Source organism: Pseudarthrobacter sp. NPDC092202, assembly GCF_044755505.1.
Classification (GTDB): Bacteria; Actinomycetota; Actinomycetes; order Actinomycetales; family Micrococcaceae; genus Arthrobacter.
In genome coordinates this window covers 1-57,671 of the sequence record NZ_JBIVRG010000016.1, presented here as the reverse complement: position 1 = coordinate 57,671, position 57,671 = coordinate 1, and the positions used below count along the sequence as shown (strand labels likewise).

General features: G+C 62.4%; 51 protein-coding genes and 2 pseudogenes (1 of these 53 running past the window's edge). 21 read left to right on the top strand and 32 right to left on the bottom strand.

Annotated elements, in window-relative coordinates; all coding sequences use genetic code 11:
* From ACIQF4_RS18670 to ACIQF4_RS18610, 13 genes are all read right to left on the bottom strand, one after another.
* Positions 1-150, bottom strand: partial view of a carbohydrate-binding domain-containing protein gene (locus ACIQF4_RS18670; RefSeq protein WP_400517275.1) — the beginning only. 1,443 nt of this gene lie to the left of the window's left edge; the window shows 150 of its 1,593 coding nt (coding positions 1-150); its start codon is at positions 148-150; the stop codon falls past the left edge of the window.
* A gap of 46 nt (positions 151-196) precedes the next feature.
* A complete protein-coding gene (locus ACIQF4_RS18665) occupies positions 197-982 on the bottom strand; it encodes a polyphosphate polymerase domain-containing protein (protein WP_400517276.1) in 786 nt (261 codons plus the stop codon).
* The gene (locus tag ACIQF4_RS18660; RefSeq protein ID WP_400517277.1) at positions 979-1,656 is read right to left on the bottom strand and encodes a DUF4956 domain-containing protein; all 678 of its coding nucleotides are present in this window, start codon (positions 1,654-1,656) and stop codon (positions 979-981) included. The genes ACIQF4_RS18665 and ACIQF4_RS18660 overlap by 4 nt, the downstream gene beginning before the upstream one ends.
* 75 nt (positions 1,657-1,731) lie before the next feature.
* Positions 1,732-2,832, bottom strand: a complete 1,101-nt coding sequence (locus ACIQF4_RS18655; protein WP_400517278.1) for a GtrA family protein — start codon at positions 2,830-2,832, stop codon at positions 1,732-1,734.
* A complete protein-coding gene (locus ACIQF4_RS18650) occupies positions 2,829-3,824 on the bottom strand; it encodes a phosphodiester glycosidase family protein (RefSeq protein WP_400517279.1) in 996 nt (331 codons plus the stop codon). The genes ACIQF4_RS18655 and ACIQF4_RS18650 overlap by 4 nt, the downstream gene beginning before the upstream one ends.
* 394 nt (positions 3,825-4,218) lie before the next feature.
* Positions 4,219-4,767 (bottom strand): hypothetical protein, encoded by a 549-nt coding sequence (locus ACIQF4_RS18645; protein WP_400517280.1) that lies wholly within the window; start codon positions 4,765-4,767, stop codon positions 4,219-4,221.
* Between the two features lie 517 nt (positions 4,768-5,284).
* On the bottom strand, positions 5,285-5,476 hold the full coding sequence (locus tag ACIQF4_RS18640) for a hypothetical protein (protein ID WP_400517281.1): 192 nt from the start codon (positions 5,474-5,476) through the stop codon (positions 5,285-5,287).
* 595 nt (positions 5,477-6,071) lie between these two features.
* Positions 6,072-7,799 carry a 3-ketosteroid-delta-1-dehydrogenase gene (locus ACIQF4_RS18635; protein WP_400517282.1) on the bottom strand — a complete coding sequence of 576 codons (1,728 nt, stop codon included), beginning with the start codon at positions 7,797-7,799 and terminating at the stop codon, positions 6,072-6,074.
* A 106-nt stretch (positions 7,800-7,905) separates the two neighbouring features.
* On the bottom strand, positions 7,906-8,391 hold the full coding sequence (locus ACIQF4_RS18630) for a helix-turn-helix domain-containing protein (RefSeq protein WP_400517296.1): 486 nt from the start codon (positions 8,389-8,391) through the stop codon (positions 7,906-7,908).
* A gap of 150 nt (positions 8,392-8,541) precedes the next feature.
* A complete protein-coding gene (locus ACIQF4_RS18625; RefSeq protein WP_400517283.1) occupies positions 8,542-9,990 on the bottom strand; it encodes an NAD-dependent epimerase/dehydratase family protein in 1,449 nt (482 codons plus the stop codon).
* Entirely contained in the window at positions 9,987-12,275 is a 2,289-nt protein-coding gene (locus ACIQF4_RS18620) for a glycoside hydrolase family 3 C-terminal domain-containing protein (protein ID WP_400517284.1), read from the bottom strand. The genes ACIQF4_RS18625 and ACIQF4_RS18620 overlap by 4 nt, the downstream gene beginning before the upstream one ends.
* On the bottom strand, positions 12,272-14,788 hold the full coding sequence (locus ACIQF4_RS18615; protein ID WP_400517285.1) for a glycoside hydrolase family 78 protein: 2,517 nt from the start codon (positions 14,786-14,788) through the stop codon (positions 12,272-12,274). The genes ACIQF4_RS18620 and ACIQF4_RS18615 overlap by 4 nt, the downstream gene beginning before the upstream one ends.
* Before the next feature lie 20 nt (positions 14,789-14,808).
* Positions 14,809-16,155, bottom strand: coding sequence for an MFS transporter (locus ACIQF4_RS18610; protein WP_400517286.1), 1,347 nt, complete (start codon positions 16,153-16,155; stop codon positions 14,809-14,811).
* Between the two features lie 129 nt (positions 16,156-16,284).
* Here ACIQF4_RS18610 and ACIQF4_RS18605 point away from each other — a divergent pair, with 129 nt between their 5' ends.
* Positions 16,285-17,280: a LacI family DNA-binding transcriptional regulator gene (locus ACIQF4_RS18605; RefSeq protein WP_400517287.1), complete on the top strand. Its 996-nt coding sequence runs from the start codon at positions 16,285-16,287 to the stop codon at positions 17,278-17,280.
* Positions 17,281-17,512: 232 nt separating this feature from the next.
* Here ACIQF4_RS18605 and ACIQF4_RS18600 read toward each other — a convergent pair whose 3' ends face one another.
* From ACIQF4_RS18600 to ACIQF4_RS18590, 3 genes are all read right to left on the bottom strand, one after another.
* Entirely contained in the window at positions 17,513-18,274 is a 762-nt protein-coding gene (locus ACIQF4_RS18600; protein ID WP_400517288.1) for a carbohydrate ABC transporter permease, read from the bottom strand.
* A 62-nt stretch (positions 18,275-18,336) separates the two neighbouring features.
* The gene (locus tag ACIQF4_RS18595; protein WP_400517289.1) at positions 18,337-19,269 is read right to left on the bottom strand and encodes a carbohydrate ABC transporter permease; all 933 of its coding nucleotides are present in this window, start codon (positions 19,267-19,269) and stop codon (positions 18,337-18,339) included.
* Between the two features lie 58 nt (positions 19,270-19,327).
* Positions 19,328-20,638, bottom strand: coding sequence for an extracellular solute-binding protein (locus ACIQF4_RS18590; protein ID WP_400517290.1), 1,311 nt, complete (start codon positions 20,636-20,638; stop codon positions 19,328-19,330).
* A gap of 643 nt (positions 20,639-21,281) precedes the next feature.
* Between ACIQF4_RS18590 and ACIQF4_RS18585 the strand changes: the two genes are divergently transcribed.
* Positions 21,282-22,640: a glycosyl hydrolase 53 family protein gene (locus ACIQF4_RS18585; protein ID WP_400580015.1), complete on the top strand. Its 1,359-nt coding sequence runs from the start codon at positions 21,282-21,284 to the stop codon at positions 22,638-22,640.
* Positions 22,641-22,687: 47 nt separating this feature from the next.
* Here ACIQF4_RS18585 and ACIQF4_RS18580 read toward each other — a convergent pair whose 3' ends face one another.
* A complete protein-coding gene (locus ACIQF4_RS18580; protein WP_400517682.1) occupies positions 22,688-23,158 on the bottom strand; it encodes a helix-turn-helix domain-containing protein in 471 nt (156 codons plus the stop codon).
* A gap of 144 nt (positions 23,159-23,302) precedes the next feature.
* Positions 23,303-23,575 (bottom strand): annotated as a pseudogene (locus tag ACIQF4_RS18575) (AraC family ligand binding domain-containing protein); the annotation flags it as partial.
* A gap of 396 nt (positions 23,576-23,971) precedes the next feature.
* Here ACIQF4_RS18575 and ACIQF4_RS18570 point away from each other — a divergent pair.
* Positions 23,972-24,862, top strand: coding sequence for an alpha/beta hydrolase (locus tag ACIQF4_RS18570; protein ID WP_400517678.1), 891 nt, complete (start codon positions 23,972-23,974; stop codon positions 24,860-24,862).
* A gap of 229 nt (positions 24,863-25,091) precedes the next feature.
* Here the strand turns inward: ACIQF4_RS18570 and ACIQF4_RS18565 are convergent, their stop codons facing one another.
* From ACIQF4_RS18565 to chvE, 6 genes are all read right to left on the bottom strand, one after another.
* Positions 25,092-26,024 carry an intradiol ring-cleavage dioxygenase gene (locus ACIQF4_RS18565; RefSeq protein WP_400517676.1) on the bottom strand — a complete coding sequence of 311 codons (933 nt, stop codon included), beginning with the start codon at positions 26,022-26,024 and terminating at the stop codon, positions 25,092-25,094.
* 48 nt (positions 26,025-26,072) lie between these two features.
* Positions 26,073-27,011 carry an aldo/keto reductase gene (locus tag ACIQF4_RS18560; protein WP_400517675.1) on the bottom strand — a complete coding sequence of 313 codons (939 nt, stop codon included), beginning with the start codon at positions 27,009-27,011 and terminating at the stop codon, positions 26,073-26,075.
* A 162-nt stretch (positions 27,012-27,173) separates the two neighbouring features.
* Complete coding sequence (locus ACIQF4_RS18555; RefSeq protein WP_400517674.1) at positions 27,174-28,253, bottom strand: maleylacetate reductase; 1,080 nt, start codon at positions 28,251-28,253, stop codon at positions 27,174-27,176.
* A gap of 77 nt (positions 28,254-28,330) precedes the next feature.
* Positions 28,331-29,572 (bottom strand): multiple monosaccharide ABC transporter permease, encoded by a 1,242-nt coding sequence (mmsB, locus tag ACIQF4_RS18550; protein WP_400517672.1) that lies wholly within the window; start codon positions 29,570-29,572, stop codon positions 28,331-28,333.
* Complete coding sequence (gene mmsA / locus ACIQF4_RS18545) at positions 29,569-31,107, bottom strand: multiple monosaccharide ABC transporter ATP-binding protein (protein WP_400517671.1); 1,539 nt, start codon at positions 31,105-31,107, stop codon at positions 29,569-29,571. The genes mmsB and mmsA overlap by 4 nt, the downstream gene beginning before the upstream one ends.
* A gap of 75 nt (positions 31,108-31,182) precedes the next feature.
* Positions 31,183-32,343: a multiple monosaccharide ABC transporter substrate-binding protein gene (chvE, locus tag ACIQF4_RS18540; protein ID WP_400517670.1), complete on the bottom strand. Its 1,161-nt coding sequence runs from the start codon at positions 32,341-32,343 to the stop codon at positions 31,183-31,185.
* 308 nt (positions 32,344-32,651) lie between these two features.
* Here chvE and ACIQF4_RS18535 point away from each other — a divergent pair, with 308 nt between their 5' ends.
* The 9 genes from ACIQF4_RS18535 to ACIQF4_RS18495 all read left to right on the top strand — a co-directional run bounded on the left by ACIQF4_RS18535 (position 32,652) and on the right by ACIQF4_RS18495 (position 41,291).
* Positions 32,652-34,262, top strand: coding sequence for an IclR family transcriptional regulator (locus ACIQF4_RS18535; protein WP_400517669.1), 1,611 nt, complete (start codon positions 32,652-32,654; stop codon positions 34,260-34,262).
* A gap of 152 nt (positions 34,263-34,414) precedes the next feature.
* The gene (locus ACIQF4_RS18530; RefSeq protein ID WP_400517668.1) at positions 34,415-35,497 is read left to right on the top strand and encodes a Gfo/Idh/MocA family protein; all 1,083 of its coding nucleotides are present in this window, start codon (positions 34,415-34,417) and stop codon (positions 35,495-35,497) included.
* Complete coding sequence (locus tag ACIQF4_RS18525) at positions 35,494-36,378, top strand: sugar phosphate isomerase/epimerase family protein (RefSeq protein WP_400517667.1); 885 nt, start codon at positions 35,494-35,496, stop codon at positions 36,376-36,378. Before ACIQF4_RS18530 ends, ACIQF4_RS18525 begins: the two co-directional genes overlap by 4 nt.
* 81 nt (positions 36,379-36,459) lie before the next feature.
* Entirely contained in the window at positions 36,460-37,473 is a 1,014-nt protein-coding gene (gene iolG / locus ACIQF4_RS18520; RefSeq protein ID WP_400517666.1) for an inositol 2-dehydrogenase, read from the top strand.
* A 132-nt stretch (positions 37,474-37,605) separates the two neighbouring features.
* Positions 37,606-37,857 carry a hypothetical protein gene (locus ACIQF4_RS18515; RefSeq protein WP_400517665.1) on the top strand — a complete coding sequence of 84 codons (252 nt, stop codon included), beginning with the start codon at positions 37,606-37,608 and terminating at the stop codon, positions 37,855-37,857.
* A 60-nt stretch (positions 37,858-37,917) separates the two neighbouring features.
* Positions 37,918-38,604 (top strand): substrate-binding domain-containing protein, encoded by a 687-nt coding sequence (locus tag ACIQF4_RS18510; RefSeq protein ID WP_400517664.1) that lies wholly within the window; start codon positions 37,918-37,920, stop codon positions 38,602-38,604.
* Between the two features lie 109 nt (positions 38,605-38,713).
* Entirely contained in the window at positions 38,714-39,925 is a 1,212-nt protein-coding gene (locus tag ACIQF4_RS18505; protein WP_400517681.1) for a thiolase family protein, read from the top strand.
* 3 nt (positions 39,926-39,928) lie between these two features.
* Positions 39,929-40,612, top strand: a complete 684-nt coding sequence (locus ACIQF4_RS18500) for a 3-oxoacid CoA-transferase subunit A (RefSeq protein ID WP_400517663.1) — start codon at positions 39,929-39,931, stop codon at positions 40,610-40,612.
* A 1-nt stretch (position 40,613) separates the two neighbouring features.
* Positions 40,614-41,291 (top strand): 3-oxoacid CoA-transferase subunit B, encoded by a 678-nt coding sequence (locus tag ACIQF4_RS18495; protein WP_400517662.1) that lies wholly within the window; start codon positions 40,614-40,616, stop codon positions 41,289-41,291.
* 78 nt (positions 41,292-41,369) lie between these two features.
* On the opposite strand, the gene ACIQF4_RS18490 is transcribed toward ACIQF4_RS18495, so the two are convergent.
* A complete protein-coding gene (locus ACIQF4_RS18490; RefSeq protein WP_400517661.1) occupies positions 41,370-42,275 on the bottom strand; it encodes a LysR family transcriptional regulator in 906 nt (301 codons plus the stop codon).
* 113 nt (positions 42,276-42,388) lie between these two features.
* Between ACIQF4_RS18490 and ACIQF4_RS18485 the strand changes: the two genes are divergently transcribed.
* The 4 genes from ACIQF4_RS18485 to ACIQF4_RS18470 are packed head-to-tail and all read left to right on the top strand — an operon-like array spanning position 42,389 to position 46,190.
* The gene (locus tag ACIQF4_RS18485; RefSeq protein WP_400517660.1) at positions 42,389-42,778 is read left to right on the top strand and encodes a cupin domain-containing protein; all 390 of its coding nucleotides are present in this window, start codon (positions 42,389-42,391) and stop codon (positions 42,776-42,778) included.
* A gap of 43 nt (positions 42,779-42,821) precedes the next feature.
* Positions 42,822-44,171, top strand: a complete 1,350-nt coding sequence (locus tag ACIQF4_RS18480) for an MFS transporter (RefSeq protein ID WP_400517659.1) — start codon at positions 42,822-42,824, stop codon at positions 44,169-44,171.
* Position 44,172: 1 nt separating this feature from the next.
* Positions 44,173-45,201 carry a zinc-binding dehydrogenase gene (locus tag ACIQF4_RS18475; RefSeq protein ID WP_400517658.1) on the top strand — a complete coding sequence of 343 codons (1,029 nt, stop codon included), beginning with the start codon at positions 44,173-44,175 and terminating at the stop codon, positions 45,199-45,201.
* Entirely contained in the window at positions 45,198-46,190 is a 993-nt protein-coding gene (locus ACIQF4_RS18470; RefSeq protein ID WP_400517657.1) for an aspartate/glutamate racemase family protein, read from the top strand. The genes ACIQF4_RS18475 and ACIQF4_RS18470 overlap by 4 nt, the downstream gene beginning before the upstream one ends.
* Positions 46,191-46,787: 597 nt before the next feature.
* Here ACIQF4_RS18470 and ACIQF4_RS18465 read toward each other — a convergent pair.
* The 5 genes from ACIQF4_RS18465 to ACIQF4_RS18445 all read right to left on the bottom strand — a co-directional run bounded on the left by ACIQF4_RS18465 (position 46,788) and on the right by ACIQF4_RS18445 (position 50,606).
* Positions 46,788-47,111, bottom strand: coding sequence for a carboxymuconolactone decarboxylase family protein (locus ACIQF4_RS18465; protein ID WP_400517656.1), 324 nt, complete (start codon positions 47,109-47,111; stop codon positions 46,788-46,790).
* A 66-nt stretch (positions 47,112-47,177) separates the two neighbouring features.
* Positions 47,178-47,882, bottom strand: a complete 705-nt coding sequence (locus ACIQF4_RS18460; RefSeq protein ID WP_400517655.1) for a flavodoxin — start codon at positions 47,880-47,882, stop codon at positions 47,178-47,180.
* Between the two features lie 11 nt (positions 47,883-47,893).
* Positions 47,894-48,751, bottom strand: a complete 858-nt coding sequence (locus ACIQF4_RS18455) for an aldo/keto reductase (RefSeq protein WP_400517654.1) — start codon at positions 48,749-48,751, stop codon at positions 47,894-47,896.
* A complete protein-coding gene (locus ACIQF4_RS18450) occupies positions 48,748-49,191 on the bottom strand; it encodes a cupin domain-containing protein (RefSeq protein WP_400517653.1) in 444 nt (147 codons plus the stop codon). The genes ACIQF4_RS18455 and ACIQF4_RS18450 overlap by 4 nt, the downstream gene beginning before the upstream one ends.
* A 38-nt stretch (positions 49,192-49,229) precedes the next feature.
* Entirely contained in the window at positions 49,230-50,606 is a 1,377-nt protein-coding gene (locus ACIQF4_RS18445) for an MFS transporter (protein ID WP_400517652.1), read from the bottom strand.
* A gap of 133 nt (positions 50,607-50,739) precedes the next feature.
* On the opposite strand from ACIQF4_RS18445, the gene ACIQF4_RS18440 reads away from it, so the two are divergent.
* The 5 genes from ACIQF4_RS18440 (at position 50,740) to ACIQF4_RS18420 (ending at position 55,386) form a co-directional block, all read left to right on the top strand.
* Positions 50,740-51,639, top strand: a complete 900-nt coding sequence (locus ACIQF4_RS18440; protein ID WP_400517650.1) for a helix-turn-helix transcriptional regulator — start codon at positions 50,740-50,742, stop codon at positions 51,637-51,639.
* A 120-nt stretch (positions 51,640-51,759) separates the two neighbouring features.
* The gene (locus ACIQF4_RS18435) at positions 51,760-52,977 is read left to right on the top strand and encodes an aldo/keto reductase (RefSeq protein WP_400517649.1); all 1,218 of its coding nucleotides are present in this window, start codon (positions 51,760-51,762) and stop codon (positions 52,975-52,977) included.
* A gap of 111 nt (positions 52,978-53,088) precedes the next feature.
* Entirely contained in the window at positions 53,089-53,280 is a 192-nt protein-coding gene (locus tag ACIQF4_RS18430; RefSeq protein ID WP_400517648.1) for a hypothetical protein, read from the top strand.
* 56 nt (positions 53,281-53,336) lie between these two features.
* Positions 53,337-54,557, top strand: coding sequence for an FAD-binding oxidoreductase (locus ACIQF4_RS18425; protein WP_400517647.1), 1,221 nt, complete (start codon positions 53,337-53,339; stop codon positions 54,555-54,557).
* A gap of 136 nt (positions 54,558-54,693) precedes the next feature.
* A complete protein-coding gene (locus ACIQF4_RS18420) occupies positions 54,694-55,386 on the top strand; it encodes a flavodoxin (RefSeq protein ID WP_400580013.1) in 693 nt (230 codons plus the stop codon).
* A gap of 632 nt (positions 55,387-56,018) precedes the next feature.
* Here the strand turns inward: ACIQF4_RS18420 and ACIQF4_RS18415 are convergent.
* Together ACIQF4_RS18415 and ACIQF4_RS18410 are read right to left on the bottom strand one after the other, a co-directional pair.
* Complete coding sequence (locus tag ACIQF4_RS18415) at positions 56,019-57,347, bottom strand: flavin monoamine oxidase family protein (RefSeq protein WP_400580011.1); 1,329 nt, start codon at positions 57,345-57,347, stop codon at positions 56,019-56,021.
* A 21-nt stretch (positions 57,348-57,368) separates the two neighbouring features.
* Positions 57,369-57,569: pseudogene (locus ACIQF4_RS18410) on the bottom strand (universal stress protein); the annotation flags it as partial.
* Positions 57,570-57,671: the final 102 nt, after the last annotated feature.

Below are 57,671 nucleotides of genomic sequence, written 5' to 3'. Positions count from 1 at the left end.
CTGGGTGGTGCCGGAGGTGGTGGCAGAGGACGTGCCGGTGCCGCTGATGGCTGAGACGCCAGTGGGGGAGGTGGCTGCTGCCGAGCAGCCGGCTAGGCCGATCGTGATGGCGAGGGCCGCGACGGAGAGGTGGGTACGGAGGTTTTTCATGGCGGGTCCTTTGGAAAGTTGTGGGGAAAGAAGAAGAGGGAGAAGGCTAGGCGGAGGGGCGGAGGGACAGGCTGCGGCGCAGGGTCCGGTTCCAGCGGTTGGCGGGAAGGTCGGGACAGAGGGCGGCCATCCCGGTGGCGAATTTGGAGATCCGGGAGGGTCTGACGCCGTGGGCCCAGAGGTGCCGGTCGAGCGGGCCTGCGGTGGATCCCGATTTGGTTTCAAGGATCACGGCGTCATCGAGTACCCAAGGGGAGTGGTCGGGGCGCTGCCAGGTCACGTTGGTGTCGATGGTGGCCCGGCTTCCGGACTCCGGCAGGTACAGGGTGGTTCGGTTGTAGCGGGTTTCCAGCACTGGCCTGAGACGGCCGGAGGGCATGGCACCCACTGAGGCGGTGAGTGTTTCGCGGACGTAGTCCAGGCCCTCGGCGGTGAGCCGGGCGCGGTCTTCAAGGTGGTAAGGAATACGCTCTTTGACCGTTGCTTCGCGGGCGCCTTCGGTTTTAACCTCGAGGAAGCTCATGGCGCTGTCCACGTAGGTCCTGGTGCGGATCTTGTAGCGGCGGCGGCGGCCGCGGGCGGCGAGCAGGTAGCTGTCCAGGTTGGCGGTATCGAAGTAGACGGAGTCGTAGGCGAAGCTGCGGGAGCCATTCATTTCCAGCACCCGGACATCGGCCCGGAACGTGTCCAGCAGTTGGCGGGCGAGCCCTGCGGGAACCACGTACTTGCGGTCCACGCGGGTCTGGAGCGCGGCTTCGCTGTTGAGCTCTTCGAGCCCTACCGGGGGGAGGGAATGAAGGTTGCTGGTGACGTCTGTTCCGGTGGTGCTCATGCGGCGCCTGCCTGGGCCGTGCCGTGTGAGTAGCCGGGAGCCACGGTGCCCGGCTCAACGGATGCGTGTTCCGCCTGGCGGGGCACCGCCGTCGTGACGGCCGGGATGCTGGTGGGAGCGGTGAAGACGGCGGGGGAGTATGCGTACCGGACATCAACGATGGTTTTGTCGTTGACCAGGTCAAGTTCCTGGACGGTGGCGGAGTGGACCTTGCCGTGGAGTACTTCCTCGAGCCGGGCGTAGAGTTCGCCGTCCTCGGCGATGGCGCGGTCCAGGACCACGGTCTGGTGGCGGTGGGCCGGCAGGACGCGGGGGTGGTCTCCAACGAACATCACCAGCAGGATCAGGGCCATCAGCGATCCGGTCAGCCACAAGGGCTCGATGCCCAGGCCCGCGATCAGGCCGAGGGCCAGGGCTGAGAAGTAGTAGGCGACCTCGTGCTGGGCCAGCTCGGTGGAGCGGAGCCTAATGATGGACAGGACGCCGAAGAGCCCGAGTCCCAGGCCGAGTCCTGCGGCTGATCCGGACAGCGCGGTGGCGACAGCCAGGACTCCGACGTTCATGCCTAGGTAGGACACCACCAGGTCGCGGCGGCGGTGGCGGCGGAGGTACAGGGCGAAGGTCAGGAGGCTGATGGCCGCGAGGTCTGCAAGGATAAAAATGACTGAGTTCATGGGATTCTCCGGGATGTTTTTGGTGGGCTGGTCTTTACTTTCCGGGCCCATCCTGTGCAGGTGCTGTGCGGGAACCTAGCCGGATGTATGAGTGCGGACCGGCGCTTCACTGGATGTGTTGCCGGCCGCTTCAGCTGCTGGTTTGCGCGCGAAAAGCCAGCGCTGCTGCACCGCGAAGCTTGCTGCCAGCAGGACAATTTCGGCCAGGACCTTGGCCGGCAGTGCCAGCAGGCCGGCGGCTTCGAGGGCCCAGATCAGGCCGAAGTTCGCGGCCAGCAGCACGGCGGCCAGGCTGAAGTAGCGCAGCCCCGTAGCCGTGGCGCGCTTGTCCCTGCCGTGCTCGAAGACCACATTCCGGTTGACCATAAAGTTCACGCCGGCGCTCACCGCGCGGGCGCCCAGCACTGCCAGGAGCAGGGAATCGACGAGCAGTGTGAGCAGCAGGAACAGCACGGTGTCCAGCAAGAAAGCCGTGAAGGATGAAGCCAGGAACTTTAGCAGCGGCGCGTAGATCCGCACCGAATCTGCCACCGGCCGGAAGTGCGATCCGGAGTTGTGGTCAAGGTAGACAGTGGCGATGTGGACTGACCGGATGGAATAGCCCGCGTGCCTGGCTTCGAGCAGCAGGTTCAACTCGTACTCGTAGCGGTCGCCGCGGACCGACCTCAGCCAGGGGATCATCGTGGCCGGGTAGCCGCGGAGGCCGGTCTGGGTATCGGGGATATGCTCGCCGGTTGCTAGGGTGAAGAGTGCCTTAGTGGCGTTGTTGCCCAGCCGGGATCGCGCAGGGACCTGCCCGGTGAAGGACCGGCTGCCCAGGATCATGGTGGCCCAGGTCCTTGTACCGGCGCGGTTCTGTTCGAGGACTTCCGCCACCCGCAAGATGTCCACCACTGTGTGCTGGCCGTCGCTGTCGGCGCAGACCACGTCATGGTCTGGGAGGTTGTCGGCAATGAAGCCGAAACCTGTTTTGAGGGCAAAGCCTTTGCCGCGGTTGCGCCCATAACTGATGACGTGGCAACCAAGTGCCCTGACGTCGTCGAACACGTCCCGGTATTGCGGGCCGCTGCCATCGTCCACCACCACTATGGGAACATGCGGTTCCGTGGCACGGATGCTGTGGATAAGTGCAGGCAGCTGATGGTCCGGTTCGTAGGCCGGGATCAGGATGATCATGACGTGCCCTGGCCCGCGATGTAGAGGATGTCCGAGGTGCCGCGTTCCTTGTTCTCACCCAGTGGGTTGTTCACCAGCCCGCCGTTGAAGTACATGGTGGACGAGCCGCCGCCGTCGATGTTGTAGGCGGTGGTGGCGCCCAGACCCTGCATGATTTCGGCCAGGCCGGTCATGGTGACGCCGGCGCTGTAACCGGGGCTCCGGCCGTCCACCACCACGAACACCAGGTGGTTTTGGTCGATGATGCCGACGGCGGTGCGCGGCTGTTCGCCCTGGATCGAGTGGTTGCCGAAGTTGGTATCCACCTCAACGTCCTCGATGCCCTCGGCCACCTCGCCGTTGTCCAGGAGGGACGGTCCGAAGGAGAGGGTGTTCCAGACGCCGTCGGCCAGCAGCTGCTCGGCGGTGGTGGTGGTTTCGTCGTACACCTTGACGGTGCCGTCGCGGTAGAAGGCCAGGCCTTGGCGGGCGCCTTCATCCCGGAAGGCCACGCCGTTGCGGATTAAGATGCCGGTCTCGCGGAAGCCGTAGTAGTCCCCGTTGACGGCGAAGACGGCGTTGTTAGCCTCGGCGATCGCCGAGGTGGTTTCGGTGATGTTCTCACCGAAGCTGTCATTGGCGAACGCTGACTGAAGGGTGGTGGCATCATCGAGGACGACGTCGGCAACGTAGTAGGTGACCGTACTGTCGCCACTGCCGGTGACCACTGTGGAAATGGTGATGTTCGAGGATTCGGAGGAGTAGGTGGTGTCCGTGGTGACGGCAGTGGCGGAGGCAGTGTCGTCCGTCGTGCTGGTGGAGGTTCCCGTGGAAGTGCCAGCCTGGCTGGCCTCATAGGCGGAGACATCAGAGATCTCCACGTGCTGGACAACGAAACGGTCCAGAGCCCATGCGGTGGCGCCGCCGGCTGAAAGGGTCAGGGCCACGGCCCCTGCGACGACGGCGTGCCGGAAGCGGCCACCTTTACGAGATTTGGTTTGCTCACGAGTCATGCCTCATTTCTAGGCAGGACACTTAGCAGAGGGATTTGCCGGGCATGTGTGGAACCTGTGAAACGAGCTTGCTGAGGGGATCTGCTGTATAGCGAAACAGGCCGAAACCATATGTGATCCTGCGCTGCAAGGGTGTTGATCATCGCCTCTTTGAATACGACCTGGACGAGTCGCTGTACGACCCACTTCGCAACCGCACGCCGTCCGTGGATGACAGCGACGGCGCTCAGGCAGCGTACGAAGGAACCAGCACGGACACCGCGCCGCACTGCAGGATGCGAAGGCACCTGCACAGTGCGATCTGTTAGATGTGATCCGCAGGGTGTAATCACAAGGAAGTCCCCGGGAACCATTCCCGGGGACTTCCTTGTATTGCGGGCTTTTGGGCGCCGGGTCAACGGCCGGCAATAACCCCGTTCTGCACTGCCTTGGTGACGGCATCGGCCTCAGCCTGGGTCAGTTTGCCATCCGTCACCGCCTGGTCCAGCCGGGTTTTGAGGGCTGCGGCCTTCTCCGCCTGCCGCTCGCTGCGCAGCTCCTCCAGCGCCGCAGTCACTCTGGACTCCTCGATGCCCAGCGACTCGGCAAGCGACGTGGCTAATGCGGCGTCACGGGTGGCGGAGTCCGGTTTAGTGCCTTCCGTCGGCGGCGTGGCAGGTTTGTTGGCTTCCCTGAAGGCTTGGAGCGCTTCCGTGACCTTTGCTTCGTCAACCCCGAGCTTTTCCGCGAGCACGGATGCCTGCGCCACGCCGCGTTCGCCGCCGCGGCCGCCGTGCTTACCCATGCCCTGTTCCGTGCTGCCGTCGGCAGAGGCGCTGCTGCTCGCGCTCGGTAAAGGAGCCGGCGTGGTGGTGGCGGAGGCCATCCCAGCGACTCCAAGTCCGGCACTGAGGGCCAAAGCCGTAGCTGATAGGCCGAGGGTCATTTTCTTTGTGCGTGACATGCGTTTGTCTCCTGAATCCGCCGTCATGGACGGCTGCTGTCGGTTTGTCTCCCTAGAGACTTTTCAAGCATCGGAAAACAGCTTCTGGAGAACCTTTCGGGAACCTTTCATTCAGCTGTGAAAAAAGCTTGCTCAGACTGCAAAGTCGCACGTAAGCAAGAGCATGACCCCGCTGGCCATCACCCGAAGCCCTGAATCTGCTGCCCAAGGGCCCGGGCAATTTCACGGCGGAGGCTGCTGGGATATCCGGCCGCACGTTCTTCAACTAACTTCAGCAGGCTTCACAGAAATGCCCCCTCTGACCGTGCGGAAACGTCAAATACGTCGCGAGGCCGGGAGTTCTCCCACCTGCTTCTACTCCCACGCTGCAAAACGCCGATAACGGATATTCCGTCAACCTGCCACGGCCGGGAACCCTGCTGCTGATGGATATTTTCGGTGTAGCTCAGCATTTAGACAGCGCAGACCTCTGCACCCAAACTGTGGATTGGGCGAACATCAGGCGGCGTCTACTGCCCTATCTCTTGGTAAGCCAGGCCATCGCCTCGTCGATCGACGTGAAGTACCGGGTGGCGCATGAATGATTGTGGCGTGAGCTGTAGAACCTGGCTATGACTTCGTCAACGGGAGAGGCTCCGACGAGTGCCATCCGCGCGAGTGGCCAGGGCTCTGAAAACATCTCCGTGGCACGGCGATCGATCCACTTCATGCTGGCCATTTCGACCAACATTGGAAGGGCGCGACCTGAACTTAACTCGGTAGCGCGTGTCTTCAGAGCCTTCGCGTCGGATTCCGTGACGACCGCTCCGGGTGCCCACCGCACATGCAAGACGTCCTGGCTGGAAAGCGCAGTAGTCACAGTGGAGGGCTCTTGCCCTCTGGATTCCATGACGCCTCCTAAGGGTCGGTGTGCAACGCCCCGGCAGCGTCGCATTCAGGAAGTCAAGAGAGGCTAACAGAAGGACCCATTTCCGGGGAACTGCTGACTCTGGACCGTATCAAGCAAAGGCGGAACGCGGCGTGTCAGGTTGGGGGTGTTCCCTACTTGGACGAGAATCAGATGCTCATTCAGCAAGCAGCCGCCTATAGCCAGCAAGCGCCTACATTATTGACGCGAATCGGTTGACGGTGCTCCCTGTGAACAACAAAGGCTGCCGCCGAGGGAAATGCCGGTATCGGGATCTCCTGGCCACCCTCAAAACCTTTAGGGTTAACGGAACTGCCAGATATTTCCTCGTTGGAGTGACAAGCCCTGAGCCAGGTCTGTGGGTAGGTGTCCTCGGCCCCGGTGTTGTGATGGTTGCTTACCTGCTGTGAACAGCGTGCTGCGCTGCAATGTGCCCGAAGACCAAACCTTGCCCGATGGTGGCGCCCGCGCCCGGATAGCTCTTTCCGAAAGCGTTCGCGGCGGTGTTGCCGATGGCGTACAGCCCGGGGATGGGCTTGGCATCTGAATCGAGGGCACGCCCGGACTCGTCGGCGGTGATACCGCCGCAGGTTCCGAGGTCGCTCAAAACGACTTTCACCGCGAACAGCTTGCGCTGGTTTAGGGGCCGAAGGTTTGGGTTCGGTGTCATTGTCGGGTCACCGTAGTACCTGTCGTAGGCGCTGTTGCCCCGTCCGAAGTCATCGTCAATCCCGAGGGCAGCTGCGTGATTGAAGCGGGTACCTGTTGCTTGCAGCGCTTCCTCGGGTACCGACATGGCGTGAGCCAGGTTCGCCCAGGAAGATCCCCGGACCGCGATTCCGTTGCGGTACCAGGATGCCGGGAGCTTCATGCCCGGGAATACGGTGCCTGCGAGCAGGTAGCTGTTGCGGTACTCCTGATCGAAAATGAGCCACATCTGCCCGACCGGACGTCCTTGTTTCTCCCGCTCGAGGACGCGCTGGCCGAAGGACATGTAGTCCTGGGCTTCGTTCGTGAACCGGCGCCCTGTCGAATCAACCATGAACGAACCGGGAAGGGAGCGCTCGGCCAGAAGCACTGACGGGGCGCCATCTCCGATCGGGGCAATTGCAGGGAACCACCAGGCCTGGTCGAGCAGGGACGTCGTTGCTCCGCAGGACTTCGCGGCAGCGATGGCGTCGCCGGTATTCCCGTCGGCACCCAGGCTCCAGGGGCCCAGCGTTGCCGTTTGTTCCTGTCGGCGCATCTCAAGGTCGTGGTCGAATCCTCCGGCGGCAAGAATGACGCCGTGCCTTGCCTGAACCGTATATTCGTGGCCGCCGGAAGAGACGATCGCGCCGGTAACGCGGCCTTGATTGGTGAGCAGCCGGACCAGGGAAGTTTCGGTCCAGACCGGGATTCCGGCCCTCAGTACGCCGGCGTAGAGGCCAGCGGCCAGCGCCTGTCCGCCCGCAGCGTATTCCCTGCCCAGAATGGCACCACCGATGCCTTGGATCGCGCGGAGGACAGCAAGCTTGAAACCCTTGGTGGGGACTTTGGTCAGCAGGTTAAGCCACTTGTAGTCACCGCCGGTGACGGGCATCGGCAGGGGAGCCTCCATGATGCCCCCGCGGAGTTTGGCCCTGTGCGGACCAAGCCGGCGCAGGTCGAAGGGGCGGCATTCGCAGCTGCGGCCGACCGCAGATCCGCCGGGCTTTTCAGGGTGGTAGTCGGAATAGCCTTTGGCCCAGGTGAACTTCATTGGCGTGGTCCTCTGCAGCATTGCCAACGCTTCGGGGCCGTAGGCAAGGAAGTTGTTCCATCGCTGTGCGGGGGCGTCGTCACCAACAACAGCTGCAAGATAACGGGCGGCAGAGTCGTGGGATGTTTCTGCGCCCTTGGCAGCCAGGACATGGTTTCCCGGGATCCAGAAGGCTCCCCCGGAGCGTGCCGTTGATCCGCCGATGACAGCGGTTTTCTCAATGACGAGCACGGAGCTGCCTGCCTCATGGGCGCTGAGCGCGGCCGCCAGCCCGGTCCCGCTTCCTACCACCAGGATGTCTACTTCTGCCGGTCCGGGTGCGGAGTCTGGGGCTGGCGTTATGCCGGTTGACCTGATCTTCGTAACGGTGTCGTGAGCTGCCATGTTGAAACTCCCTCTAGGACCTTTCACGCCAAGGTAGGGCGTGCTAGTTCGTAACTTGCGGATCACTCATTAGGTATGGGTGAAACTGGATTTCCGGGAAATCGCTTTAGTCAGCCGTACTAAGTGTTACTGCGGTTGTCTCACTGATATCGATCAGTCGCCGGCCCATGCCACCGTCGGTCCAGATCCAGAAGCAGGACTTGTCAGGCATGATCACGTCAATGGTTCCGCTGAGTTTCTCTGGGCCAATTTGCAAGCTCAAGTGGGCGCCGGGTTTGAGGTCCTCCACATTCTGGCTTTCGGGTGAAGGGGCGGCGGGTGTTTGAACGGCTGGGGGTTCTACGATGGTGCCGGGTACGTCAGTGTCATCCTCTTTGTGTTTATGGGATTCGTCCATGCTGCCCTCGTGGGGCTTGGAGTTGACCGAACCCAATGCACGCAGCGCCTGCGCGTGTGGGTCCGGTTGGAAGTCCAGTTCCAGCGCAATGTGCTGCACATGTTCCCTTGTTCTTGGGGCCACAAGGTGGGGGTGATTAAGGACGTTGGAGACTGTAGCGATGGAGACGCCGGCCGCGTTGGCGACATCGCGCATTTTCACGGCTGATTCTCGGAGTGCGGGCTGGGATCTGGGGCACATCGGAGGCTCCGTTATAACAAAGGGATTTGGGTTTGGGCGGAAAAGACTGTTGAGGGTGCCCTGCTCTGTCCTTGGAGCTGACTGCGAGCACCCTCGACGGGCCTTTCAGACTTTGACTGGAACTTGGGTTTCCAGTTGGGCAAGGAACTTGTTCCGCGTGGCCTGGTTTTTGTAGTCAGCAGGTTTTTTGATGCATTCTGGGCACCAGTGACCGGCCGTGAGGATGAGCCGAGGGCTGCCGTGGAAGGTGTGTCCGGCGGCGCATTCCCATGCCAGGGGTGTTGAGAAATTCCCTTGGGTCATGGTCGTGGAGACCAGCCTGCCACCACGGAAGTCTGCTGCATCTTTCATGTCCGCAATGGTCCAATCGGCCCGGTCCTTGAACTCGTCGTAGCCGTGGTTGAGGTACAGGGGTGTCCTGTCTGGCCGAGGCGGCCAGAACGTGGACCAGTCGCCGATGCTTTCCCATTCCTGCTTGGACCCAAAGTAGGCGTTGATCTTAGCGGTGTCGTTGGCTTCGATCCATGCCATGGTGCCCCGCGGCTTTTTGGTCAGTGGCTTCATCACGAGGTGCTTGATCAGCGGAGCAGGGATCTTTCCTGCAAGCCGAACCGCTGCCGGTGCTGCCGCCACGGCCCGGTCCAATGCCGCCTGGAACGTATCTTCCCGGAAGGGTACGAGAGATTCGAGCAGGTCGGAGTCGGTGTACCAGAACCCGTGAAAGTTGCCGGTGGCGAACCAGTTCCGGTCGTACCATTTTCGGGCGTCCTTGACTCCCATGGCCGCGGTCATGCTGGTTTGCAGGTCCCAGTTGGTGAGGCGCCATGATTCGCCGCCGCCGATGTTGTAGATCCCGCCCCAGAACTGCTCGGGTACGCCATCTTCGCAGATATTGGCCAGCAGCCGGGAGGCGTCCTCGACAGAGACCCATTCCAGGACTCCGCCGAAGGGGGTGTGGGTCATGATGGGGTCACGGATTTCCAGGATGCCGGGGTGGAAGATGCCGGTCTGGCGCAGCGAGGCGAAGTTCTTGAGCCCAGAGTCGATCAGCTCGCGCTCTGCGACGACTTTGCTTTGCCCGTATTCGTCGTAGTGGGATACGCGCAGGGGGTCACCGATGCGTCCCCAGTGGTTGGGCGGGTTCCGGTCCCCGCTTTGGGCGACGGTGCCGATGGTCACCAGCCGGACGGCATCGGGATCCGGCTGGCTTTTGACGGCTTTGATGATGTTCCTCGCGCCGCCGACGTTGACTTTGTGAGCCAGCTCGGGGTGGTCGTCGGCAAATGGTGAGACGACGGCGCCGGTGTGCAGGACGTAGTCTGCGCCGGTGACGCAGGAGAGCACGGTGGGGTAGTCCGTAAGGTCGCCGTAGACGACGCTGAGGTTTTCCATGTCTTCGAACTTGCGGATGACCGCGGTGTCCTTCGGTGTGGGAAGGACCAGGGCGAGGACGTCGAACCGGTCACTGCGCTGGGCGAATTCGCGCAGGATGTACTGTCCCCAGTTACCGGTGGCACCGGTCAGGAAGATTTTCTTTTTCCGTCCTTGCATCATCTGACCGGTGTCTCCTTGGTGGCATGGATCAGCTGTTCCAGGGCTTCCGCGGGGATGCTGACGCCGGGGAACTTGGCGAATTGGTTCATCGGCATGGAGTACGCCATTTTCAGTCCGTCCTCCATCCCTTCGGCCACGGCACGCTGCTCCTCGGTCAGAGACGCGGTGATGCCCTGGATGAGCAATGGGCCGGCCACCGGGTGGGTAAACCATTCCTCGACCGTGGACGTGAGGCTCAGCGGGGAGGGGCGTGATGCGTCGCCGTGCAGGCTGATCGCTGTGCGGGCTGTGATATCGCTGGCGCTGCGGCCCAGTTCGATCGCATATTCGCCCGGTGTAACGGCCCAGCGGCTGTCGGTGATGTCGTAGTATGCGAAGGCGCGGCGGTCGAGTTCAAAGGTGATCGTCCGGGACTCGCCCGGTTCGAGCGTGACCTTTTGGAAGGCGCGAAGTTCCCGTACAGGTGTACGGACAGGTCCTTGTGGTGCTGCCACGTAGATTTGGACGACGTCGGCCCCGGCGCGGTCTCCCGCGTTCGTCACGGTCACCTCAACCTTTGCCGTATCGGTGCCAAGCGCAGATGCGCTCAGATCGGAGTAGGTGAAGGTGGTGTAGCTGAGGCCGTGACCGAAGGCATAGCGGGCGGGGACGTCGACGGTTTCGTGGTAGCGGTAGCCAACCAGGACGCCTTCACCGTAGCGGACGTGCCCGGCCTCGCCCGGGAAGTTAATGAACGAGGCGGTGTCGTTGAGCCGGTAAGGGATGGTCTCGGCGAGCCGGCCCGAGGGGTTGGTGCGGCCGGTGAGGACGTCGGCGAGGGCGCCGCCTCCTGCTTGGCCGAGTGCCCATCCCTCGATGATGGCGTCGACGTCGTCGTGCCAGGGCTCCAGGGTTACCACTCCGCCGTTGGACAGGACAACAACCGTGCGGCTGCTGGCGGCAGCGACGGCCTGAATGAGGGCAACGTGGTCCGCGGGCAGGTCGAGGTTGGTGCGGTCAAATCCTTCGGACTCTTCCTTCTCGTCCAAGCCGACGAAGACGATGCTGATGTCGGTGCGCCGGGCCAGGTCGACAGCTTCTTCCCGCAGGAGGGCAGAGGCTTCCGTGCCGGCGTCACCGTAACCTGGGGCGTAGTGCACTCTGTCACCGCCCAGTGCCGTGCGGAGTTCTTCGAGGGGGATGTCGACGAGCGTGGGATTGACGTGGGAGCTTCCGCCGCCCTGATAGCGCGGTTTCTCGGCGAACTCGCCGAGGACTGCAACGTTGACGCCGGGCCCGAGGGGGAGCGTGGTGCTTTCGTTGCGGAGCAGGACGATGGAGTTCGCGGCCGCGCGGCGTGCAAGGGCATGATGGGCTTGGATGTCGATGGCAGCAACATCGGTGTCATCCAGTGCTGTGAGCTGCTGCAGCGCCGCGATCCTCTTGGCACTGGTGTCAAGGTAGCTGGGGTCGAGGCTGCCGTCGTTGACTGCGGCGATGATTTCGGCGGTGGTGGCGCCGTCGGTGCCGGGCATCTCAAGGTCAAGGCCTGCCTTTAGAGCCGCAACCCGGTTACTGACCGCGCCCCAGTCGGAAACAACGGCCCCCCTGAAGCCCCATTCCTTGCGCAGGACGTCGGTGAGGAGCCACGTGTTTTCTGATGCGTATGTGCCGTTGATGCGATTGTAGGAGCACATGACGGTGGTCGGGCTACTGTCCCTGACCACGCGTTCGAAGGCCGGGAAGTAGATTTCGCGCAGGGTTCGCTCGTCGACATCGGAGCTGACGCGCATGCGGTCGGTTTCCTGGTTGTTGGCGGCGAAGTGTTTGACGGATGTACCGATGCCCTGGCTTTGGACGCCACGGACCCAGGCGGCGCCCAGTACGCCGCTGACGAGCGGGTCTTCAGAGAGGTATTCGAAGTTGCGTCCGCACAGCGGAGAGCGCTTGATGTTGACTGCCGGTCCGAGGAGGACGTTCACTCCGAGGGCACGGGCTTCACGGCCCAGCGCCTGGCCGACTTCTTCGGCAAGTTCCGGATCCCAGCTTGACCCCAGTGCGGTTCCGGGAGGGAAGCAAGTAGCGGGCTGGCTGCCGTGGAGGCCCAGATTGTCGGAATCCCCGGTTTGGCGGCGGACTCCGTGGGGGCCGTCGGTCAGAACCATCGAGGGGATTTCGCCGGCGGCGGCCGTGGACCAGAAATCTTTCCCTGACAGAAGTGCTGCCTTCGTTTCCAGGCTGAGGTCCGACACGATTTTCGAGGTTTCTGCCCCTGTGTTCTCGGTGCTGGTGGCAGGTGCGGTCATGCTGGTACCTCGTTCTTCGATGTCAGGACTTTTTCCAGGGCTTCGGCGAGCCCGGCCGGGCTCATGGGAATCATCCCGAGCATGTCCCTGATGCTGATGTTCTTTGCGTCCGGGTTGTTGGCGTCCAGCGGGACCCCGGGGAAGAAGGAGGCGAAGGTTTCCGTGAAGCTGTCCCACAGGTCCTGGTCCTGGGCGAGGACGCCGAAGGTGGTGTCCAGGCTGTATTCAGGGGTCTCGTCGTACTCTGCCGGAAGTTCGTAGCTCCAGTGGTGTTGTCCTGCCCCGACCTCCACTTCCAGGTTTTCCGGGTGCAGCGGAAGGACGACGTTGGCAGTTGTTCCCTCCGGAACAGTGATGTCGAGCGTGACACTGTCGTTGGCAATGCGCCAGGAGACTGCCGCTTCACCTTGAGGTGTGAGGTGTCGTGCCGAGGCGCTGGTGAGGTTCCCGCCGGGTTTGGGGGCGAAGGTGATCCGTTTGTAGCCGGGTTCTGCAGGTGCGAGGCCGGCAACGGTGCGGTGCATCCAGTCCGCGACAGCGCCGAGGGCGTAGTGGTTGAAGGAGGTCATGCCTCCGGGGTTGATGGTGCCGTCGGGGCGCATGGAGTCCCAGCGTTCCCAGATGGTGGTGGCGTCCATGGTCACCGGGTACAGGAATGAGGGGCATTCGGTGTTGAGCAGGAGCTTGTAGGCGTCGTCGAGGTGCCCTGTCTGCATGAGCGCGTCGCATAGGACGGGTGTGCCGACGAATCCAGTGGAGATCGTGTGCTTGGCCTTGGTGACCAGGTTGGCCAGCATTTGCCCCGCGCGTTCCTTTTGTCCCGGGCTTAGGATGTCGAAAGTGATGGCTAGGGCGTAGGCGGTGGCAGAGTTGTTTGCGAGACGTCCGGAAGGGGTGACGTACTCGTCCAGGAAGGCTTGCTTGACCTTCGCGGCAAGGTTGGAAAACCGGGCCTCATCTTCGCTGTTGCCGAGCAGGGCCGCGGTTTTGGCCATCACATCCGTGACGCGGCAGAAGTACGCGGCAGCCACCAGGTGTGATTCTGTTTTACCGCCGGACGGGTTTTCCGGCGGGGCATCGGGGTCGAGCCAGTCCCCGAACTGGAATCCGGTGTCCCATAGACCGTTCGGGCTCAGCAGCCCTTCAACCTGAGTGGTGAAGTCGGCCATCGAAGGGTAGGCGTCGGTGAGGATCTGCTGGTCCCCGTAGGCCTGGTAGAGGGTCCAGGGCAGCAGTACCGCGACGTCGGACCAGACAGCGGTGGTCATTGGGGCTGCGTGGGTCTGGAAGTCCGGGACGACCATGGGGACGTAGCCCTTGTGTTTCTGTTCCAAGGCCAGGTCACGCAGCCAGGACCCGAGAACGCCGCGGACGTCATAGAGGTACGCGGCGGTGGGGCCGAAGACGTTGATGTCTCCGGTCCAGCCCAGGCGTTCGTCCCGTTGCGGGCAATCGGTGGGGAGGCTGACGAAGTTGCCCTTCATGGACCACACAGTGTTGCTGTGCAGCTGGTTCAGCAGGGGATTGGAGGATTCGAACCAGCCCGTGCGCTTCATGTCGGTGTGAATGACGACGGCGGTGAGCTTGTCCGCGGTCAGCTCCCCGGGGTAGCCCTCAATTTCGGCGTAACGGAAGCCGTGGAAGGTGAAGCGCGGTTCCCAAGTCTCTGGCCCGCCACCGCGCAAGGTGTACTTGTCAGTTGCTTTGGCGGTGCGCAGGGGGCGGACGCCCAGCTCCCCGTCCTCCAGGACCTCGGCGTGGCGGAGCGTGACGGTGGTCCCTGCCTCGCCGTCGACGGTCAGCCGGATCCAGCCCACCAGGTTCTGCCCGAAGTCGGCGATGGTCTTCCCCGAGGGGGTAGTGATAAGCCGTTGCACACCGACTTCCTCGATGCGTCGGACCGGCTCCTTTGTCGGGGCCTCCAGTGTGTCCAGATCCCAGTCCATGGTCTCCACCTCAGCCCAGGCAGAGGCGTCGAATCCTGGTTCCGACCAGCCGGCAATTTCTTGGCGGGCGTCGTAGTGTTCGCCGTCGTAGATGCTGTCAAACAGGACGGGCCCGGGCGTGGTGCAGAACTCCTCGTCCGTGGCGATGATCTCGGTGTGGTCCCCGTGGTCGAGCTCGAGCTGCATGAACAGCCCTGGCCGGTCCGCGAAGATGTTCTTGGTGGGTCCCGCGCCCTCCCACCCGAGCCTGCCCCGGGCCCATCCTTCGCCGACCATCGCACCCAAGGTATTGGCACCGTTGTTGATCAGTTCGGTGACGTCATGAGTGCTGTAGTTCAGCCGGTGGCGGTAGGTGGTCCAGCCGGGGGCGAGGATTTCGTCACCGACCCGCTGGCCGTTGAGGTAGGCCTCGACAATCCCCAGTGCCGTCACGTGCAGAGTCGCCCGGCGGACGGGGGAGGAGCTGAAATCGCGGCGGAACAGGGGAGCCGGCTCGGGATTCCCGGACGGGGCATCGGACGTTACTGGGGCTATGAACCTGGCGGTCCAGGGCAGGGAGTGGCTCATGGGAGTCTTTCTGCGGGTTGCTAGCGTACGGACTTGATGCGGAGGACGACCAGTCCGCCGAGCAGGGTGATGCCTGCTGCAATCAGGTAGAGCAGGGTGTAGTTCTTTTCGGCGGCGGTAGCACCGATGGTCAGGAACAGGGGAGCGATCAGGGGGGCCGCGGCCTGAGGGATGGAGGTCGCGAACCCTGTGATTCCCAGGAAGCGTCCTGCGTTGGTCTTCTTCTCGGGCAGCACGTCCAGGAGGAGGGCCTGGTCCACTGCGGAGAATCCGCCGATCCCGATGGAGGTCAGGAAGGATCCGACGATGATGATCGGCAGGTCGTGGGCGAAGGCCATGACGACGATGCCGGCCGCGAAGATCACTGCAGCTGCGAGCACGATCGGCTTCCTCCGGCGGATCTTGTCTGAAAGGAAGCCGCCACCGATGGCACCGAACGTTGTGGCGAGGACGCCGATGCCGCCAACAGAGGCGATAACGCCGGCGATTTCCTGCAGCGAGACGCCGAGCCGGGAGGCCAGAAAGAACGCGGTGAAAGTGGTGTTCAGCGTCAGCCCAAAGTAGAAGAGGAAACGGGCGAGCCAGTTCCAGCTGAAATCCGGGTACTGCTTGGGGTTGTAAAGGTACTTGGAGGCAATCAGCTTGATGCTGAGCTTGTCCTCGAAGACGAGGTTCCTGCTGGATCCTTCCCGCACGAAGAGGACGAACAGTGCGCAAAAGAGGACGCCGGCGATGCCGGGGACAAGGAACAGCAGCAGGTTGTTGGTCATCAGCGACCCTGCGGAGACGACACCGATGACCGGGCCGATCTGGGTGGCGAAGCCCACGAGTCCGGAGACCTTGCCGCGCTGTGATTCCGGAAGGCGGTCAGCCTGTGACGCGTTCAGGCCTGCCAGCGCCTGTCCCCAGCCAAGCTGGGCCAGGATCCAGCCCAGTGTCAGGACAGCAATGTTGTCCGCCGAAGCCATCACTACAAGGGCCAGCACGCCGACGATTGTGCCGCCGATGATGAAGGGGCTGCGCCGGCCCAAGGGGGTGCGGGTCCTGTCGCTGAGGGTTCCCAGGAAAGGAGCTGTGAGCATGACGACCAGGGAACCTGCTCCGAGGATGTACCCGAGGTTCTGTTCCTGGCCGGGAGTGAGCTGGCTGACCTTCACCGAGAGGGAGATGGCCATAGGCGTGATGAATGCGATGAAGACGCCCAACTGCGCGAGGACCATCAGCCAGATGTACTTGGCAGACACCTTTGGCAGGTCGGTGTCCTGCACGGGCACCTCGTGAATGGTTTCTTCGTCGGTATTGCCCATCACACCGGTCACGGGGGAACCGGCGGGAGGGGACACGGGCGGTGTCTCAGGAGAAATCATGGGGACTCCATTGTCGAAAGCACTGGTGTGGAACAAATCACTAGTACGTACTAGCAGGTATGGGTAAAATGCTAGCAAGGCAGGATTGCTTCTGGCAAGACCTGTTTGTAACGATTCAAGGAGTGCGGGTTGACCACATTGACAGGGCGGCGTGTGACGGCTGCGGACGTGGCCCGGGAGGCGGGTGTTTCCCCGGCAACTGTGGGCTTTGTTCTGAATCGGACTAAGGGGCAGACGATTTCTGAAGAGACCCGCAAACGCGTTTTGGCGGCCTCCGAGCGCCTGAACTACCGGCCTCACCAGGCGGCGCGCGCACTGCGGAGCGGGCGGAATAAGATCGTGCTGCTGGTTCTGCCTGATTGGCCGCTTGAGCACAGCCTTCGGACCAACCTGGAGGCCCTGACCCACGCCTTGGCCGCACACGGATACGCCCTGATCACGTACACGCCGCTTGCGGACAGCGCCGCTACGCCGCTTTGGGCAATTCTGGATCCGGCCGTCGTTATCGGCTACGAGCCGTTTTCTGCTGACGAACTGGCGGACATGAAATCGCTGGGCATCCGCAACGTCATTCCTTCACCTGATGGGGAAGTGGCTCCTGCGTCTCCCGATTTTGCGTCGGGACCTCAGCTTCAAGCTGAGTATCTGATAAGTCTCGGTCATGAGAAATTGGGGTTCGCATGCCCTTCCGATCCCAGGCTGAAGGAGTTTGTTCAGGCACGCCTGGAGCTCGTGAACAAGGTCTGCACGGAGGCTGGTCTTCCCCTTCCCTTGGTCCGGCAAGTCGATTATCAGGACGAGTCGGCACCTTTAGCCGTCGCTGCTTGGCGGGAGTCAGGTGTAACTGCTGTGGTCGCCTACAACGATGAAACAGCTGCAGACGTGATTGCCGGGGCTGTCCGCAACCGGATACGTGTCCCTGAGGATCTCTCCGTGATCGGACACGACGACTCCCCCCTGGCAGTCCGCTTCATCCCATCAATCTCCAGCATCTCAGTGGATATGGAACAGCTCGGCCGCTACACGGCTGCTGTTGCCCTGCATTACGTCGAAGGACACCCTTTACCCGACCCGCCGGCAGAAGCTGCAGTGATCGTCCGTAGGGAATCCGTTGCCCCCCGGTAGATTCCTGCCTTTAAGCATTCACGCGAGATTAAGCACCAACCCGTTTCAGCGGTAACCAGGGGTTGGCCCTGCTTGCTTAGCGGCGGCGGCTGTGCTGGTCGAAGGTATCAAAAGCCTACGGATCGGGGCTCTGGTGAGGCGATCACTCCCGGCTGCTTGCCAGATTCCCGGCCGAACCCACCGGTAACTCTCCGCGCTGTGCTGCAGGTCGCTGGTGGTGTGGGTGTTCGTGTCAGCCCTTGACCGCTCCGGCGGTCATGCCGGCAACAATCTGACGGTTGAAAAACAGGTACATGACCAGGGGCGGAATGGTGATGAGCAGAATATTCATGAACAGCAGGTTGTAGCTGGTGGTGAACTGGCTTTGGAAGTTGAATAAAGTCAGCTGGACGGTCGCATTCTGATCCCCCGGGAAGAAGTAGAGAGGGTTCTGAAAGTCATTGAAGACAGCGACCGACTGGACGACGATGACGGTCACTATGACCGAGCGCAGGAGCGGGAAGACGACCCGGAAGAACAGGCGCACGGGTCCACAGCCATCGATGACGGCCGCTTCATCCAACTCGCGGGGGATCGAAGCGATGAACGCACGGAAAATCATGACGCAGAAGGAAATTCCGAACGCAACTTCAATGAGGATGAGACCCGGCATGGTCTTAAACAGGCCAAGACCCTGCAGGACCCAGATTGTCGGGACGACGGCGGGAGGAATGATCAGGCCTGAAAGGATAAGGAAATTCGCGACCGCGTTCCAGCGGCTGCGGCGGCGCTGCAGCACCCACGCGACCATGGCCGAAAGGACTACAAGGATCGAGACGCTGGCCACGGTCAGCACCGTGCTGTTGATAAAGGCCGTGACGAGCATGAAGTTACGGGCGGCGAGGACCTGCTGAAAGTTCTCCACAAACGAGAAATCTGTTGGCCAGCTGAAGTCCAGCTTGGCTGCCTGGCGGCGGTCCTTGACCGCGATGAGAACGATGAAAACCAGCGGCACGATGAAGACTGCCGTGGTGATGGTGATTGCGAGCGTTCCCCACCCGTACCGCTTGAGGGTCCTCACTGCTCGACCTCCTTGCGGTTCAGAAAAATGGATAGGGGCAGGACGATGGCTGTAATGATTAGGAAGAGCACGACATTTCCTGCCGTTGACAGACCGTAGAATCCGGCTTGGTATTGCTTGTAGATCACCGATGCGATGACATCCGAAGCGAACCCGGGCCCTCCTTTTGTCATGGCCCAAATCAGGTCGAAGGAGCGTAGGCCGCCGATGAGGGAGAGGATGATAACGGTCGTCGTCGCGGGACGGGCGAGGGGTACGGTGATGTTCCAGAACGCCTTCCAGGGGCTCGCGCCGTCCATCCTGGCCGCCTCGAAGTATTCCTGAGGTATTGAAACGATGCCGGCAATGTAAATCACGGTAGCGAGGCCTACCCCCTTCCAGACATCCACCAGGCCGACCGAGTAGATGGCCCAGGCGGGATCCGCGAGCCATGAAGGCCCCTGGATGCCGATAGTGGAAAGGGCCTGGTTGATGATGCCGTTGGCAGGGTCCATGAAGACACTAAAAACGATCCCCACGCCGATGCTGCTGAGCAAGACCGGGAAAAACAACACTGAGCGCAGGAAACCCCGGGCAATGATCCTCGAGGTAAGCAGGACACCAAAGACCATACCGAGCCCCACTTTCAGTCCCGAGGTCAGCACCGCATAGATAATCGTGTTCTTCAGACCGGTCAAAAGGGCTGGTTCACGGAAAAACTGGAGGAAGTTTTCCAGGCCGACGAAGGTCGCGTTGAACATGTTCCACCGGGTGAGGCTGAAGAAGAACGAGGCAAACGTCGGCAGGAGGAACAGCACTGCGTAGATTACTGCGGCCGGAAGGTAAAACCAGTACGGATAAGGGCTCTTCTTCCTGGCCCGGGGCATCGGGGCGGCCACACTGGAGTGCCGCGGGGGCGCCACCATCGGTGCGTTCTGTTTGAGGGTCATGGCGTCTCCTGAGCGGGCCCGGGGCAGCACCTGCTGCCCCGGGCCTCCTGTATTTTGTTCAGTTCCAACCGGGCAGGTTCAGCTGCTGAGCCTGCTTTTTGACGTCCTCGTCGTACAAGGCTGCTGCCTTTTCCGCGGTGGACTGCTGCGTGCCGAGTTCAACGGTGATCTGCTCCAGCGAGGGACCCTTGACCGGCGAGAGGAACTCCAGTGCCGGGCTGTTCCTGGAAGGGTCATCGAAAAACGGAAGCATGTCCTTGACTGCTGACGGCGCATCAGCGGGCAGCGTGCAGTCCTTCAGGAGATATGGTCCTGTGACACCCGCGGCCTTCGTTTGGACATCACAACCCTCCTTGCTTGCGATGAAGGCCTGGAATTTCTGGGCTTCTTCGACGTGCTTGGAGGTCTTTGGAACGTACACGGCGGTGGGCATCCATACTGTCAAGGCATTGGTGGACGCGTCGTCGCCGGGAAGCGGAAAGACTCCAATGTCGTCAAGCTTCTCCGGGTTGTTGGCCTTGATGCCGGCCAGCCCCATCGTCAGCATCGGGTACTGGGCGCCCTCGCCGTTGGCCAGCATGTCAAGGCCCTGGGCATAGGTGGCAGAGGCGAAGTCCTTGTTGAACAGCCCCGCCTTTGCGGCCTGTTCCTGGCGCTGGAAGCCTTTGACGGCTGCGGGGTCGGTTGCGAACTTGGCCTTACCGGCGGTGAAATCTGCTGCGAAGCTGGGCTCCGACTTGGCGACGTTGGCGAAGTCGGCCAGCACAAACAGCTGGGACGTCCAGGTGTCCTTGTACGTCTGGATGATCGGGGTGATCCCCGCGTCCTTGATTTTCTCGCTGTTGGACACAAATTCTGTCCAGGTCTTCGGCGCCGTCAGATCGAGCTGTTCGTAGACCTTCTTGTTGTACAGCACACCGCCAGCCATACCGGTGCCGAACGGCACGCCGTACACCTGATCGTTCGCTGTCACCACGGGCTTAAACGAATCCGAAATGTTTGCCGCAAAAGACTGCTCGGTGACAGCAACGAGATTCTGCTCAGGGTTTATCTGCTGAAAGAGTGACCCGGAGTTGTAGGCAAAGACGTCCGCCATGTCCCCCGTGGCAAGCTTGGTCTTAACGAGGTTGTCCCCTTCCGAACCACCCGGGCGGGTCTGAACCTCAACGGCGATGTCGGGGTGGGCGGCGGTAAACTCCTTGGCCAGTTCGTTTGCGGCCGCGACCGTCGCATCGCTGTTTTCCACCAGGAACGAAAGCCTGGTTTGACCGTCCGCGGCGGAGCCGGCCCCGGAACAGCCCGAGAGCAGGAGAGCGGCCGCTGCGGCCACCGCCCCTGCCCCCAGCACGTGGTTCTTAAATTTCTTCAATCCAGCCTCCTGAAATTGTGGCCCTGAACCAGAAACCTATTGGAACGATTCAATATGGGTGTTTTGCATGAAAGTACTTTTTGCGTTGCTTATGGCAAGGCCGAACCCGGCAAGGAGGGGATCGACGTGGACCGTCATGGCATCGCGGCCATGCGGGTGAGGGATGGGTCAGCAGGAGCCGCCGAGGGCGGCACCCTCTTTGTGCCCCACCCAACGTCCAGCCTTTAATTCGTCCACCAGAAGCGCGGCCATTTGTGAGTTGCGCGACTATTACGGACTAGCCGGAGTTGATGCTAGCCCGATGAAGCGGGCAGGCGCAAGACCAGTTGGACCAATTTCACTGGCGGGCTGCTTGCAGCGCCTGACCGCTCTCGGAGCGACCATGAGGTGCAAATACGGCCGGGAAGTCCCCGGGCTGCGATCTGTCGCCAGAACATTTCAGACACCAATGAGGGGGACAGCTGCCCGACACTCCTGGCTTTCGCTGTGTTCATCGTTGAGCTTTCGGTCCCGCCAGCCTAAACAGATCAACCCTGTGCTAGGTCTCAGCAACCGAGTGCTACATCAGCAGCCCTGGTGGAGACCAGAATGGATAGCGGTCCGGACCGAGCCGGACCCCCGAGAGTGAATAGCGAGACCGACGATGACGTCATCAACTCCTCCGTTTCAGTCGCAGCACCGCGGCTTCAACCGCCGAAATTTCCTTACGATGTCTGCCGCTGGGGGAATCATGGCCGGGTCTGCGGCGACGTTCGGCGCGATCCCGGCGTCGGCAAGCCCTAAGGCGAAACTTAGCAATTCCAGCGGTGGCTTCCGTTCGGCTCTGTCAGTGAGCCCGTTCACGCAGTCAATGCTGGCAAAGGGGCTGACTTTCACGGACGGCAGCCTTAGAGCTGGCACGCTCGAAAGCGTACAGCGGATGTTTATGGCCCACGGCGGAAACGAGGTTTTCACGCGGATTGCGACCCGCCGCCAGGCCAATGACGTTGACGCCCAGCACGGCTTCAAAGAAGGTCTTGAGAAAGCCGCCCTGGCCCGCAAGCTTGGGATACCGCTGAACCCCGAATTGGGCCTCTGGGCGGTCTATGGTGACATCTCGCATCAGCCGGGACCGGACTTTTCCGACTATCCCCAAATCTCGCTGCCGGGTCCATGGTCCTCGTTGTCCATCACGGAGATGACAAAGGCGATGCGGGAATACGGCGCCCAGGTGGCAAAGCAAATTCTTGGCAAGGGAGCGGAGGTGAACGTCTGGGACCTCGGCAACGAAGTGGAGTTTGGTGTTGCTGGTGTCGCGGTCAGGAGCTTCACCGAGTCGACAGCGTACTGGTCATACTCCGCCCCCGACGCTGTTGACCCTGAAATCGGCAGAATGACTGCTTATCAGCTCTTCACGATGCCGGATCGAACCGCGTGGCTTCAGCAGCACCTGTGGCCCCATATGGGTGCCATTTTCGCTGCGGTCGCCGCCGGCATCAAGAGCATCGATCCCCACGCCCGGTTCAGCACCCACACCAGCACAGTGGCGCTGCTTTTCCCTGACCTCCTTACACAGTTCTGGCAGTCGATGAACGATGCAGGGTTCGATATCGACGAATTGGGGGTTTCCTACTACCCCACAAGCTCCGGCGGGTCCTTGGCCTCATTCCAGGCCACTGCCACTGCCCTCAAAGAGAAGTACGGCAAGAAGGTGTTCGTCGCGGAATGTGGGTATCCATCGGGCACAATGGAGGCACCGTTCGCCTGGAACTCTCCTCTTCTTGGATATCCGCAGGACCAAGATGGCGAATACCGCTTTTACCGCGACTTAACTGCGTGGGGCGCGAGTACCGGCGTACTATCTGGTGTTCGCCCGTGGGCCCCTGACTATGCCATTGGGGGTTGGCAGCCAATGAACTTCTTTACGCCAGAGGGTAACGTAGCGGCCGCCGAGCCGGCACTGAACGCCATCCGCGATGGCCTCGCATCCCTCATACCGCCCCTGCTGGGAAGCCCGGGCTGAACCATCTAACCCCGCGTATCTTTTGCGGCAGGACACGACCGGCACGTTCAGTCCGGGCCGGCCTCGGGTCGAAACCGCTCGCGGTACGTGGTGGGCGGAACACCAAAGTGGGACCGGAATCGGCGGGCAAAGTAGTTGGGCTCGGACCAGCCCACTTCCCTTCCCACGCGAGAAACTGTGTAGTCCGTGGAGATAAGCAGCCGCGCTGCTGCCTCCGCTCTCCTCTTAGCTAGATAGGCGAGCGGAGGCAGACCAGTCTGGGACTTGAACAGACGCACCGTATGACTCGGCGTCATATGCAGCTTGCAGGCCAAGTCCTTCAGCGTCCAGGAATCATCGAGACTGGCCTCCATCAAGCGGATGCCCTCCACCACCGAAGGATGGGACAGGGACGTGGATAAGGTCTGCCCTTTATCGGTAGCTACCCTCACAAGATCATCGAGAAACAAGATCAGCATTGCCAGGAATTCCGCTCGCCGCCCCGTCGAAGCGCCGCAAAGATGCTCGAGTTCCGTCATGCGTCCAAGCCTTGACTCCAGCTCGTCCCGCAATAGCCCGCCTATGTAGATCTGATTTCCGTAGGAAGGACGGGCACTACCGAATAAAGCGCACGCTGCCGCTGTGTCGCTCACCATCCAGGAAAGAGGGCCGTTCAGCAAGTCGGTACTAACCCCGCAGTTGAACACCTCAAGATCGCGACACGAACTGTAGCCGTGGGCGATGCCGGGCTGCAGGATAAGAACGTCGCCCTCTTGGACGAGTTCTGTCCCTATGGCTGACTCATGGAGAGCGGACCCTCCGGTGACCACGACTACCTCCACAAAGGAATGGCTGTGCATCGGATAGCCGTCCCTATGTTGATGCCTGCGCGCATAGATAGGGGAGGAGCCCAGAAGGTGCACTACCCCGCTGACATCCTTAACATCCGGAAACATCTAGCGGCCCATCCGGCCAGCCAGTGGATCGGAAAATTCAGCCCAAAAGCCGTTTGACTTATTACTCATCGAGACTCCATTGACCCAATCACTAGTACGAACTAGTGATTGATAGTAGTCTTCTCATTCCCTGATGTACAGGTACTTCGGTGGCCGGCCAGCTGCCGCATCCGCGTGCGAGTTTGATTCGGCCGCCAAGTAGCGGAGCCAAAGGGAGCCGATGGCAGGCAATGCGTCATCGCGCAGCGCAGTCGAGCCTACAAGGCTGGCACCAATGATGCCTTCGCGTGTAAATTGCGGCCACTAGAACGTAGTAGTACTTCGGTCACAACCCGGACGCGCTTGATCCACTCGAGTGGGGTCCCGCTCGCGCTCATCTTTTTTAAGGAAAAAACTGTGCATAAGAAAGCTGTTCCTAAGTCCTACACAGAAAGCCTGGAGATTTCGGATGAACTGGTTGAGGGCCGACACGGTTCAATTCCGATTCGGAGGTACACGTTCCCGACGGGACCTGCCCAGGACAGCGACCTGCTCGTATGGTTGCACGGAGGCGCCTTTAGCGGGGGAGGGCTGGATCAACTCGAGTCCCATGCCGTTGCTTGTGCGCTGGCAAAGCAAGGCCGGCCTGTAGTTACCATCGACTACCGCCTTGCACCGCCCTGGAGCTGGATTAGCAAACCAAAACCGGGAGTATTGCCCGGCATCAGGTTTCCCGTACCCCTAGACGACGTGATTGACGCCGCCAACGCGATTCGTAAAGAGTCACCCAACCGGCGTCTCATTCTCGGAGGTGCAAGCGCGGGCGCATGTCTGGCTGCTGCAGCAACACTTCGCTTGAGAGATGAGGGACAGGAACTGCCTGCCCGGCTAATCCTGGCCTACGGTACCTTCCACGCCGACCTGCCCACTTTGCCGCCCGACATAAGAGCCCGCGTCCGGGGACGCCATGGGATAGCGCAATTCAACCCACGTGTAGTTGAACGGATGAACCGAAATTACGCTGGATCCCCTGCAGCGATGTCCGACTTCCACGCATTTCCTGGCGGCGGCGACGTTTCAGAATTTCCCCCAACCCTCATGCTGGACGCTGACCGCGACACGCTCAGGGCATCCGGACAGGCCTTTAGGGATGAGCTAATCACTGCCGGTACCGCACTGAAGTACTGCGTCGTCGTCGACGCACGTCATGGTTTCCTCGACAAACCAGAGACGCGATCATTCGCAGACGGCATCAAGCGTATCCATGCCTGGCTCAGCCACTCGTGGGTACAGGAGCCGGGTACTTAACTTCAGCTGCGGGACTTGGTGTTGCTTTTGTTCCGCCAAACGTTGTTCCTGCCGACGTACATCACCTCATCAGGTCCCTAGAACCACGGGCGGAGCGCAACGCCGGAAATGCCCCTAACCTCGGTCGGAGGGTAGGGGCCGATTACCGGCGTGAGCCATATAAGTTCAGATGGTTTAGGGTTTGTCCTTCTGGCTTAGGATCGGCCAAGCCCATTCCAAGTAGTACCCGTTAGTCGGCTGCGGGTGGGAGGACGATGTCGAAGCGGGTTCGCGCCCAGGTGCGATCTCCGAGGTCCCGCCCGTCAGGGGTCGGCGTGCCCGCTTCCTGCTGGACGAAGTCTTTGATGAGGGATTCCTTGACTCCGAAGACGGTGTCGTACTTGAGCAGTTCGTCGCCGCGGACGAAGATGTGCGTGACCAGTGTTCTCAGGCCTGGTTTAGTGACCATGAAGTGGAGGTGGGATGCGCGCATGGGGGAGCGTCCCACTGCTGACAGCATCTGCCCGACGGGGCCGTCGTGGGGGATGGGGTAGGGGGTTGGGGTCAGTCCCCAGAACCGGTAGTTTCCGTCCTCGTCGGTGTAGAGGTGGGCGCGGCCGGAGACTCGCTGGTCGCTGTACTGCACGTCGTAGAAGCCGTCTTCGTCGGCTTCCCAAACCTCTATCCGGGCGTTGGGGACAGGGTTTCCGTCGGTGTCTTTGACGCTGCCTTCGACCCAGCAGGGTTCGCCGGGCGCTGCGCCGGCGATGTCTCCGCCGTTTTCGATTCGGGGTGCGTCTTCGACGAAGAATGGTCCGAAGACGGTGGCTTCGGTGGCCTCGCCGTAGGCTTCGTTGTTGACGTTGATGGTTTGCATCGATGCTCCAAAGACGTCGGAGAGCAGGATGAATTCCTGCCGGCGGTCGTCGGTGATGTGGCCGACGGCGGTGAGGAATTCGATGGCTTTGTTCCACTCAGCTTCTGTGAGCCTCACATCACGTATGAACGCGTGCAGGTGGGTCACCAGGGACTGCATCAGCTGCTTCAGCCTCGGGTCCTGGCAGTCCTCGAATGAGCGCAGCACGTTGCGTACCAGCTGTTCTTCAACGTTCTGCTGGGCCGCGGAAACGTGCTGGGCGTCGGGGGTGCTTTGAGTTTCGGGGACGCGGGTCTGCTGGATCATGGTCGTTTCCTCGTTGTTGTTTGTGATGTCGAGTATGCCGGCAGGGGCTCAGAGTTGCGATGCCTCGTCGAGCAGCCGCAGGTCGTTGTCGCTCAACTGGATGTGCATCGAGTCGAGCAGCGGTGTGAGCTGATCGGTGGTGCGGGCACTGGCGATGGGGGCTGCAACGCCGTCCTGAGCGGCGAGCCAGGCCAACGCAATGGACGCAGGCTCTGTGGAATGTTCCCCGGCGACGCGCTTAACGGCTTCGATCACCTGCCGACCATGAGGGTTCAGGTACTGTGCCGCGTCGGGGGCGCGTGGGCTCTCGATCTCCTCGTCGTCGTCGTACTTCCCGGTCAGGAAGCCGTGGGCGAGGGAGTAGTAGGGTACGACGGCCAGGCCGTGAGTGCGGGCCAGGGGAAGGATGTCGGCCTCGATGCCGCGTTCGACGAGGTTGTACTGGGGTTCGACGACGACGGGGGTGTGGAACCCTTCACGGGCGGTGATGGTCAGCCATTCGGCGATTCGTTCAGCGGTGTAGTTCGAGATGCCGATCGAGCGGATCTTTCCTTGGTCGATGAGTTCGGACATTACCGCGATGCTCTCGATAAGGGGCGTTGTGGGGTCATCGAAGTGTGCGTAGTAGATGTCGACGGCGTCGAGGTCCAGTCGCGTCAGCGAGGCGTCGATGGCGGCGCGGATCGTTTCGGGCGCCATCCCGGCGAAGTCGGGGTGGTGACTGACCTTGGTGGCGATGATCAGGTCGTCGCGGTCGGATCGGTTGGCCAGCCATTTTCCGATGATGGTTTCGGATTCTCCGCCTGTGTTGCCCTCGGCCCAGAATGAGTACGAGTCGGCGGTGTCCAGGAAGTTGCCGCCGCCTTCGACGTAGCCGTCAAGGATCGCGTGCGACGTCTCGGTGTCAGCGGTCCAGCCGAAGACGTTCGTGCCGAGGGCTAGTGGGGATACGGCAATTCCTGGGGCGATGGTCCGCTTGGCGACCAAGGTCTACCTCCTGGTTGAATCTGCAAAATATGGGCGAATGGGGCGGTTTGGAGTAGGCCCCTCCGGTCGTGAACACACGGTACCGGAGGGGCCTACTGCCGCTTTTTCCTCGAGCGGGGGTCCGCGCCCGGCAAGGAGCGGGGCGTGGACCGTGCTTGAGGGTTAGGCGGTGGGGTTTGCGCTCGGCGGCTTGCCTGCCCATGCCGCGTGCAGGATGCCGCGGACGTCGTCGTAGGTGATGGGGCGTGGGTTTCCGTAGGAGCGGCTGGTTACTTCTTCTGCGATGCGGTCGATGTCTTCTTCCTTCATGCCCAACTCGGCGAGGGACCGGGGCGCGTCGAGTTCCCCGGCGATCTGCCACAGCCTTTCAGCGGGGTCCGCAGCCCCGCCAAGTGCCCTTGACAGGGCAGCGGTCGCGTCCGGGGCTGCCGGCTGGTTGAAGGCAAGGGCGTGGGGGAGGACGACGGTGTGCGTCTGGGCGTGGGGCAGGTTGAGGGTTCCACCGAGTGCGTGGCACAGCTTGTGGTGCAGCGACATAGTGGTGGCACCAAGGCAGGCACCACACAGCCATGACCCGTAGAGGGCATTGCTGCGGGCTTCGGGGTCGGAGCTGTCAGCCACGATGGCGGGCAGCGCTGCGGCAAGGGCCCGGACGCCTTCTTCGGCCATCAGCGAGATGATCGGTGTCGCGTCAGGTGCGTAGAGGGCTTCCACGGCGTGGGCGATGGCGTTGATGCCGCTGGTCACGGACATGGCGGCCGGCAGTGTCATGGTGAGCTCGGGATCGTAGACGACGCTGCGGGGCAGCACCCGGGGGTCCTTGCCGGTTTCCTTGCGTCCGTCGGTCGTCAGTCCCCACACGGGTGTCATTTCAGAGCCGGCGTAGGTGGTGGGGACGGCAACGATCGGCAGTCCGTGCTTGAGGGCGATTGCTTTGCCGAGGCCGATTGCTGAACCGCCGCCGACAGCGACGCAGCCGTCGGCACCGACGCGGGTGGCTTCGTCGCTGGCCCGCTGGGCCACCTCGTTGGGCACGTGCATGACAGCTTCCGGAAGAACACCGACGCAGCGCTCACCCAGGGCTTCGGCTACCCGGTTGCCGGTGTCCTCCTGTTCGGGTGAGCAGAGGACCAGGACGCGCTTGAGTCCGATCTGGTCGAGTTCTTCGGGCAGGGTCGAGAGAGAGTTGACGCCGAAGCGCACCCGCATGGGGAGGGCTTCGTATACAAACTGGTGGGTCATCAGATGGGCTCCTTGTGAAGAGTTATTGTCCGCGTGATTGTTCCTATTCACGCGGGGCTTCTTGATGCGGGAAGCGGTTAGCGGGAACCGGCCCGGCGCTTGTTGTAGATGTCGAAGGCGACGGCAAGCATCAGGACCAGGCCCTTGACGACTGACTGCACGGACTGGTCGATGCCCATCAGCTGCATGCCGTTGCTCATGACGGCCATGATGAGGCCGCCGGCCATGGCTCCGACGACTTTGCCGACGCCACCGGTAACGGCCGCGCCGCCGATGAAGGCTGCTGCGATCGCGTCAAGTTCGAACATGTTGCCCGCGCCGGGCTGGGCGCCGTTGGAGCGGGAGGAGAAGACGATACCGGCCACAGCGGAGAGGAAACCCATGTTCACGAAGATCCAGAAGTTGACGGTGCGCACCTTCACGCCCGACAGGGCTGCTGCGACGACGTTGCCGCCGATGGCGTAGACCTGGCGGCCGAAGACGCTGCGCTGCATGATGACGCTGTAGACCAGGATGAGGATGGCCAGCATGATCAGGACAAGCGGCATGCCGCGGGCGATGGCCAGCTGCCAGGCGAAGACCATGACTGCGATGCCGACAACGAGGATTTTGGCGATGAACAGCGGGAATGACGGGACGAGCTGGTTGTAGCTGATCAGGGTCTTGCGGGTCCGGTACTGGTTGGCGGCGTAGCCGATCACGGCGATGGCGAAGATGAGGAGCGTGAAGAGGTCGTACCCCTGGCCTCCAAGGAGGCCGTTGAGGAAGCCGGATGCGATGGTGCCGTAGTCAGCCGGGAAGGGGGAGAGGGATACGTTGTCGAGTACGACCAGGGTCAGGCCGCGGAAGAGGAGCATGCCGGCGAGGGTGACGATGAACGCCGGAATCCCGACGTAGGCGACCCAGTATCCGTGCCAGGCTCCAATAGCGAGGCCGGTGGCGAGGGCTGCGAGGACGCCGACCCACCACGGCTGTCCGTATTGGATGACGACTACCGCCGACACTGCGCCGGTCAAGGCGACTACGGAGCCCACGGAGAGGTCGATGTGCCCGGCGATGATCACGATGACCATGCCGATGGCCAGGATCAGGATGTAGGAGTACTGCAGGACGATGTTGGTGATGTTTCCGGGACCGAGTGAGGCGCCGCCGGTGAGTCCTGCGAACAGCGCCACGATGGCCACAAGGGCGATGTAGATGCCGCTGGTGCGCAGGTTGCGGGTGAACAGCTCGCGGATTTCGCTGGTTCCGGTCTTGACGACCGCTGCTGCGGCCGGCGAGTCTTTCCTTTGGGATCCCCGGGGGGCTGTCACGGTCATGCTGTGAGTTCCTTCTCTTTGGTCATGAGTGTCATGAGGCGTTCCTCGGATGCTTCAGCCGCGGGCAGCTGCCCGGTGATCCGGCCTGCGGAAAGCGCGTAGATGCGGTCGCAGGTGCCGAGCAGTTCGAGCAGGTCGGAGGAGATGACCACGACTGCCTTTCCGGCGTCCACGAAGCTGTTGATAAGGGTGTAGATCTCGTATTTCGCGCCGACATCAATGCCGCGGGTGGGTTCGTCCAGGATCAGTACTTCGGGGTCGGTGAGCAACCACTTCGAGAGGACGACCTTCTGCTGGTTCCCGCCGGAGAGTTTGCCGACAATTGATTTCACGTTGGGGGCTTTGATGTTCATTGATTTCATCGCGAATTCGGCGGCACGGGCTTCTTCGTGGTGGTTGACGAAGCCCCAGCTCGCGAGTTTGCCCAGTGCTGCGGCTGAGATGTTGCGGGCGATGTCATCGATGAGGTTGAGGCCAAAGGCCTTGCGGTCTTCGGTGGCGTAGGCGATCCGTGCTTCGATGGCTGCGGCGACGGAGCGGGTGTGGATCTCCTTGCCGTGCATGAAGATTTTGCCTGAGACGTACTTGCCGTAGGAGCGGCCGAACAGGCTCATCATCAGTTCGGTGCGTCCGGCGCCCATGAGTCCGGCGATGCCGATGACTTCGCCGGCGCGGACTTCAAAGCTCGCGTTATCGACGACCAGGCGGTCCTGGGTGGGGTGCTTGACCGTCCAGTCCTCCACCCGGAGAACGACCTCGCCCGGGTTCGACTCACGGTCGGGGTAGAACGCTTCGAGGTCCCTGCCGACCATCCCGCGGATGATGCGGTCGACGTTCACGTCAGGATCTGCCATGTTCAGGGTTTCCACCGTCTTTCCGTCGCGGATGACGGTGGTGTGGTCGGCAATTGCTTCGATCTCGTTGAGTTTGTGGGAAATGATGATCGAGGTGATGCCGCGGTCACGGAGGGCCCGGACCAGGTCGAGCAGGTGCGCGGAGTCATTGTCGTTAAGCGCGGCGGTCGGCTCGTCGAGGATGAGCAGCTGCACTTCTTTGGACAGGGCTTTGGCGATTTCGACCAGTTGCTGCTTGCCGACGCCAAGCTGCCCGACCGGGGTGGTGGGCTCTTCGCGCAGACCGACGGATGCGAGGAGTTCGGCGGCCTCGGCGTTCGTCTTGTGCCAGTCGATCAGTCCTGATGCTCCTCGGCGCTCGTTGCCCAGGAAGATGTTCTCGGCGATCGACAGGTGCGGCACAAGGGCCAGTTCCTGGTGGATGATCACGATGCCGGCGTGCTCTGAATCCCGGATGCCGGAGAAAGAACACGTCTGCCCCTTGAACAGGATCTCACCCCCGTAGCTGCCGGCGGGGTAGACGCCGGAGAGGACTTTCATGAGGGTGGACTTCCCTGCGCCGTTCTCGCCGCAGATCGCGTGGACCTCACCGCGTTCCACGGCCAGCGAAACGCCGGACAGCGCTTTGACGCCTGGGAAGGTCTTGGTGATGGATTGCATTTCCAGGATGTGGTCGGCCATTGGCCCGCCGTCCTATCGGTCTTGTAGGGGAGAGGGGGAGGGGAGGGGCACTGTGTGGTGCCCCTCCCTGGACGACTACTGAAGGCGGCCGGCTTCGACCTCTGCAGCGGTGTAGTAGCCGGAATCGATCAGCGCGGATTTGATGTTGTCCTTGTAGATCGGCTGGATCGGCACGAGGAACGAGGGGACGACCTTGGATCCGTTGTCGTAGGACTTGGTGTCGTTGACCTCGGGGTCTTTTCCTGCCAGCAGGTCCTGGGACGCCTTTACAGTTTGTGCAGCCAAGGCGCGGGTGTCCTTGAACACGGTGGAGAACTGCACATCATCGTTGACGAACTTCACGGAGGCAACCTCGGCGTCCTGGCCGGTCGTAACAGGCATCGGCTTGGGCTGTGAGGACAGGGTCGGGCCGTAGCCGGCGTTGCCCAGTGAGGTGATGACGCCGCGGGCGACGCTGTCGTTGGGGGTAAGGACACCGTCGAGCTTGGCTGCTCCGCCGCTGTAGCTGGCGGTCAGCAGGTTATCCATGCGCTCCTGCGCCTTTTGCTGTGACCAGTTCTCGGTTGCCACCTGCGAGAGCTTGTTCTGTCCCGACTTGATCAGCAGGGTGCCGTTGTCGATGTATTTCTGCAGGACCGACATGCCGCCGTTGAAGACGAAGGTTGCGTTGTTGTCGTCCAGCGATCCGCCGAACAGTTCGATATTGAACGGTCCCTTGGCGGTGCCTTCGGAGCCGTCCTTGTTCAGGACACCGAGCCCGATGAGAAGCGAGGTGGCCTGCTGGGCGCCGACCTTGAAGTTGTCGAAGGTGACGTAAACGTCGACGTCGGCGCTGTTCCTGACGAACCGGTCGTAGGAGACTATCGGGATGTTCGAGCTTGCCGCCTGCTGCAACTGGGGGGACAGGGCCGTTCCGTCCAGCGGTGCCAGGATCAGCAGATCGGCACCTTGGGTCAGCATCTGGTCTACCTGTTGCTGCTGGGTGGGGATGTCGTTATTGGCGTACTGGAGGTCCACCTGGTAGCCGACCTTTTCCAGCCCTTCCTTGATGGCCTTACCGTCGGTGATCCACCGCTCTTCATCCTGGCTGGGCAGTGAAACTCCGATGCGGGTGTCGGCGGGAGCCTGTGTCCCTCCGCCGGCCCCGTTGCCGCTGCCTGCACCCCCTCCTGCACAACCAGCAAGTACCAGTGACGTGGCTGCTGTTGCAGCGAACATGACAATTTTCTTAAACACCGTTCTCCTCCTTTGGAGAGCCGCGTGACGCTGAAGGCGTCAGTTCTGCGTCGGCATGACCGCCGCGCCTGAAATTTAGATGTGATTGCGAGCACTTGGTGCCGTACAATGGACACCATGTTCGCACAGTACCAGCTATCGACGCTAGTGGTGTTGCAGATTACATTTGCACGCACCACAAGTCGGGCCTTCCGGGGCGCCTTGGGCCGGACGGACGACAATGGCAGAGGTGCTTATGTGCAGCGCGTCTGCGCGACGGTAGTTACGCGGATGCTAGCGACTCCCAGGGGTCAGAAAAGAGGCGGTTGGTGAACACCATTCAGCTGTTGAAAAAAGCCAGCCAGGTGATCGATGAATTGGCGCGGATTGGCCAGTCAACGCCGGCGGAGCTGGCCAAGGTCGTGTCCGAGCCGCGGCCCACCGTGTACCGGATCGTCGCTGCGCTGGAGCAGGAGAAACTCGTCCGGTCAAGCGGTGACGGGAAGCTCGAGCTGGGAACCGGGATACTCAAACTTGGCGACGCGGCGGCCGATGCGCTCGTGGACCGCGCAGAGCTGCGCGAACAGCTGCGCTGGATCCGCGGCCAGCTGGGCATGAGCCCCTACTTCTGCGTCCTGCGCGACAACGGAGCCGTATGCCTGGACCAGATTCAGGGCGCCGACGTCGACCTGCACGACCTGGCCCCCGGACGCACCCTTCCGCTCCACGCGGGGGCTGCATCGCAGGCTCTCCTGGCCTTCAGCGCACCCGAGTTCCGGGAGAGCGTACTGGCCTCGGGCCCCTACCCCGGCATCGCGTCCCGGACACCGCTTACCGGTGAGCAGCTGAGGGAGAGGGTTGAGCAAACCGCCAACCGCGGATGGAGCGTTGAAGACAGCGAGATCATCGAAGGCGTCGCCTCAATCGCCGTCCCCGTCTTCCGGCAGGACGGCAGCCTCCTGGGCGCCATCTCGGTCGCAGGCCTGCGGGCAACAGTCCTCGGCCACGAAGACGCGGCACGGAAAATCCTGAACACCGCCGCCCAGGCCCTCTCCGCCTCCATGTCCCAGGAAGACCCGAACGATACAAAAGAAGCCACCCGACTCGATCCTCCGGAAGGATCCGATCGGGACTCCCCCCGCGCCCCTGCCGTCATCGCCAAAGCATCGGCACTGATGTCCGCCCTGGCAGAAGAACGCATCGCAACCTCGACCCGGTTGACCGAGATGCTCGAAGAACCCGCCAGCTCCATTTACCGGATGCTGGCCACCTTGGCCGAAGCCGGATGGGTGGAACAGATCGGCCATCGAGGCGCATACCGGGTGGGAAGCAAAATGATTGCCCTTTCCGGCGAGCTCACCCGACGCCTGGACATCCGCCGGGCCGCCGCCCCCATCCTGCGCGAAATCCACGCAGCAACAGGGGAAACAACCTTCTTGTGCATCCGCCGCGGAACCCGGGCGGTGTGTATCGAGCGCATTGACGGGATCAGGGTCAACAGCCGGGTCCTGAAACTGGGGGAGTCCCTTCCCCTGCATGTCGGCGCCGCGCCCCGTGCGCTGCTCGCATTCGAAGACCGGGCCTCATGGGACGAATATGCTGCGATCGTCGCCAGCAGCGGCGAGCCATGGCGCGACGTGCGGTCCCGGTCAGAGTTCTATGCCGGACTGGAGCACATCCGGGACCAGGGCTTCGTTATCAGCGACAACAACGTCACCCCGGGCATCGCTGCCATCGGGGCACCCATCTTCGACCACCGCGGCGAAGTTGCGGCTTCCCTGTCCATCAGTGGACTGCGCGAGGGCATCCTGAACCGGCCTGAGGGCGAAGAGCCCATCGTCGATCTCCTCCTGCGGGGAACCAAAGTTTTGTCGGACTACCTCGGCGCGCCGCGCACTGCATCAAAAAAGGACGCAGACGTGTCACAGGTCATAGCTTGACCGACAGCCGCCTCCATGAAATGCTTTGGACAAGCTGTCCACTAGGTGACACTGCATACTGAATTTTATTGATCCGGCCGGGCGTCGCTGCCCGCCCCATCAAACATCCATCAAACGCACCGATCAGGTGCTCAGTCGAAGGAGACAATGCGTTGGAACCGATTGTCGTAGGACTTCTGGGAATCACACACCCGCACGCCTCTGCCCGGGTTCGCGCCCTGCGCGAAATTGAAGGGGTGGAAGTGGTTGCAGCCGCGGACGACGATCCCCGCCTGCAGTACTTCACCGATAAGTACGACATGGAGCCCCGCTCCATTGACGCACTGCTCCAGGACGAGCGCATCAACGCGATCATGGTCCACTCCAAGAGCAAGGACATGGTCCCTCACGCCCTGCGCGCACTGGCCGCCGGCAAGTCCGTTGTCGTCGAAAAGCCGGGCGGGGGAACCGTTGAAGATCTGCTCCAGCTGGCCGAGGCCGAATCCAAGGCCGCCCCCGGGTTGGTGGTGCAGGTCGGCTACAACGTTCGTCTCGCCCAATCCATCGCAGAGGCCAAGGAACTCATCGACACCGGCGTCATTGGTGAGGTAGTTTCCGTCTCCGCCCGTGGTGCTGCCCTCGTCGGTGAACACTTGACCGCGCACCTGAACCAGCCCGCGGACATGGGAGGGGCTCTGTGGATCATCGGATGCCACATGCTTGATTCCCTGGTGCACATGTTCGGCGCACCCGATTCGGTCAACGCCCGTGTCCACAAGTCCGGACGCCTGTCCGACGAGTCGAGCCGGGAAGATTCCGCAGCCGTCCTGCTGAACTACCCTGACAAGTCCGTGACCTTCAGCTTCGACGGGCACGACCACCTTGAGTGGTTCGAAAGCTCCCGTATCTCCGTCTACGGAACCGGCGGCATGCTGGAAATCGGCATCCTGCCCCAGAAGCTGCGCGTCTACGTGGACCAGGACCGCGCCGGTTGGCGCGCCGGCTGGACCGAGTGGACCCAAAGCTACTTCACCCCGCCCTTTGCCCGGACCGAACTGAACAAGTTCTCGGAACTGCCCGAACTGGGAAACATCAGCAACTTCCACCCTGAAATGCGTGGCTGGGTCGACAGCATCCGCACCGGCGCCCCGGTAGTCGCACCGGTCGCCGATGCCCTGGCCGTCGCTCGGATTGTCGACGCCTGCTACCGCTCCGAGAAGGAACAGGGAGCATCCATGGAGGTCGAGACCGCATGACCAGCGAAACCAGCGCAGCCCCGCAGCTGATCGCAACCTGCTGGGTGAGCGCCGGCGATACCGCCCCCGGACGCCCGGACGAGACCAGCCCCATCCCGATCCAGGAGCGCATCAACCTCATTGCCCAGACGGGGTGGTCAGGCATCGGGTTGGTACATCACGATCTGCTGCACGCACGCCGCACCATCGGCTACGCCGAGCTGGGGCGTATGATCCGCGAGGCAGGAATCGGCATCATCGAAGTCGAATTCCTTAACGGCTGGTGGGCCACAGGGGCCGAGCGCGCCGAATCTGACATCCAACGCGCCGAGCTGTTCGAAGCCGCCAAGGCCCTGGGTGCCCGGCACATCAAGGTCGGAGCCGGCATGACGGACAACCCCCTGCCGCTGTCGACGATGGCCAGCGCATTCTCCGACCTGGCAGAGGAAGCCGCTGAATCCGGCATCCGGCTCGCCCTCGAGGCGACACCGTTCTCCCATCTGCGCACGGCGCAGGAAGCGGTCGAGGTCGTGACCCACGCAGACAGTCCCGCCGCGGGCCTGATGATCGACATCTGGCACACCCACAGATCCGGCCTCACCCACGACGACCTCTGGGACGTTGTGCCCATGGACAGGGTCTTCGCCGTAGAAATCGACGACGGTTACAAGGACGTCGTTGGCACCATCTTCGAAGACACCATCAACAACCGCGCCTACTGCGGTCAGGGCGACTTCGACACCCGCACGTTCATCCAGAGAACTCTCGATGCCGGATACAAGGGCCCCTGGGGGGTTGAAATCATTTCCGCCGAACACCGCAGCCTGCCCGTTGCCGAGGGCCTTAAGCGCGCCTACGAAACAGCAATCAACTGCTTCCCCGAAGTCTCCCTCGCACGTTGATCGGCCAAGCTCCGCACCGCCCCCTGCCGTCTCCGGCAACGCGACTAACCCACTTCCCCATTTCCTGAAAGGCCACACCCCATGTCCAACGACAAACGCCTGCGCCTGGCACTCTTCGGCTCGGGCCGCATCGGGCAGGTACACGCCCGCAACATTGCCGCCCACCCGGACATCGATCTCGTCCTGATCGCAGACCCGTTCATCGACGGGGCACGCCGACTGGCCGAAAGCACCGGCGCACGCGCCGTACAGGACCCCGAAGAAGTCTTCGCAGACACCAGCCTCGACGGCGTCATCATCGGCTCGCCCACCAGCACCCACGTGGACCTCATCTCCCGCTCAGTCGCCCACAACCTCGCCGTCCTGTGCGAAAAGCCCATCGACCTCGACATCGACAACGTCCTCGCATGCCGTGAGCAGATCAAGGACACCACCGTCCCGATCATGCTCGGATTCAACCGCCGCTTCGACCCGTCCTTCGCCGCGGTACGCACCCGGGTCGAAGCCGGAGAAATTGGCAAGCTCGAACAACTCACCATCACCAGCCGCGACCCCGAGCCTGCGCCGCGGGACTACCTCGCCGGATCTGGTGGCATCTTCAGGGACATGACCATCCACGATCTGGACATGGCCCGGTCGTTCATACCAGACATCGTCGAAGTGACCGCAGTGGCCTCAAATGTCTTCAGTAAGGAAATTGAAGAGCTCAACGACTTCGACTCCGCTGTCGTAACTTTGCGCGGCAGCAAGGGCGAGCTCATCACCATCACCAACTCCCGCCACTGCGCCTTCGGCTACGACCAGCGACTGGAAGCCTTCGGGGCCGGCGGCATGCTTTCGGCTGCCAACGTCGCACCGACCACTGTGCGCAAATCCGGGGCCACCGGGACAGAAGAAGCAGACGCCTACCTGCCCTTCTTCCTTGAACGCTATCCGCAGGCGTACTACGCAGAGCTGGACGCCTTCGCACACTCCATCCGCACCGGGGCACCTACATCACCAAACTTCGCTGACGGAGTCTCCGCGCTGGTTTTGGCTAACGCCGCAGCGGAATCTGCCATCACCGGCAAAACCGTGAGCGTCATCGACCTATAGCACCGCTGCTGGGGGCGCCTGATACAGACGCCCCCAGCAGAACGCGTGCATCCTTCAGTTCAATCGGCTTCTGGCTGCTCTCTACTGACGGCAAACGCTGCAGTTATGGCAGCCCCAGTTTCAAGGAGATCCATGGCATCGGGTAAGTGGGCATGGAGTGTCAGCGAAGGCGACGTCGTCGCATGGGCTGAAAAACGTCAACATCTGCACGGCACAGTCGTGGAAGCCGCTCCCGAAATCGGCGTCGTATGGATCATCGACAGCGTCTACAGGGAACGACGGATGGTGATGATGCAGGACCTTCTTCCCGCATCCCCCACTGGCCGCGGGTTCGCGGTGCCGTTAGCGCAGTTTCAGACCCGTCACGGGGCAATAGGTCAATGAGGACCAGGGGTCGTTCAACACCTCCCCACGAGAAGCACCACGAGAAAGAAACGAACCCCAGTGAAAGTCTTTAGTTCCCCGGCCGTCAAGAAGGCCCTTGATGAAGTCATTGATGTGTTCCACCAGGAAACGGGAGTTGGAGTTCAAGCTGTGTTCGAGCCCACGAGCCAGCTGCTTCGGCGCATAGAAGCCGGTGAGTCCTTCGACGTGATGGTTGCAGTCAGCAGCTCGTTCAAATCGCTGGGGCCCCTAGTCGATGGCAGCACCCTGACACCTGTTGCGCGCGCGGGCATTGGAGTCGCAGTCAATCACAACGCTCCTTCGCCCGACATATCCACAGCTGAATCCTTTATCAGGACCATCCGCAGCGCCAAGTCTGTTGCCTACTCAGGCACGGGAGCAAGCGGAGCCTACTTCGTGGCCCTCATGGAGAAGCTGGGTATCAGCGAAGAAGTTGGTTCCCATGCCACCGTGGTCCACAAGGGTTACGTTGCCGAAGCTGTCGTAGACGGAAGCGCCGATATAGCCATCCAGCAGCTCAGCGAGCTGCTGTTCGTACCTCAAGCGCACATCGTCGGCCCCCTGCCCGCAGAACTCCAGCACTACACAGAATTCTCCGCAGCCGTCGGCGCAAAAACCCCCACATCAGCCGAAGCAGAATCCTTTGTGTCATTCCTCGCTTCATCAGCAGCGCAAGCCAAGTACCTAGAAACGATGCTCGAACTGCCAACAGCTCCGGCCACATAGGCAAGCCCTTGCCCAGGCAATCAGCACCGGCGCTCATCAACGCAGAGCGAGAGTAACGGACGGCCGGCACTTCATCTTCTCCAGCATGACAACGAAACGAGACAACCCCATGAACCAGGCTTTTGTGTACGACGCCGTGCGCACCCCGTTCGGCAAGTTCGGCTCCGGCCTTGCCGCCGTCCGCCCGGATGACCTGGCCGCGCATGTGATCAGAGAGTCCGTGAAGCGCGCCCCCGGGCTGGATTCGGAGCGGATCGACGAGGTGGTGTTTGGCAACGCCAACGGCGCCGGCGAAGAGAACCGCAACATCGCCCGGATGGGCACGTTGCTGGCCGGGCTTCCGGTGTCCATCCCCGGCACCACAGTCAACCGCCTGTGCGGCTCGTCATTGGATGCGGCCATCATCGCCTCCCGCCAGATCAACGCCGGTGACGCGGACCTGGTGCTGGTGGGCGGGGCGGAATCGATGTCCCGGGCCCCGTGGGTGCTGCCGAAGACGGAGAAGCCCTACCCCGCCGGGGACATGACCCTGGCCTCCACCACGCTGGGCTGGCGGCTGGTGAACAAAGCCATGCCGAAGGAATGGACCATTTCCCTGGGCGAGGCCACCGAACGGCTGCGCGAGAAGTACGGCGTGACCCGGGAGCAGCAGGACCAGTTCGCCGCTGCCTCCCACAACCTGTCCGCCGCGGCGTGGGATGGGGGCTTCTATGACAACCTGGTGGCCCCGGTTCCCGGCACGGACCTGGTGCGGGACGAGGGCATCCGCCCCGGTTCCACGGCGGAGAAGCTCGCCGGGCTGAAGACCGTGTTCCGGACCGAGGACGGGACGGTCACCGCCGGGAACGCGTCGCCGCTGTCCGACGGCGCCTCCGCAGCCTGGGTGGGCTCCGAAGCTGCCGCCGGGCTGCTGGGCCTGCAGCCTCTCGCCCGGATCGCGGGCCGCGGCGCCCACGCGAACGACCCGCAGTACTTCGGCTACGCCCCCGTGGAGGCCGCGAACAAAGCCCTCGCGAAGGCGGGGATCGGCTGGGACCAGGTGGGCGCCGTCGAACTTAACGAAGCCTTCGCCGCGCAGTCCCTGGCCTGCATCAACGCCTGGGGCATCGACCCGACAATTGTGAACCGGCACGGCGGCGCCATCGCCATGGGCCACCCGCTCGGCGCCTCCGGAACCCGCATCCTCGGCACCCTCGCCCGTTCCCTGCAGGCCTCCGGCGAACGCTGGGGTGTCGCGGCGATCTGCATCGGCGTGGGCCAGGGGCTGGCCGTCGTGCTTGAGAACATGACCGCCACCGGCACCAACACAGGAAAGGCCTAAGCCATGCTGAACTTCGTAGATTCGGTCCAGGAGGCCGTGGCCGGGATCAAGGACGGTTCCACCGTGATGATCGGCGGGTTCGGCAATGCCGGGCAGCCGTTCGAACTGATTGACGCGCTGATGGACTGCGGCGCCACGGACCTGACCGTGGTGAACAACAACGCCGGCCAGGGCGACCAGGGCCTGGCGCTGCTGATCAAGGAAGGCCGGGTGCGGAAAATGATCTGTTCCTTCCCGCGCCAGTCCGACTCCTGGCACTTCGACTCCAGGTACAAGGCCGGGGAGATCGAGCTGGAGCTCGTCCCGCAGGGCAACCTGGCCGAACGCATCCGTGCCGCCGGTGCCGGGATCGGCGGGTTCTTTACGCCCACCGGGTACGGCACCATGCTCGCCGAGGGCAAGGAAACCAGGATCATCGACGGCCGCGGCCAGGTGTTTGAGACCCCCATCCACGCCGATGTTGCCCTGATCAAGGCGCTCAAGGCGGACGGCAAGGGCAACCTCGTCTACCGCAAGACCGCCCGCAACTTCGGCCCCATCATGGCCGCCGCCGCGAAGCACACCATCGTCCAGGTGTCCGAGGTTGTCCCCACCGGAAGCCTGGACCCGGAGAACATTGTCACCCCCGGAATTTACGTCAACAGCATTGTCCGCGTAGCCGGCAGCACGGCAGAGAAGGTGGCCTGAAATGAGCACCGCAACGTCCATTCAAACCTCGGAGACGGCCATGGGCCGGGACGACCTGGCCCGCCTGGTGGCCCGCGACATCGCCCCCGGATCCTTTGTGAACCTTGGCATCGGCCAGCCCACCCTGGTGTCCAACTACCTGACGGAAGAGCAGAACATCACGCTCCACACCGAGAACGGAATGCTCGGCATGGGACCGGAGGCCACGGGCGACGAGATCGACGGCGACCTGATCAACGCCGGCAAGATCCCCGTCACCGAGCTCCCCGGGGCGGCGTACTTCCACCATGCCGACTCCTTCGCTATCATGCGCGGCGGGCACCTGGACATCTGCGTGCTGGGAGCCTTCCAGGTTTCCGCTACCGGCGACCTTGCCAACTGGCACACCGGCGCTCCCGGCGCCATTCCCGCCGTCGGCGGTGCCATGGACCTGGCCACCGGCGCCAAGGACGTCTTCGTGATGATGACCCTGCTCACCCGCGAAGGTGCCTCCAAGATCGTTCAAGCCTGCACCTACCCGCTCACCGGCGTCGGCTGCGTCACCCGCGTGTACACCGACAAGGCCGTCTTCCTGACCGGACCCGACGGCGTTACCGTCCGTGAAACCTTCGGCTGCACCCTCGAAGAACTCCAGGAACTGGTCCCCGTCCCACTCAACACCACACCATCTATCGACTGATGTGACAAGGCAGCATGGCAAGTGCTTGATAATCGTCTGCGGACAGATCGGCGTCAACAGCGGGCTGGCTGTCCGGAGTTAGGATGGCCCCACGATTGCCCGCCCTCCCGCATAGGGGTCTTCCAAGGCCTCCGCGACGACGTCGAAAAATTCTCTTGTGAGGTCAGAGAACGTTGTTCTGGCGTACCCGTAGAGCCTGCGCTCAACCCGTGGCTCGAGCGACCTGATAAGCATCTTCACGTCTGCAGGGACGACGTTGCGCGGCACGAGGGTAATACCGAGTCCTGCTGCCGCCATGCGAATGGCCACATCCGTCTGGGCCGTGGAAACACTCCGGCTTGGTGCAATGCCGCTCTTCATAAACTGTGACTCCATGAGGATTGCGAGCCCGTGGTCCTCTTTGAAGGTCACCCATGGTTCGGCCGCCAGGCTGCCCAGTTCCACGGCCCCTTCATGCCCGGCGGCCAGGCGCGGCGGAACCACGAGGACGATCTCCTCCGTTCCCAGTTCCTGAACGTAGGGGAACGCGGCGCGCGGTTCCGGCCCGATGACGAAATCAAGATTTTTGGTGAGTGCCGCCGCCTCAAGCGCTTCGGCGCTCCGGTACTCATCCAGGACGACATCCACGTGTGGCCGTGACTGCGACAGCGCCGCGAGGGCTTGGGGGGCGATGCCAGCGGCGAGGGAGAGAATGGTCCCGAACGTGAGAACGCCCCCTCGTTCGGTCATGGCGGCACGCGTTTGGGTACGGGCCTCCTGCAGAGCGTCCAGGACCTTCCGAGCGTGCCGGTAAAGGACCCGCCCGGTTTGTGTCACGGTAACGCCGCGCGGATGCCGTTCGAACAGGGGGCCTCCGAGCTCCGCCTCTAGCAGGGCGATCTGGGACGACATCGAGGGAGCAGCCACGAAAAGCCGTTCCGCGGCCTCGCGCATTGATCCAGCATCCGCGATGGCCACAAAATACTCAAGCTGTCGGATCCGCACTGACCCTCCTGTAAGTCAAAAACTAACGCTAAAGGCGGAAAGTTGATAGTAGTCATTATGTGTTCAACATCATAGCTTTGAGGGGAACTGGTCAATCGACAGGAGAAGAACAAGTGACACCCCCGAGCACACTTTCCAGCAAGGTCATCGCCACAGATTACGAAGGGTGGACGCCGGAGCTGCGGCAGGAATTCGCGGACAACGCCCACAACACCAACGTTGGAACCCGTCTCTTGTCCCAGACCTCGACGATCAAGGTCTGGCATATCAGGGTTGCCCCGGGGGAACGAGTACCCGCCCACCGCCACGACAAGGACTATTTCTGGACGGCACTCCGGGCCGGACGGTCGAGGCAGCACAGCGAGGACGGCACCACCCGCGAGGCAACCTATGCGGAAGGGGATACCAAGCACTACGAGTTCCCCGGAGACGACTACATGATTCACGACCTGGAGAACACAGGCGACACCGAACTGGAATTCATCACGGTGGAACATCTCTGACGGTTAGCCGTCTGGTGTTGCATCCTTTAGAAAGGCATTGTCAATGACGACACGTCCACACGCCCCGCAGCGCACGGGGAGCTCCAACCTCCGGGTCCTGGGCGCAACAACGGTAGGCACGGCCCTGGAGTGGTTCGACTTTGCGCTCTACGGGGCACTGGCCGGCGTGGTGTTCCCCCACGTCTTCTTCCCTAATTCGACGCCGGCCGTCGCCGTCGTCCAGTCCTTCGCCACCTTCGGCGTCGGTTTCTTGGCCCGCCCCCTCGGAGCGGCCTGGTTCTCAAGAATCGCCGACCGTAGCGGGCGCAAGCGGGCGATGGTCCTGTCGCTGACGATGATGGGCGTCGTTTCCCTCCTAATCGCCTGCTTGCCCGGATACAACACGATCGGTGTGTGGGCACCGGCGCTACTGGTCGCCCTTCGCTTCCTTCAGGGCTTCTGCCTTGGTGGCGAAGCCAGCTCCGCCCAGATCATGGCACTCGAATACGCCGGCAACATGCGTCGCGGTTTCTACGGGGCGATGGTCAACTTCGGCAATCCGGTGGGGCAGGTGCTCGTGGCACTGTTCCTGATCGCAGCCGGGGCAACCATGGGCGATGAAGCATTGCAAAGCTGGGGATGGCGGCTACCGTTCGTCGCCGGCGCCCTCATCGCCGTCGTCGGCTATTTCATTCGACGCAAGGTCGAGGAATCTCCCGTGTTCCTCGAGGCGCGGGAGATTGGAGCCCAATCCGCGACGCCCATCCGTGAGGTATTCCGGTCCCACCGCCCGACCATCATCAAGCTCATTCTGGTCTGGTTGCCGAACACCGCGCTGAGCTACATCGTGAGCACCTATGCGATCTCCTACATCGTGACCAACCTTGGTATGAGCAGCACATTGACCTTTTCCTTGGTACTTGGCCTGAACCTATGCGGCCTGGTCCTGATCCCGCTAGGCGGCTTCATCTCCGACAAGATCGGGCGCAAGAAGCTGCTGTCCTTCAGTATGCCCGCCTCCCTGCTGGGCACAATCGCGCTGTTCCCACTGCTGGACACCAAGTCGGTGCCACTGATGTTCCTAGCAATGCTGCTCTCCCAAGGCGCGCAGTTCATTTCCGTAGGCGCCATGGCAGCCTTCTTCGCCGAACCGTTCCCGACCTCCGTCCGGTACACCGGCCACGCCTCGGTCTACACCATCAACAACCTGATCGCAGGGTCCTCCGCACCCTTCGCCGCCGCACTGCTGCTGAGCACCACCGGAACGACCTGGAGCATCATCGCGGTGGTCGGCACGATGTTCATCATCGCCTTCATCGCCCTCTCCCGGCTGCCCGAGACCCGCTGGGACAACTTTGAAACCAACCACGGCGTCGACATCACGACGCCCGCTACAACGGCAGGAGCCAAATAACGTGGAAGCTGTAGGAAAGACACGGCCGGAGCCGGGCCTCACCAGGTTCGACGCTCAGATGCCCACCCCGGGCCCCGGCCAGGTGCTGATCGAAGTCGAATCCGCCTCCGTCTGCGGCACTGACTACGGACTGGCGGACTGGACAGAGTCTGCTGCCGTGTGGGGCAGCCAGCTTCCGCTGATCATGGGCCACGAGTACTGCGGTCGGATCATCGAGGTGGGCCCCGGCGTGACGACCCGGAGCGTCGGACAGCGCGTGGCCGGCGAATCACACGCTTCCTGCGGGAAATGCACGGCATGCCAGCGAGACGCCCGGCACAACTGCCTCAAGCTCTGGATCCCGGGCGTCTCACACAACGGCGCTTTCGCCTCGCACGTGGCCGTCCCGGAATCGGCCTGTTTCCCCCTCGATGACCGAATCGGTGAGGAAGCGGTCCTATTCGAGTCCGCCGGCGTTGCCATCCACGCTATCCAGCAGGCTGGGGACGTCGCCGGCCGCACCTGCCTCATCACCGGGGCAGGACCGGTAGGACTGTTCCTGGTCAGCGCCCTCAAGGCAATGGGCGCCGGGCAGATTGCGGTCCTGGAGCCGAACCGGCTGCGCCGTGATCGGGCCGGTAGCCTCGGCGCCGCCACCTTCGACGTGCATCAAAATGACGACCTCGTCGCTTTCTGCAAGGAACAGTCCGCGATGAACGGCGCGGACATCGGCTTCGAGGTTTCCGGGGCGGCCTCCGCCTACGGCACCCTATTCGGTGCACTGGGGCTCGAATCGACTCTGGTATCCGTCGGGCACGCCTCGCAGCCGGTCCAAGTCAATATTTCCCGCGACGTCAACCTCCGGGTCCTGAACTGGAAGGGCGTCTACGGGCGGCGCATTTGGAGTTCCTGGGAGCTGCTGCAGGAGCTTGTGCTCGACGGGCGGATGGACCTGGCCAGCTTCCTCGAGGGCGAATTTCACATCTCGGACCTACCGACCAGCCTGGACGAGATCAAATCCCTTCCGGGCAAGGTCCTGGTCCGCCCATGAGTACCGCAACCAAGGTGCAAAAAGTCGTACTAATCCACACCACCCCCGTCGCGGAGGAAATCTTCCGCGACGCGGGGGCGCATTTCCCCACTCTCGAAGTCGAGCACCGCACCGAGACCCCGCTTTTCGACCTTGCAACCAGCACACCCGGGTTAGAGTTCGACCGCTGCGTCCTGGAACTGTGCCGGCGGGTGGACGAGGCGGCAGCCGGCGGGGCGGAGGCAGTCCTAGTAACCTGTTCGACGCTGGGTGCGGCAAGCGACGTGGTGAACGCCATCAGTTCAATTCCGGTGGTCCGCATCGACAGGCCGATGGCCGTCGAAGCGGTCCGCTACGGCGGCTCCATCGGGCTGATCGCCACGCAGGAGTCCAACTTCGCCTCAAGCGTACAGATCCTAAAGGACGCCGCCCGGGAAGCCGGAAAGGAGGGGATCGAGATCAAGAAGGCGCTTCGTACCGAAGCCTTCGACGCGCTGACGAACAACGACCGAGCTTTCCACGACCAGCTTATCGGGGAACTCATCGACGAACTGGCAACCGAGGTCGACGTCGTGGTCCTAGCCCAAGCCTCCATGGCGAGTGCCGCTTCGCGACCAGCGTCCGTGCCGGTGCTGACGAGCCCGGCAGCCGCCCTGAGATCCCTGGGTGAAGCGGTCGACTCCCTGGCGAAGCCCTCGGCGCCTATCACGACGCCGGCCCTCGACCAGCTACGCATCTACACGATCCGCGAGGGGCTGATGGAGATGTGGCTGGAGTACTTCCACCGCGTCATCGTTCCACTCCACGAAGCGGTCGGCATTCCCGTAGCCGGACCATGGCGGAACACGGCGGACGAGAACGAGTTCGTCTGGATCAGGTCCTTCAGCGGAGACCGGCCGGTGGAAGAGCAGGAGAACAGGTTCTTCAATTCCCCAGCTCGCGTAGCCCTGGGGGATGTACGCGAACGCTACGTCGAAGACCTGACCGTCAGAGTGCTCACAAAATCGTGAACACGCACGACCAATCGGGTCGTTATCTCATCCACTTCTACTCGTACCACTCGAAGGCCGATAACGGATATTCGGTCAAGTAGCTATCGGGTAATGCCAGGAAGCAGGCGCCGTGTGAGGGTTCCCCGCACGCCTTGCCGTTAAAGTTTCTCGGAGGTCGCATCGCCCTAAAGCAGCCTTGGCAGGGTTGCGGGGGAGCGCGGGCAACTTGCGGGCGCCGGTCTGGCGTCAGAATAGCGCGAAATTCGGCATTGTTGACGGTGGCTCATGATGTTCTCAGATCCCACCCTGACAGTTGGAGGGGCAGGAAACCGGGCTGCGGTAGCCCGAGAACTATCAAAATAGTCCGATTAATCGGGTCTTGATGAAAGCCGCTTAGCGAAGGGGCGGGCGATGTCACCTCATTGGTTCGTCAGGTGTCTGAGAACCAGACCGGAGCTCTACCAACGGGCAAGTCTTCCCACCTCAGGCGCCCCGACGTCAGGTTGGAGTGTGGTTCAGCCGGGCATACTCGCTGCGGAAAACTTGTCACCACCGGTGTCGTGAGTGCATACCGGTGGCTAATCTGCCTTGCCGCAGCGGGGAAAGGGCAGCCGCTTAAGCTTCTGCGAAAACTTCTTTGGCGATTGCGATCGTTGACATGGCTTTGGGCCAGCCAGCGTAAAAGGCCAGATGGATGATCGTTTCTTTGAGTTCAGTTTCGGTCAGTCCGTTGGCACGCGCCCGGGCGAGGTGCCCGCGGAGCTGGTCGGTGCTGCCACTGGTAATGAGACTCGCGACGGTAATGAGGCTGCGGTCCCGTGCGGTCAGCTCCTCCCGCTCCCAGATGTCGCCGAAGAGGACACCGTCGGTGAGTTCGACAAGTTTAGGGGCGAAATCACCTATGAGTTGCTGGGCGCGGGTCTGGGGTGAATCGGACATGGTGATGGGTTCCTTTCCGGGGATGAAGCTTTGCGAACCAGAGTGCCGGGCAGGCTGCCGGTGTCGTTAGGCTCCTGGCAAGAGCGCGGTACGGCGCAGCCAGGCCTGGACGTCTGCTCCGGCGTCGCGGACTTCCTCCCCTTTCACTGCAAGGCCTTCGCCGATGGTGGCGCCTTGGCAGGAGTTCGCATAGTCCCTGGCCGTTGTGCCGAGCCCGCTCATGGCGTGGGTGGTGACGGGGAGGATGGTTTTGCCGGTGAAGTCGTAGCTGTCGGTGAAGGTGGTCATGATCATTGGTGCCCGGACGTTCCAGATGCCGTTGGCCAGGAGCACGGTGTCGTACTGGTCGATGTTCGCCAGCGGATTGGCGATCGCGGGGCGAGCGTCCTGGTTCTGTTCGCGGACGTTACGGGCCACGGTGGCGTCGTAACTGTCCGGGTAGGGGTCAGCGGCGTCGATGCGGTGGACGTCGCAGGGGATCAAGGCGCTGATCAGGCCGGCGAGGACTTCGGTGTTGCCAACGTCGAGGTTTGTCCGGCCGCCGTAATAGTAGTTTTCGCCGGCGCGGGAAAAGTAAGCCAGCAGGATCCGCCCGCGGGCCTGTCCGGGGCCGGCAGTGTCAGGGGAGGGGCTCGCGTCCGGTGATGGCGCGGTGCCTGTTCCTTCTGGTGTGCAGGCTGTTGCGGCTGCAGTCAGCAGGGCGCCGGTCAGGCCGGCGGCCGCCCCGCGCAGGGCGGCCCTCCGGCTGACGTTCGATAGTTTGTTCCTCATGGGTCCCGGGTTCAGTTGTACCGGCGGGCGCCCAGCCAGCTGACCATGGCGGGGTCGCGGTGGTCGAAGAACAGGCTGGCGCCGGTGTCCAGCGTGGCGATCTGTTTCATCTGTTCGTCGCTGAGGGTGAAGCCGAAGACGTCAAGGTTCTGGGCCATGCGCTCGGGGCGGACCGATTTGGGGATGACGACGACCTCACGCTGGATGAGCCAGCGCAGCACCACCTGGGCGACGGACTTGCCGTAGGCGTCCGCGATGGCGCTGAGCACAGGGTCGGTGAAGAGGTTGTTTTTACCTTCGGCGAACGGCCCCCAGGATTCGATTTGCACGCCGCGGTCGCGCATCAGTTCCTGGTCGGCGGTGCGCTGGTGGAACGGGTGGGTCTCGATCTGGTTTACGGCCGGAACGATTTCGTTGTGCTCGATGAGGTCCACGAGCCGGTCCGGATGGAAGTTCGAGACACCGATGGCCCGGGTGAGGCCTTCCTTATAGAGGTCCTGCATGGCGCGCCACTTGCTGTAGTAGTCCCCGAGCGGCTGGTGGATCAGGTAGAGATCCAGGTAATCCAGACCAAGCCGGGTCAGTGAGTTCTGGAAGGAGAGCTTGCTGTCGTCGTAGACGCTGCCCGCGGGGGCGTGCTGGATCCAGAGCTTGGTGGTGATGAAGAGTTCTTCCCGGGGGATGCCGCTGGCTTTGATGGCAGCACCGACTGCTTCTTCGTTGCCGTAGGACGCTGCCGTGTCCAGGTGGCGGTAGCCGGTGGCCAGGGCCGCTTCGACGGCTGCCTGGGTTTCCTCTTCGGGGATCTGGAAGACACCGAAGCCCAGGATGGGCATTTCGACGTCGTTGTTGAGGGTGACATTTTTCATGACGTTTCCTTCGCATTGTTGGTGGGGGCAAGAGGGTGGGTTCTTGAGTGGGCAGCCTGGAAGTCGTACTCGGCAACGGGTTCGAGCCACGTCGCGGTTTGTCCGTGGTCGTGTTCGACCAGGGCAAGGTGGCACATCAGGCTGTCGCGTGTGGCGCCGTGCCAGTGTTCCTCCCCGGGCGGGGTATGCACTGTGTCCCCGGGCCTCATGAGGATGACGTTCCCGTCACGGGTGGCCACTAATCCCATGCCGTCGGTGCAGTGCAGTGTCTGCCCCAGCGGATGGGAGTGCCAATGGGTTCGGGCTCCGGGAGTGAACCGGACCATGGCGGACACCAGCCGTGAGGGCTCCTCACCGGCGTGCAGGGTGTTCAGGTACACGTCGCCGGTAAATTTCCCGGCGGGCCCCTTGGAGGTAGGGCCGGGAATTGCCAGATGCATGACTGCTCCTTTCTTCGTCGTCAGGTTGTCTGCCCGGGTTAGTGCGGGGCTTGTTGTCGTCGGCGCTGCAGTGCCAGGGACACCGCGACCAGGATGACGAGCACAACGGCGGTGGCGCCGAGGCTGGTGCGCAGGCCGGTAATGAATTCCCCGCTGGCGAGCACGGCGCCGAAGATGGCTACGCCGAGGGAGCCGCCGACCTGCCGGGCGGTGTTGACCACGCCGCTGGCCGTGCCGGCCCGTTCCGCGGGAACGTTATCCAGCACCTGGGCAATGATGGGCGGGACGGTGAAGGAGCCACCGACACCGACCGGGACCATGAGGGCTGCGACGAAAAGGACGGGCGCATCCGCCGGCAGCAGGCACAGTCCGGCGAGGCCGGCGACCATGATCAGCTGGCCCGTGGCGATCATGGCGACATGCCCGTACCTGGTCATGAGACGCGCCACCCAGGGGTTAAGGATCGCCACCAGGGCTGTCATGGGGAGGAACAGCAGTCCGGTTTCCAGGGCAGAGGAGCCGCGTTCCTGCTGGAAGTAGAGGCTTTGAACGAACACGACGCCGTAGAACGCCGCCATCGTGACGACGGCAATGACCAGGGCCATGGAAACGGCGGGGGCCCGGAACAGGTCAAGCGGGATCATCGGGTGCCGGCCCCTTGCCTGGACCACGATGAACGCGGCGACGGACACCACGCCGAGGGCGAACATGACCAGGATTGCCGGGTTTCTATAACCGGCCTCGGCGCCCTCGATGATGCCGTAGGTCAGGGCGGCCAGTGCGGCCACGGCGCTGATCTGCCCGGCCCAGTCGAACGGTGCCGGGCGTCGGGGCGAGGGTGCGACGCGGGACAGCACGGCCAGCGCGGCCGCCCCGACGGGCAGGTTGACGAAGAAGATGAGCCGCCAGTCAATCTGCGTGAGCAGGCCGCCGAGGACTGGACCGGCGGCGGCGGCGACGGAGCCGCCCAATCCCCAGTAGACGATGGCGCGGCCACGGGCCGCGGCGTCGTGGTAGGCCTCCCGGATCAGGGCCAGGGACGCCGGGGTGATCATGGCCGCTCCGATGCCCTGCAGGATTCGTCCGCAGATGAGTGCCGGCAGGGTGGGACTGAACGCACAGGCAGCGGAGGCTACAACGAAGACGACCATGCCCAGCCCATAGGCCCGCCGGGCGCCGGTCCCGTCGGAGAACGTCCCGGCAAAGAGTTGGAGGGCAGAAAACATCAGGGTGTAGCCGGTAACCACCCACTGCAGCCCGGACAGGCCGCCGCCGAGGTCGTTCCGGATTGCCGGGAGTGCGACGTTGACGATCTGGGCGTCCAGGGCCACAACAAAGAAGCCAAGCATCGCAACGGCCAGGGAAGCCCGAGGCCGCGCTGCAACCGCCGGGGTGCTGACGGCAGAGACAGGCATGGTGTCCTTTCAAAGGCAGGAAAGCGGATCTGATTCCATGGAACCAGCCTCTTTCAAGGTGTGGGAGGACCTGTCGTGAGGTGTACTGCCAGTTCCTGTTAGGTTGTGCCGGGCCCGTCGTAGCGTTGAGTTCATGGACAACAGCAAAGACGTCCGCGAGTTCCTGATCAGCCGGAGGTCGCGCATCACCCCGACTCAGGCAGGGTTGCCCTCCTATGGTGGTACGCGGCGGGTAGCTGGACTCAAACGCGAGGAAGTAGCCATGCTCGCCGGCGTCAGCACCGAGTACTACGCACGCCTCGAACGGGGCAACCTCCGGGGAGTATCCGAGTCGGTCCTTGACTCCATTGCGCGTACTCTTCAACTCGATGAGGCCGAACGTGCCCACCTCTTTGACCTGGCCAGAGCAGCAGCCCCGTCAACGGCGCGGGGCACGCGTCGGGTGCGGGCAAGCGTCCGCCCGAGCATTGAACGGATTTTGGCCGGGATGACCGGAACGCCTGCGTATATCCGGAACGCCCGGATGGAGATCGTGGCCGCGAATCCCGTGTGCTTCGCCCTGTACACAAACATCCTCAGCCCGGATGTGCTGCCGCTGAACCTCGCACGGTTCATGTTCCTGGACCCGCGGGCGCAGGACTTTTTCGTCGAATGGGAGACCCTTGCTGACGATTTCACGGCGGCGCTCCGGGCAGAAGTCGGCAGGCATCCTAATGATCGGTATCTCAATGCGCTCATCGGTGACCTCGCTACCGGAAGCAAAGAATTTGCGGTCCGTTGGGCCAGGCACAATGTTCGCTTCCACCGCACGGCACGCAAGACCCTCAACTGTCCTCTGGTGGGTGAAATCGAACTGACCGGTGACGCCTTCGACCTCCCCGGCGAGGACCTGACCCTCATCGCCTACACCGCCGAGCCGGGCAGCCACGCCCAGGAACAACTGGACTTCCTCACAAGCTGGAGCATCACCCAGCAAGCGCCCGGCAGAGTCACCTCCAGCGACACGGCCCCCCGCAACGACCAGCACAGCTGAATAACCCCCACACAGATTCCTACAAACTCCACGTAGCTGGACGGCGAAACCACTGCCGGTCCAAGGAACTTTTGCTGCCAAAAGTAAGACAAACCAACCCAGATAATGAGGACAAAACCTATGCGCAGTGACGACAGCACGCCCACCCGCAACTCGATTGACCTTCGTCGCCGTGGCTTCCTCAAGGGCGGTGCCGCCCTCGCATCCATTCCGCTGGTGGCAGGGCTGGCCGCCTGCACACCGGGCTCAGAAACGCCACAGTCTGCGGGCAGCGCAACCGACGCCCCATCCGGTTCCGGTGCAGTAACGGCAGCAACGACCGCAACTGGCCGCCGGACGCTCGGATCGCTGGAGGTTTCCAGTCTTGGGCTGGGCACCCAGACCATGCCGGGAAACCTGTACGGCCCTGTCAGCAGCCGCGAAGACATGGTTGGTCTGATCCGCACGGCCGCCGAGCAGGGCGTGACCTTCTTCGACACCGCCGAAGCATATGGGCCTTTCGAGTCCGAACGCATCCTCGGTGAGGCCATCGAGCCTGTCCGTGACCGTGTAGTGATCGCGTCAAAGTTCGGCTGGGCCATCGACCCGGCCACCGGAGAACGAACGGGAGGGCTCAACAGCCGCCCCGAGAGCATCCGTCAAGCCGTCGACGGCATGCTGCAGCGCCTCAGGACAGACCGCATCGACCTCATGTACCAGCACAGAGTGGACCCCAACGTCCCGATTGAGGATGTCGCAGGCACTGTGAGGGACCTGATCGCAGAAGGCAAGGTGCTCCATTTCGGTCTTTCGGAGCCCGGACCGGAAACGATCCGCAGGGCCCACGCGGTTCAGCCCCTCACCGCAATACAAAACGAGTACTCCATGCTCTGGCGGGAACCGGAGGAGCAGATCCTGCCACTGTGCGAAGAACTCGGCATCGGGTTTGTGCCGTGGGCGCCCCTGGGCATGGGATTCACCGCCGGAGCCATCACCCCCTCTACCCGGTTCGCGGAAAATGACTTCCGCGTCTTCGTCCCCCGCAACGCGCCCGAAGCACTCGTTGCGAACATGCCGCTGCTGCATCTGCTGCAGGATTGGGCTGTCCGAAAAGGCTCCACCCCGGCTCAGATCTCCCTTGCCTGGCTGATGGCTCAGCGGGAATGGATTGTGCCGATACCCAGCACGACAAGGTTGCCTCACGTGCTGGAGAACCTCGGTGCGGAAGAAGTTCAGTTCAGCAGCGGCGAACTCCAGGAATTGAACAACGCCGTCGCTGACATCACCATCCAGGGCGACCGGCTCCCGGCGCCGGCCCTGGCGATGACCGGAGTCGAAGCACCCGCCAGAACAAGCTGACGCTACATCGAACCGCAGCGGACACCAGAGGGAACCCCGGACCGGTGACGCTGCGGCCGGCTGGGCGGTATGCCTCATATCCTGCCTCACCGCTAAAGGGAAAGAATCCATATGACTCGTAAGTACAAGTTGGTCGTCCTGCTTGCCGTTGCCGCCCTGGCCATGACGGCGCTCACCTTAGTGAACTGGCAGGCCTCTCAGGACCGTGGCCCGCGCAGGCCGGCAGTTTCAGCCCCCGGCGTCACGCCGGACGCCGGGTCGCGGGTAGGCATGTCCGGCCGGGACCGCTGGACGGTGTCGTAGTGATGGTTCGTAGGTTGTTGTTTTGGTCCGCCGCGGTGGTCTTTCCTCTGCCGCTGGTGCTTACTTATTCCTTCCAGTCCTCGGATCCGTGGCGCCTGAAGTATTACATCCTGCTCGGGCTCATTGCCTACACGTGGTGGCTGTTGTCCATCGTGCTCAGCGTCAGGCCACCATGGCTGGACCGGCTCGTGGGACTGCCGGCTATCTATGGGCTGCACGGCATGCTTGGCGTGCTGGCCATTGTCGCGGCATATATCCACAGTGAGAACGGCTACGCACCTAACCGTGTGGCCCGGTTCCTTGGGGACTGGGCGTTCTACGGCGCCGTCACGACCCTGTGCTTTGCGGTGTTCTTCCTGAGCGGGTGGCTGGTCGACAGGTCCATGCTCCTGCTGAAGCTCAAACGCTTCCTGGAGCTCGTCTTCCGTCACCAGCTTTCGGTCTGGATCCACCGGCTCAACCTCGTCATCGTTGCGATGATCTGGCTGCACGCCCATCTGCTCGAACGAGTGAGCCAGCACTTCGTTTTCATGACCCTCTTCGACCTGTACACGGTGACGGCGCTGGGCATCTATGCCTGGAAGAAGTGGATCGCGCCCGAGAACTACCTGCTCGGCACCGTGCAAAGCAATGACGCCCGGGGCGAAACAACCCGCCGCGTATCAATAGCGCTCGATGACGAAGCGGCAAAACTCCAGCCAGGGGACTTCTTCTTCCTCAGCTTCGAGGGCTCCGCAGCCGTCAACCGGGAATGGCACCCCTTCTCCGTGACCGACGACGACCGCAAGACGCTGACCTTCACGATCCGCCAACACGGCAACTTCACCCGCCGGCTCGGCAACCTCGAAACCGGCACCCGCGTACGGCTCGAAGGTCCCTTTGGCCGGTTCGATTCGATCGTCCAGGACCAGGACTCCGATGCCCCGCTGGTCCTGATCGGGATGGGCGCCGGCGTGGCACCCCTGTTGAGCCTTACCGCGGCCCACCACCCAAGCCGGAAGATCCACCTGCTGTGGTCCGTACGGCGCAAAGAAGACATCTACTACCGCGACAAACTTGAGGAGTACCGGGCAGCGTCCGGGGGGCGCCTGCAGGTCTCCACCCGCATCGGGCGCTTCCGCAAGGACGACCTGACCGCCGCACTGCCCGCCGAGGCCGTGGCGAAGGGCGCGTTCTTCATCGTCGGCCCCAACATCGCGGTCCTCTCCACCCAGCGCCTGCTTCGACGGGCCGGCGTAGCCGCACGCCGGATCCATCAGGAACGACTCACGATGTAGACCGCGCCGACCCACCGCTGAAAGGGGAACTGCCAGTACACCTTTCAGCAGTTCCTTTCAGCCGGTTGTGTTTCCTGTTTGGCTCGTAAGGGACGAATGCGAAAACCCGCCACCTTAGCCACGAAAGCGACATGACATGACAGACACAGGACGCCGCGCATTTCTAGGGTTGCTCGGGGCAGCAGCGACCGGAATCGGCATCGCCGCCTGCACCCCCGGAGGAGGGCAAAACAATGGCGGCTCAAATTCTTCAGGATCCGGACCCTCGCTGTCATTGGACGGTCCGCGCACCCTTGTCAGCTACTTTTCGATGCCGGAAACCGATGACCCGAACGCCATGACCGAAGACGAGGAGAACAGCACCCATGTCGTCGATGGCACAGTCCTCGGCAACACGCAGTACGTCGCCCAGCTCATCCAGGCCCGCCTCGGGGCCGAGATCTTCCGCATCCAAACCGCCGAGCCGATGCCGCTCGAACACGACGTGCTCATCGAACAGTCCATTCGGGAACAGGAAGAAAGCGCACGGCCCGAACTCAAAGCGCTCATCCCGGACCTTAGTGCTTTTGACACCGTTTTCATCGGTTACCCGATTTGGAACTACTTACTGCCCTCGCCGGTGGATACCTTCCTTGACCAGCATGATTTCAACGGCAAAAACATCGTGCTGTTCAGCACCCATGGCGGAAACGGGCTGGCAGACACGGTCGAAACCATCACCGAAAGGCTTGCCGGCTCAAGCGTGAACCAGGACGGGTTCACCATTTCAAGGGACGACATGGACCAGGCGGAATCCCAAGTGGGTTCCTGGCTCGACGGCCTCGCCTAGAAGCCCTGCGTTTCGGGCAAAGCGGAGCAGCGGTGGCTAACGCAGCCCCATTCTCGGGGCACTCCACCTCCTGTTTTCGCAGCCGAACTATTTTTGCCGGAGCTTCATGCGAGTAGGGCCACCGAAAACCACGACGGTTCCCTTACGGCCTGAGTAGCGGAACCCCGGCCAAGAGCGGTAGACCGGAGTTCCGTGTCCAAAAAGTACACCCCACTCTTGAAGTTCGCTAGGAATGTCACCGACAACTAAAGCAGCCCAACCAAACAAGGGGCGCCAAGGGCCGATGTCGCCCCGCTGCCAGCAGGCCCAGCCAAAGAGCTGAGGATGGATACTCGGCCAACCTGACGGGGCTCAGAGAAGCTAGCTCCGGTGACCCTGCTCCGTCCACAGTTGGGGTCAATTCGGGTTATCCACGGCTGGAGGCCGGGAGCCGTTGGGGTAGCTCCCATTTCAGCAGTAGCGGTGGATAACCCATGGGAATTGTCCCCAGGTGTGGGCGGCGGCGTGACCGAGCTTCTCAGTGAACTTACGTCTAAGTCTCATTTTTCTGCGACCCGAGCAGAGATGCCCTGCGTCAGGGTGGGATGTACCCCAGCTCGTTGCGGGTGTACGTAATTGCCTGATCAGTGCAACTAGTTGGAAGGCTTCAGGGAAGCAACTATCAGGGACGCGACGCGTTCCGCTTCTGAATATGCACCGTGCGTCCCGGCGGTCTCCGAAGTGTAGTCGCCGGCGAAGTGCAGCGATCCGATCGAACGCTGAAGCTCCGGAAGGGCTTCTGCCCGCTCGGGACTGAGCAACGCGAAGCAGTGTTGCCAGGTTTGGGCGTGGACACCGAGGACCCGGCCGCGAAGCTGGGGTGCCACCGTGTACACGTCCTCCATCCACTGCGCGACGCGCTGCTCGTCGTCAGCGAACCCTGGCAGGTAGCCCGAGGAATTTCCATAGCAGGTGAACTGAACAATGTCCGGGGCGGAGGTCTTGTCCGTCCCGCCCGGGACAGGGTTGATAATGGCGTCGAAAGGCATGCCGACGGTCACGATGAAGGACCAGTCCTTGAACTCAGGGAGTCCTTTGATATCGGCAACAATGTTCAGCGTGGTGCTGCCGGGGCTGGCGACCTTACTAAGCGCAGTCTTCTTCCACTCAGGCAGGTTCCTGGCGACGTCCGGGACCACCGGCGCAGGAACTGCCAGGACCACGTGCTTTGCCGTCAGCTTCGCCTCGCCACCCTCGCCCGTAACCGCCACCTCGTAGACGCCCTCTTCCTCGAGCAGGGTCACATCTGTCACCAGGGTGTTGCGGCGGACGGTGTGTTCGGGGAAGCGTTTCAGGATGGCGCGTGGAATGGCCTGCATTCCTTCCAGGGCGAACAGGCGGTTGTTCTTTTCCCGTGCCAGGTAGCTGGCGAAATAGCGCAGCGCATACTTAGCCGACAGATTGGCAGGATCGCCTACGGCGCCTCCGCGGATAGCGGTGGCAATGATGTTCCGGACTGCCGGCTGCAGGTCGGCGATCCGGTCAGCCACTGTTTCACCGGAAAGTTTGTCGAGCCCGGCAACGGAAGTCCGGTTAGTGACGTAGTCCTGGTACTCGGTGAGCGAGGTGTCGATGAATTTGAGCAGCTCCGTCTTTTCGGACTCTGTGAGATTTAGTCCGGCCACCACGTCCTCGTTGGTTTCGGCCACGACGGTCTTACCGTTGACGTGGATCCCGTACGTCTCGGGGTGGAAGGGCACAGTCTCGATGCCCAGTTCGTTGACAAGTTCTTCTGATTTTGTTCCCTTGTAAACGAACATCGCACCGGAGTTCGCCGACGTTCCGGCCAGTTTGACGGTATGTGACCGGCCGCCGATGTCCTGGCCTGATTCCAGGATGAGGATGTCCAGGCCGGTGTCCTTCAGATAGTATGCAGTCCCGAGTCCTGCGGCGCCGGCTCCGACAATCATCACGTCATGCACTGTGGGCTCCTTGAAATGTCGTTAGTCGGCGTCGTAGGTGTTGGCGATGTAGACATCGCAGGGCGCGCTGTGTGCCACGCTGTTGGCCACGCTGCCCAGGACGCGTCCGATGCCCCGCATTCTGCGGTTGCCCACCACGATGACGCGGGCTTCCTTGCTGATCGCTTCCCTGATGAGAGCGTCCGCTGGCCTCCCGGCAGCTGCGGAGTGGGTGATTTTGATGTTCCCGCCTAAGCCTCGATCCACCGATGAGCTTGGGTGACAAGCGGGTGCCGTGACGCAGAAATGCCCCTCTGATCAGGAAGAATAGTGATTGTCTAGACC

Bases quoted from the DNA above. Each gene is read 5' to 3' on its own strand.
- ACIQF4_RS18525 (WP_400517667.1), top strand. From the start codon at position 35,494: ATGACCAGCGAAACCAGCGCAGCCCCGCAGCTGATCGCAACCTGCTGG.
- ACIQF4_RS18640 (WP_400517281.1), bottom strand. From the start codon at position 5,476: ATGAAGTGGATCGATCGCCGTGCCACGGAGATGTTTTCAGAGCCCTGG.
- ACIQF4_RS18445 (WP_400517652.1), bottom strand. From the start codon at position 50,606: ATGCCTGTCTCTGCCGTCAGCACCCCGGCGGTTGCAGCGCGGCCTCGG.
- ACIQF4_RS18430 (WP_400517648.1), top strand. From the start codon at position 53,089: ATGACTCGTAAGTACAAGTTGGTCGTCCTGCTTGCCGTTGCCGCCCTG.
- ACIQF4_RS18460 (WP_400517655.1), bottom strand. From the start codon at position 47,882: ATGAGGAACAAACTATCGAACGTCAGCCGGAGGGCCGCCCTGCGCGGG.
- mmsB (WP_400517672.1), bottom strand. From the start codon at position 29,572: ATGACCGTGACAGCCCCCCGGGGATCCCAAAGGAAAGACTCGCCGGCC.
- ACIQF4_RS18645 (WP_400517280.1), bottom strand. From the start codon at position 4,767: ATGTCACGCACAAAGAAAATGACCCTCGGCCTATCAGCTACGGCTTTG.
- ACIQF4_RS18665 (WP_400517276.1), bottom strand. From the start codon at position 982: ATGAGCACCACCGGAACAGACGTCACCAGCAACCTTCATTCCCTCCCC.
- mmsA (WP_400517671.1), bottom strand. From the start codon at position 31,107: ATGGCCGACCACATCCTGGAAATGCAATCCATCACCAAGACCTTCCCA.
- ACIQF4_RS18595 (WP_400517289.1), bottom strand. From the start codon at position 19,269: ATGACCCTCAAACAGAACGCACCGATGGTGGCGCCCCCGCGGCACTCC.
- ACIQF4_RS18555 (WP_400517674.1), bottom strand. From the start codon at position 28,253: ATGACCCACCAGTTTGTATACGAAGCCCTCCCCATGCGGGTGCGCTTC.
- ACIQF4_RS18660 (WP_400517277.1), bottom strand. From the start codon at position 1,656: ATGAACTCAGTCATTTTTATCCTTGCAGACCTCGCGGCCATCAGCCTC.
- ACIQF4_RS18635 (WP_400517282.1), bottom strand. From the start codon at position 7,799: ATGGCAGCTCACGACACCGTTACGAAGATCAGGTCAACCGGCATAACG.
- ACIQF4_RS18420 (WP_400580013.1), top strand. From the start codon at position 54,694: ATGACAGACACAGGACGCCGCGCATTTCTAGGGTTGCTCGGGGCAGCA.
- ACIQF4_RS18615 (WP_400517285.1), bottom strand. From the start codon at position 14,788: ATGAGCCACTCCCTGCCCTGGACCGCCAGGTTCATAGCCCCAGTAACG.
- ACIQF4_RS18495 (WP_400517662.1), top strand. From the start codon at position 40,614: ATGAGCACCGCAACGTCCATTCAAACCTCGGAGACGGCCATGGGCCGG.
- ACIQF4_RS18480 (WP_400517659.1), top strand. From the start codon at position 42,822: ATGACGACACGTCCACACGCCCCGCAGCGCACGGGGAGCTCCAACCTC.
- ACIQF4_RS18655 (WP_400517278.1), bottom strand. From the start codon at position 2,832: ATGATCATCCTGATCCCGGCCTACGAACCGGACCATCAGCTGCCTGCA.
- ACIQF4_RS18465 (WP_400517656.1), bottom strand. From the start codon at position 47,111: ATGTCCGATTCACCCCAGACCCGCGCCCAGCAACTCATAGGTGATTTC.
- ACIQF4_RS18565 (WP_400517676.1), bottom strand. From the start codon at position 26,024: ATGATCCAGCAGACCCGCGTCCCCGAAACTCAAAGCACCCCCGACGCC.
- ACIQF4_RS18505 (WP_400517681.1), top strand. From the start codon at position 38,714: ATGAACCAGGCTTTTGTGTACGACGCCGTGCGCACCCCGTTCGGCAAG.
- ACIQF4_RS18440 (WP_400517650.1), top strand. From the start codon at position 50,740: ATGGACAACAGCAAAGACGTCCGCGAGTTCCTGATCAGCCGGAGGTCG.
- ACIQF4_RS18450 (WP_400517653.1), bottom strand. From the start codon at position 49,191: ATGCATCTGGCAATTCCCGGCCCTACCTCCAAGGGGCCCGCCGGGAAA.
- iolG (WP_400517666.1), top strand. From the start codon at position 36,460: ATGTCCAACGACAAACGCCTGCGCCTGGCACTCTTCGGCTCGGGCCGC.
- ACIQF4_RS18580 (WP_400517682.1), bottom strand. From the start codon at position 23,158: ATGACGGAACTCGAGCATCTTTGCGGCGCTTCGACGGGGCGGCGAGCG.
- ACIQF4_RS18625 (WP_400517283.1), bottom strand. From the start codon at position 9,990: ATGATGCAAGGACGGAAAAAGAAAATCTTCCTGACCGGTGCCACCGGT.
- ACIQF4_RS18610 (WP_400517286.1), bottom strand. From the start codon at position 16,155: ATGATTTCTCCTGAGACACCGCCCGTGTCCCCTCCCGCCGGTTCCCCC.
- ACIQF4_RS18515 (WP_400517665.1), top strand. From the start codon at position 37,606: ATGGCATCGGGTAAGTGGGCATGGAGTGTCAGCGAAGGCGACGTCGTC.
- ACIQF4_RS18455 (WP_400517654.1), bottom strand. From the start codon at position 48,751: ATGAAAAATGTCACCCTCAACAACGACGTCGAAATGCCCATCCTGGGC.
- ACIQF4_RS18585 (WP_400580015.1), top strand. From the start codon at position 21,282: ATGACGTCATCAACTCCTCCGTTTCAGTCGCAGCACCGCGGCTTCAAC.
- ACIQF4_RS18500 (WP_400517663.1), top strand. From the start codon at position 39,929: ATGCTGAACTTCGTAGATTCGGTCCAGGAGGCCGTGGCCGGGATCAAG.
- ACIQF4_RS18435 (WP_400517649.1), top strand. From the start codon at position 51,760: ATGCGCAGTGACGACAGCACGCCCACCCGCAACTCGATTGACCTTCGT.
- ACIQF4_RS18470 (WP_400517657.1), top strand. From the start codon at position 45,198: ATGAGTACCGCAACCAAGGTGCAAAAAGTCGTACTAATCCACACCACC.
- ACIQF4_RS18650 (WP_400517279.1), bottom strand. From the start codon at position 3,824: ATGACTCGTGAGCAAACCAAATCTCGTAAAGGTGGCCGCTTCCGGCAC.
- ACIQF4_RS18620 (WP_400517284.1), bottom strand. From the start codon at position 12,275: ATGACCGCACCTGCCACCAGCACCGAGAACACAGGGGCAGAAACCTCG.
- ACIQF4_RS18630 (WP_400517296.1), bottom strand. From the start codon at position 8,391: ATGCGCGATGTCGCCAACGCGGCCGGCGTCTCCATCGCTACAGTCTCC.